Source organism: Burkholderia diffusa (genome assembly GCF_001718315.1).
GTDB classification, from domain to species: domain Bacteria; phylum Pseudomonadota; class Gammaproteobacteria; order Burkholderiales; family Burkholderiaceae; genus Burkholderia; species Burkholderia diffusa_B.
Map to the genome: position 1 here is coordinate 115,343 of NZ_CP013364.1, position 56,872 is coordinate 172,214.

53 protein-coding genes and 1 pseudogene (2 of these 54 cut by a window edge) are annotated in these 56,872 nt (G+C 67.7%); 38 read left to right on the forward strand and 16 right to left on the reverse strand.

The genetic code is table 11. The annotated features are described in order from the left end of the window. The 9 genes from WI26_RS27265 to WI26_RS27305 all read left to right on the forward strand — a co-directional run. Positions 1-829, forward strand: the end of a protein-coding gene (locus tag WI26_RS27265; protein WP_208604156.1) for an ABC transporter transmembrane domain-containing protein. Its footprint begins 2,015 nt before the window's first position; the window shows 829 of its 2,844 coding nt (coding positions 2,016-2,844); the start codon falls outside the window, past its left edge; it ends in the stop codon at positions 827-829. After that, positions 771-1,298 (forward strand): hypothetical protein, encoded by a 528-nt coding sequence (locus WI26_RS27270; RefSeq protein ID WP_059511534.1) that lies wholly within the window; start codon positions 771-773, stop codon positions 1,296-1,298. The genes WI26_RS27265 and WI26_RS27270 overlap by 59 nt, the downstream gene beginning before the upstream one ends. Before the next feature lie 178 nt (positions 1,299-1,476). Next, positions 1,477-2,226, forward strand: coding sequence for an SDR family oxidoreductase (locus WI26_RS27275; protein WP_059540979.1), 750 nt, complete (start codon positions 1,477-1,479; stop codon positions 2,224-2,226). Further along, positions 2,217-2,828, forward strand: a complete 612-nt coding sequence (locus WI26_RS27280) for a D-glycero-alpha-D-manno-heptose-1,7-bisphosphate 7-phosphatase (protein ID WP_069227939.1) — start codon at positions 2,217-2,219, stop codon at positions 2,826-2,828. The genes WI26_RS27275 and WI26_RS27280 overlap by 10 nt, the downstream gene beginning before the upstream one ends. Then, positions 2,825-4,027 carry a glycosyltransferase family 9 protein gene (locus tag WI26_RS27285; protein ID WP_059540982.1) on the forward strand — a complete coding sequence of 401 codons (1,203 nt, stop codon included), beginning with the start codon at positions 2,825-2,827 and terminating at the stop codon, positions 4,025-4,027. The genes WI26_RS27280 and WI26_RS27285 overlap by 4 nt, the downstream gene beginning before the upstream one ends. 3 nt (positions 4,028-4,030) lie before the next feature. Next, positions 4,031-5,776, forward strand: coding sequence for a carbamoyltransferase (locus tag WI26_RS27290; protein ID WP_059593998.1), 1,746 nt, complete (start codon positions 4,031-4,033; stop codon positions 5,774-5,776). Beyond that, positions 5,773-6,774 (forward strand): glycosyltransferase family 2 protein, encoded by a 1,002-nt coding sequence (locus WI26_RS27295; RefSeq protein WP_069227940.1) that lies wholly within the window; start codon positions 5,773-5,775, stop codon positions 6,772-6,774. The genes WI26_RS27290 and WI26_RS27295 overlap by 4 nt, the downstream gene beginning before the upstream one ends. Beyond that, positions 6,771-7,847: a glycosyltransferase family 9 protein gene (locus tag WI26_RS27300; RefSeq protein WP_069227941.1), complete on the forward strand. Its 1,077-nt coding sequence runs from the start codon at positions 6,771-6,773 to the stop codon at positions 7,845-7,847. Before WI26_RS27295 ends, WI26_RS27300 begins: the two co-directional genes overlap by 4 nt. Beyond that, a complete protein-coding gene (locus tag WI26_RS27305; RefSeq protein WP_069227942.1) occupies positions 7,837-8,787 on the forward strand; it encodes a glycosyltransferase in 951 nt (316 codons plus the stop codon). The genes WI26_RS27300 and WI26_RS27305 overlap by 11 nt, the downstream gene beginning before the upstream one ends. 26 nt (positions 8,788-8,813) lie before the next feature. On the opposite strand, the gene WI26_RS27310 is transcribed toward WI26_RS27305, so the two are convergent. Continuing rightward, on the reverse strand, positions 8,814-9,890 hold the full coding sequence (locus WI26_RS27310; RefSeq protein ID WP_069227943.1) for a sigma-54 interaction domain-containing protein: 1,077 nt from the start codon (positions 9,888-9,890) through the stop codon (positions 8,814-8,816). A 348-nt stretch (positions 9,891-10,238) separates the two neighbouring features. Between WI26_RS27310 and WI26_RS27315 the strand changes: the two genes are divergently transcribed. Beyond that, positions 10,239-11,606: a sigma-54-dependent transcriptional regulator gene (locus WI26_RS27315; protein WP_069227944.1), complete on the forward strand. Its 1,368-nt coding sequence runs from the start codon at positions 10,239-10,241 to the stop codon at positions 11,604-11,606. Positions 11,607-11,623: 17 nt separating this feature from the next. Here the strand turns inward: WI26_RS27315 and WI26_RS27320 are convergent, their stop codons facing one another. Together WI26_RS27320 and WI26_RS27325 are read right to left on the reverse strand one after the other, a co-directional pair. After that, positions 11,624-12,547 carry a glycosyltransferase family 2 protein gene (locus WI26_RS27320; protein WP_069227945.1) on the reverse strand — a complete coding sequence of 308 codons (924 nt, stop codon included), beginning with the start codon at positions 12,545-12,547 and terminating at the stop codon, positions 11,624-11,626. Further along, positions 12,526-13,233: a PIG-L family deacetylase gene (locus WI26_RS27325; RefSeq protein WP_069227946.1), complete on the reverse strand. Its 708-nt coding sequence runs from the start codon at positions 13,231-13,233 to the stop codon at positions 12,526-12,528. Before WI26_RS27325 ends, WI26_RS27320 begins: the two co-directional genes overlap by 22 nt. Before the next feature lie 100 nt (positions 13,234-13,333). On the opposite strand from WI26_RS27325, the gene WI26_RS27330 reads away from it, so the two are divergent. Continuing rightward, the gene (locus WI26_RS27330) at positions 13,334-15,640 is read left to right on the forward strand and encodes an ATP-binding protein (protein WP_069227947.1); all 2,307 of its coding nucleotides are present in this window, start codon (positions 13,334-13,336) and stop codon (positions 15,638-15,640) included. 72 nt (positions 15,641-15,712) lie between these two features. Here WI26_RS27330 and WI26_RS27335 read toward each other — a convergent pair whose 3' ends face one another. Both WI26_RS27335 and WI26_RS27340 read right to left on the reverse strand, forming a co-directional pair. Beyond that, positions 15,713-16,756 carry a UDP-glucuronic acid decarboxylase family protein gene (locus WI26_RS27335; protein ID WP_059540976.1) on the reverse strand — a complete coding sequence of 348 codons (1,044 nt, stop codon included), beginning with the start codon at positions 16,754-16,756 and terminating at the stop codon, positions 15,713-15,715. Next, the gene (locus WI26_RS27340) at positions 16,756-18,072 is read right to left on the reverse strand and encodes a glycosyltransferase family 4 protein (RefSeq protein WP_069227948.1); all 1,317 of its coding nucleotides are present in this window, start codon (positions 18,070-18,072) and stop codon (positions 16,756-16,758) included. Before WI26_RS27340 ends, WI26_RS27335 begins: the two co-directional genes overlap by 1 nt. A gap of 243 nt (positions 18,073-18,315) precedes the next feature. Here WI26_RS27340 and WI26_RS27345 point away from each other — a divergent pair, with 243 nt between their 5' ends. The 7 genes from WI26_RS27345 (at position 18,316) to WI26_RS27375 (ending at position 23,039) form a co-directional block, all read left to right on the forward strand. Continuing rightward, positions 18,316-18,723, forward strand: coding sequence for a BON domain-containing protein (locus WI26_RS27345; RefSeq protein ID WP_059511598.1), 408 nt, complete (start codon positions 18,316-18,318; stop codon positions 18,721-18,723). A 27-nt stretch (positions 18,724-18,750) separates the two neighbouring features. Further along, positions 18,751-19,779 carry an SDR family oxidoreductase gene (locus WI26_RS27350; protein ID WP_069228332.1) on the forward strand — a complete coding sequence of 343 codons (1,029 nt, stop codon included), beginning with the start codon at positions 18,751-18,753 and terminating at the stop codon, positions 19,777-19,779. A gap of 45 nt (positions 19,780-19,824) precedes the next feature. Continuing rightward, positions 19,825-20,124, forward strand: a complete 300-nt coding sequence (locus tag WI26_RS27355) for a DUF2795 domain-containing protein (protein ID WP_059540847.1) — start codon at positions 19,825-19,827, stop codon at positions 20,122-20,124. Positions 20,125-20,191: 67 nt separating this feature from the next. Beyond that, positions 20,192-20,758, forward strand: coding sequence for a hypothetical protein (locus WI26_RS27360; RefSeq protein WP_059511596.1), 567 nt, complete (start codon positions 20,192-20,194; stop codon positions 20,756-20,758). A 112-nt stretch (positions 20,759-20,870) separates the two neighbouring features. Beyond that, the gene (locus WI26_RS27365) at positions 20,871-21,728 is read left to right on the forward strand and encodes an SDR family oxidoreductase (RefSeq protein ID WP_059593987.1); all 858 of its coding nucleotides are present in this window, start codon (positions 20,871-20,873) and stop codon (positions 21,726-21,728) included. A gap of 28 nt (positions 21,729-21,756) precedes the next feature. Then, positions 21,757-22,368, forward strand: coding sequence for a DUF4142 domain-containing protein (locus tag WI26_RS27370; RefSeq protein ID WP_069227949.1), 612 nt, complete (start codon positions 21,757-21,759; stop codon positions 22,366-22,368). Between the two features lie 59 nt (positions 22,369-22,427). Beyond that, entirely contained in the window at positions 22,428-23,039 is a 612-nt protein-coding gene (locus tag WI26_RS27375) for a hypothetical protein (protein ID WP_059511520.1), read from the forward strand. Between the two features lie 139 nt (positions 23,040-23,178). Here WI26_RS27375 and WI26_RS27380 read toward each other — a convergent pair whose 3' ends face one another. Continuing rightward, complete coding sequence (locus tag WI26_RS27380) at positions 23,179-24,471, reverse strand: NRAMP family divalent metal transporter (RefSeq protein ID WP_069227950.1); 1,293 nt, start codon at positions 24,469-24,471, stop codon at positions 23,179-23,181. Next, the gene (locus WI26_RS27385; protein ID WP_069227951.1) at positions 24,468-25,115 is read right to left on the reverse strand and encodes a UdgX family uracil-DNA binding protein; all 648 of its coding nucleotides are present in this window, start codon (positions 25,113-25,115) and stop codon (positions 24,468-24,470) included. The genes WI26_RS27380 and WI26_RS27385 overlap by 4 nt, the downstream gene beginning before the upstream one ends. A 541-nt stretch (positions 25,116-25,656) precedes the next feature. Here WI26_RS27385 and WI26_RS27390 point away from each other — a divergent pair. Next, the gene (locus WI26_RS27390) at positions 25,657-26,580 is read left to right on the forward strand and encodes a LysR family transcriptional regulator (protein ID WP_059511517.1); all 924 of its coding nucleotides are present in this window, start codon (positions 25,657-25,659) and stop codon (positions 26,578-26,580) included. Between the two features lie 43 nt (positions 26,581-26,623). After that, complete coding sequence (gene dctA / locus WI26_RS27395; protein WP_069228333.1) at positions 26,624-27,946, forward strand: C4-dicarboxylate transporter DctA; 1,323 nt, start codon at positions 26,624-26,626, stop codon at positions 27,944-27,946. Between the two features lie 24 nt (positions 27,947-27,970). Here dctA and WI26_RS27400 read toward each other — a convergent pair whose 3' ends face one another. The 5 genes from WI26_RS27400 to WI26_RS27420 form a co-directional block, all read right to left on the reverse strand. After that, positions 27,971-28,753, reverse strand: coding sequence for a substrate-binding domain-containing protein (locus tag WI26_RS27400; RefSeq protein ID WP_069228334.1), 783 nt, complete (start codon positions 28,751-28,753; stop codon positions 27,971-27,973). Positions 28,754-28,804: 51 nt separating this feature from the next. Next, on the reverse strand, positions 28,805-30,100 hold the full coding sequence (locus tag WI26_RS27405; RefSeq protein WP_059511516.1) for an MFS transporter: 1,296 nt from the start codon (positions 30,098-30,100) through the stop codon (positions 28,805-28,807). A 250-nt stretch (positions 30,101-30,350) separates the two neighbouring features. Then, entirely contained in the window at positions 30,351-30,833 is a 483-nt protein-coding gene (locus tag WI26_RS27410; RefSeq protein ID WP_059511515.1) for a PRC-barrel domain-containing protein, read from the reverse strand. Between the two features lie 90 nt (positions 30,834-30,923). Continuing rightward, a complete protein-coding gene (locus WI26_RS27415; protein ID WP_059511514.1) occupies positions 30,924-31,355 on the reverse strand; it encodes a CBS domain-containing protein in 432 nt (143 codons plus the stop codon). Between the two features lie 88 nt (positions 31,356-31,443). After that, the gene (locus tag WI26_RS27420; RefSeq protein ID WP_059540964.1) at positions 31,444-31,695 is read right to left on the reverse strand and encodes a hypothetical protein; all 252 of its coding nucleotides are present in this window, start codon (positions 31,693-31,695) and stop codon (positions 31,444-31,446) included. A 150-nt stretch (positions 31,696-31,845) separates the two neighbouring features. Between WI26_RS27420 and WI26_RS27425 the strand changes: the two genes are divergently transcribed. The 10 genes from WI26_RS27425 to ligD all read left to right on the forward strand — a co-directional run bounded on the left by WI26_RS27425 (position 31,846) and on the right by ligD (position 39,887). Continuing rightward, positions 31,846-32,148, forward strand: a complete 303-nt coding sequence (locus tag WI26_RS27425; RefSeq protein ID WP_059511592.1) for a hypothetical protein — start codon at positions 31,846-31,848, stop codon at positions 32,146-32,148. 207 nt (positions 32,149-32,355) lie between these two features. Then, positions 32,356-32,625 carry a hypothetical protein gene (locus tag WI26_RS27430; RefSeq protein ID WP_155768835.1) on the forward strand — a complete coding sequence of 90 codons (270 nt, stop codon included), beginning with the start codon at positions 32,356-32,358 and terminating at the stop codon, positions 32,623-32,625. Continuing rightward, entirely contained in the window at positions 32,622-32,933 is a 312-nt protein-coding gene (locus WI26_RS27435; protein WP_059540835.1) for a hypothetical protein, read from the forward strand. Before WI26_RS27430 ends, WI26_RS27435 begins: the two co-directional genes overlap by 4 nt. Positions 32,934-32,984: 51 nt before the next feature. Further along, entirely contained in the window at positions 32,985-33,296 is a 312-nt protein-coding gene (locus WI26_RS27440; RefSeq protein ID WP_059511511.1) for a hypothetical protein, read from the forward strand. A gap of 200 nt (positions 33,297-33,496) precedes the next feature. Further along, on the forward strand, positions 33,497-34,936 hold the full coding sequence (locus WI26_RS27445; RefSeq protein WP_069227953.1) for an RNA polymerase factor sigma-54: 1,440 nt from the start codon (positions 33,497-33,499) through the stop codon (positions 34,934-34,936). 70 nt (positions 34,937-35,006) lie between these two features. Further along, a complete protein-coding gene (locus WI26_RS27450; protein ID WP_059511591.1) occupies positions 35,007-35,195 on the forward strand; it encodes a DUF3008 family protein in 189 nt (62 codons plus the stop codon). 55 nt (positions 35,196-35,250) lie between these two features. Then, a complete protein-coding gene (locus WI26_RS27455) occupies positions 35,251-35,412 on the forward strand; it encodes a DUF1328 family protein (RefSeq protein ID WP_006767422.1) in 162 nt (53 codons plus the stop codon). Next, a complete protein-coding gene (locus WI26_RS27460) occupies positions 35,409-35,795 on the forward strand; it encodes a DUF3022 domain-containing protein (protein ID WP_059511509.1) in 387 nt (128 codons plus the stop codon). Before WI26_RS27455 ends, WI26_RS27460 begins: the two co-directional genes overlap by 4 nt. Before the next feature lie 273 nt (positions 35,796-36,068). Beyond that, positions 36,069-37,097, forward strand: coding sequence for a Ku protein (locus WI26_RS27465; RefSeq protein ID WP_069227954.1), 1,029 nt, complete (start codon positions 36,069-36,071; stop codon positions 37,095-37,097). A gap of 24 nt (positions 37,098-37,121) precedes the next feature. Next, positions 37,122-39,887, forward strand: coding sequence for a DNA ligase D (ligD, locus tag WI26_RS27470; protein WP_069227955.1), 2,766 nt, complete (start codon positions 37,122-37,124; stop codon positions 39,885-39,887). 14 nt (positions 39,888-39,901) lie between these two features. Here ligD and WI26_RS27475 read toward each other — a convergent pair whose 3' ends face one another. Further along, complete coding sequence (locus tag WI26_RS27475) at positions 39,902-41,224, reverse strand: cation:proton antiporter (protein ID WP_069227956.1); 1,323 nt, start codon at positions 41,222-41,224, stop codon at positions 39,902-39,904. A 40-nt stretch (positions 41,225-41,264) separates the two neighbouring features. Then, the gene (locus WI26_RS27480) at positions 41,265-41,627 is read right to left on the reverse strand and encodes a DUF3175 domain-containing protein (RefSeq protein WP_059511505.1); all 363 of its coding nucleotides are present in this window, start codon (positions 41,625-41,627) and stop codon (positions 41,265-41,267) included. A gap of 132 nt (positions 41,628-41,759) precedes the next feature. On the opposite strand from WI26_RS27480, the gene WI26_RS27485 reads away from it, so the two are divergent. The 5 genes from WI26_RS27485 to WI26_RS27505 all read left to right on the forward strand — a co-directional run bounded on the left by WI26_RS27485 (position 41,760) and on the right by WI26_RS27505 (position 44,382). Then, complete coding sequence (locus WI26_RS27485) at positions 41,760-42,248, forward strand: hypothetical protein (protein WP_059511504.1); 489 nt, start codon at positions 41,760-41,762, stop codon at positions 42,246-42,248. Positions 42,249-42,339: 91 nt separating this feature from the next. Further along, the gene (locus WI26_RS27490) at positions 42,340-42,705 is read left to right on the forward strand and encodes a DUF3022 domain-containing protein (protein ID WP_059511503.1); all 366 of its coding nucleotides are present in this window, start codon (positions 42,340-42,342) and stop codon (positions 42,703-42,705) included. Between the two features lie 297 nt (positions 42,706-43,002). Further along, the gene (locus tag WI26_RS27495) at positions 43,003-43,551 is read left to right on the forward strand and encodes a type 1 glutamine amidotransferase domain-containing protein (protein ID WP_060324634.1); all 549 of its coding nucleotides are present in this window, start codon (positions 43,003-43,005) and stop codon (positions 43,549-43,551) included. Between the two features lie 3 nt (positions 43,552-43,554). After that, positions 43,555-43,896, forward strand: coding sequence for a DUF1488 domain-containing protein (locus tag WI26_RS27500; protein WP_069227957.1), 342 nt, complete (start codon positions 43,555-43,557; stop codon positions 43,894-43,896). Positions 43,897-44,157: 261 nt separating this feature from the next. Beyond that, positions 44,158-44,382: a hypothetical protein gene (locus tag WI26_RS27505; RefSeq protein WP_069228335.1), complete on the forward strand. Its 225-nt coding sequence runs from the start codon at positions 44,158-44,160 to the stop codon at positions 44,380-44,382. Between the two features lie 39 nt (positions 44,383-44,421). Here the strand turns inward: WI26_RS27505 and WI26_RS27510 are convergent, their stop codons facing one another. After that, entirely contained in the window at positions 44,422-45,672 is a 1,251-nt protein-coding gene (locus WI26_RS27510) for a phosphatidylserine decarboxylase family protein (protein WP_069228336.1), read from the reverse strand. Between the two features lie 118 nt (positions 45,673-45,790). Between WI26_RS27510 and WI26_RS27515 the strand changes: the two genes are divergently transcribed. Both WI26_RS27515 and WI26_RS27520 read left to right on the forward strand, forming a co-directional pair. Continuing rightward, positions 45,791-46,042, forward strand: coding sequence for a hypothetical protein (locus WI26_RS27515; protein WP_059593966.1), 252 nt, complete (start codon positions 45,791-45,793; stop codon positions 46,040-46,042). A 283-nt stretch (positions 46,043-46,325) separates the two neighbouring features. Further along, positions 46,326-55,421: a hemagglutinin repeat-containing protein gene (locus WI26_RS27520; protein ID WP_155768836.1), complete on the forward strand. Its 9,096-nt coding sequence runs from the start codon at positions 46,326-46,328 to the stop codon at positions 55,419-55,421. A gap of 438 nt (positions 55,422-55,859) precedes the next feature. Here WI26_RS27520 and WI26_RS32465 read toward each other — a convergent pair whose 3' ends face one another. Then, on the reverse strand, positions 55,860-56,096 hold the full coding sequence (locus tag WI26_RS32465) for a hypothetical protein (RefSeq protein ID WP_155768837.1): 237 nt from the start codon (positions 56,094-56,096) through the stop codon (positions 55,860-55,862). Positions 56,097-56,213: 117 nt separating this feature from the next. Here WI26_RS32465 and WI26_RS27525 point away from each other — a divergent pair. Further along, a pseudogene (locus WI26_RS27525) lies at positions 56,214-56,872 on the forward strand (ShlB/FhaC/HecB family hemolysin secretion/activation protein); its annotated part runs 256 nt beyond the window's last position; the annotation flags it as partial.

Genomic DNA, 56,872 nt, shown 5'->3' on the forward strand with positions numbered 1-56,872 from the left:
GGCCGCGCTGCGGCGCTTCGTGTGGGAGCTGTGCCGCGCGGGGATCGATGCGAGCGGCGGCGGGCAGATCGAGGTGCGCACCGCGCGGCACGACCCCGACGCGCGAATCACGATCACATGCACGGGCGTCGAGGTGCCGGAGCTGTCGCTCGTCGATCTCGAACAGATGCAGAGCGCGATAGAGGATGCGGGCGGCTACGTCGTGCGCGAGCGCGATGACATCGGCGTGACGTTGCACCTGTCGCTACCGATGTGCGCGGTTGCGCCGGAGTCGATGCAACCGGCCGCCGCTGCACCGGCGCCCGGCACGAGCTCCGATGCGGCGGCGGACGCGGAGGCGGACGCGAAACCGCTCGGCGGCCTGCGCATCGCGTGCGTCGACGACCATGACGAGGCGCGCGAGGCGCTTGCCGCGCTGCTGAAGGTGGCCGGCGCGGACGTGCGCGTGTTCGCATCCGGCCAGGCGCTGCTCGACGAGCTGTGGCGCGCGCGCCGCGCGGACTGGCCGGCGCTCCTGGTATGCGACATCGACCTCGGCGACGACGAGGAAGACGGCTACACGGTGATGCGGCGCGTGCGCCAGCTCGATGCCGAGCGCCCGCGCGACGGCCGCGCAGCGCTCGAAGCGCTTGCATTATCGGGCCATGCGCGTGAGCGTGACCGCACGCGCGCGGTCGAAGCAGGTTTCCACGCCTATCTGACCAAACCCGCGGCAGCAGCCGACCTGATCGCGACGCTGCGCGCGCTCGCGTTTTCCTCCGGAGATATCCATGCCGAACCTTCCGAACCCGACGACACCCGAAGCGCTGACCGAGCGTCGCGCCGGTAGCGCGTTCGCCGACCGCCAGGCCGCCGTCGCGGCGGTCGAGCTGCTGTTGCCGACCTTGTCGGCCGCGTTGCAGAGCGATTTCGTCGGCGACAGCGGCTGCCTGCACATCGTAATCATGGACCCGGCGCTGGGGCCGCGCGACGCGACGTTCGAGGACGCGATCCTGTACGAGTTTTCGCTGCCCGACCCGAAGGACTGGGACGCCGACTATCGCGCGTATGCGCGCGCGAAGGCGCGGCTGTCGTGGGAGACCGGTCGCGACGGCCACGTCGTGCAGGCGCTGGAACCGTATCGGCTGCGCGCGGGCGACACGAACCTGTGGGGCGGCGTCGCGCAGCACGGGATCGTGGTCGGCGTGTCCGGCGCGCAGCCGTGGTTCGACGAGGCGTTCGCGGGCTGCATCGCGCACTGCCTGCGCGCGCTCGCGAAGCACCGTGCGCAGGCGACGCCGGACGGGCTCGCGATCTGAGCGCCGCGGGCCGAGCCGGTTTTTACAGCAGCTTATAAAAAAGCCCGTAGGAGGGCGCGACGACCCAATACGGCACGGGCGCGCGCAGACGGGCACGGTTCTCGCTGTACTCCTGTATCGACGCTTGTCGCGACAAGCGTCACGGCCACGATTCTTCGGACGCTTACAGGAGGTGCATGTGAACGCGACTCACGATCCCGCCCGACCGCCGCTCGCCGGCCGCACCGCGCTCGTGACGGGCGGCGGCCGCGGCCTCGGCGCGGCCATCTGCGAGGAACTTGCGCAACACGGCGCACACGTGATCGTCGCCGATCTCGACGGCGATCGTGCGGCGGCCGTCGCGCAGCGCCTCGAGCGGCATGGCGGCCGCGCCGTCGGACGGCCGCTCGACGTGCGTGACGAGGCATCGGTGCTGCAGGTCGTGCACGACGCACGCGAGGCGCTCGGCGATCTCGACGTGATCGTCAACAACGCGGCGATCGACGTGACCGCGCCGATCGACGACGTCAGTGTCGCTGCGTGGCAGCAAGTGTTGATGACCAACCTGTTCGGGCCGTACCTGATGTGCCACGCAGCCGTGCCGATGATGAAGGCGCGCGGCAGCGGGCACATCGTCAACATCGCGTCCACCGCATCGAAACGCGCATGGCCGAATGCGTCCGCGTACCACGCGACGAAGTGGGGGTTGCTCGGGCTGTCGCATGCGCTGCATGCGGAGCTTCGGCCGTCCGGCGTGAGCGTGTGCGCGATCGTCGCGGGCGGCATGCGCACGCCGTTCCTGCTCGACCGTTTCCCCGACATCGACGAGGACACGCTGCAGCCGCCGGAGCACGTCGCGGCCGCCGTGCGTTTCGTGCTGACCCAGCCACCGGGCACCGTCGTGCCGGAACTGATGGTGTTGCCGATGAAGGAGACGTCATGGCCCTGAGGCGAGAGCGACGGCTGCCCGGCGCGGTGCTGCTCGACAAGGACGGCACGCTGCTGCGGAACGTGCCGTACAACATCGACCCCGCGCGCATGCAGCTCGCTCCGGGGGCCGCGCGCGCGCTGCGCACGCTCGGGGCGACCGGCATGCCGATCGCGGTCGTGTCGAACCAGCCGGGCGTTGCGCTCGGTTACTTTGCCGAATCCGAGCTTGGCGCGGTCCGCCAGCGTCTCGCCGAACTGTTCGAAGCGAACGGCGCGGCCCTGGCGGACTTTTTTTATTGTCCGCATCATCCGGCGGGCAGCGTGCCGCGCTACGCGTGCGACTGCGTGTGCCGCAAGCCGCGCCCCGGGATGGTGCGCCGCGCGTTGGCCACACTCGGCGCGGTCGCCGAATGGAGCTGGATGATCGGCGACATCCTCGACGACGTCGAGGCCGGTCGCGCCGCGCGCTGCAGCACGATACTCGTCGACTGCGGCAACGAGACCGAATGGCGGATCGATGCCGCGCGCACGCCGCACCATGTGGTCGACCGCGTCGATCTCGCCGCCGACATCGTCGTGCGCGAGGCCGTGCGCCGCCACGGCCTGTGGGTGCGGCGATGAGCGCCGCCTGGGACCGAGCACGCCGGATTCTGTGCGTGCGGCTCGATAACCTCGGCGACGTGCTGATGACGACGCCGGCGCTGCGTGCGCTGAAGGAAAGCGGGCATGGACGCCGGCTTACGCTGCTGACGTCGCGCACCGGCGCCGCGCTGGCGAAACACCTGCCGATGGTCGACGACGTGTGGACGTATGACGCGCCGTGGGTCAAGCATCCCGACGCGCGCGGCGATCCGGTCGCCGATCTCGACATGATCGACCGGCTGCTGGCTGGCCGATTCGACGCGGCCGTGATCTTCACCGTGTACAGCCAGAGTCCGTTGCCGGCCGCGATGATGTGCTGGCTCGCGGGCATCCCGCTGCGGCTCGCGCATTGCCGCGAGAATCCTTACGAACTGCTGACCGATCGCGTGCCGGAAACCGAGCCGGATTCGCACGTGCGCCACGAGGTCGCGCGTCAGCTTGCGCTGGTGCGCTCGATCGGCGCGAAGACCGCCGACTGGCGGATGACGTTCGAGCCGGGCGATGCGGCGCGGCGCGCGTTGCACTTGCGGCTGCGCGCCGCATTGCAGCGGATCGGCGGCCCTCGCCAGCCTGACCCGCCGCGCGCGCGCTGGCTGGTCGTGCATCCGGGCGCCAGCGCGGCGTCGCGCCGCTGGCCGGCCGAGCGCTTCGGCGACGCGGCCGCGCGGCTCGCGCCGCTGTTCGACGGCATCGCGGTAACGGGCAGCGCCGACGAGCGTGCGCTCGTCGATGCCGTATGCGAACGCGCGGGACCGCGCGCCGTGCCGCTCGCCGGCGCGCTGCCGCTCGGCGAACTCGGCGCGCTGATCGAGACGGCCGACCTGCTGCTGTCGAACAATAGCGGCCCGGTGCATCTCGCGGCCGCGCTCGGCACACCGGTCGTCGATCTGTATGCGCTGACCAATCCGCAGCACACGCCGTGGCGTGTGCCGCACCGCGCGTTGAACGTCGACGTGCCGTGCCGCAATTGCTACCGCAGCGTATGCAATCAGCCCGGCCATCCGTGCCTGCTCGGCGTGAGCGTCGACGATGTCGTCGACGCGACGCTCGCGCTGTTGCGCGGCGGCGCGCGCCATGCGCAACGCGCGGCCGCGCGGGCCGCCGTGCAGAGGGCCGAGCCGGTTGCGGCGAACGCGTCGAACGTGATTCCTTTCGCGCACGTCATCACGAGGAGCTGACGCATGCCCGCCCCGATCCATACGCTCGGCATCAATGCCGCCTTTCACGACAGCGCCGCGTGCCTCATGCGCGATGGCGAGGTAATTGCGGCGGCCGAGGAAGAACGCTTCACGCACGTGAAGCACGCGAAGCGGCCGGTACCGTTCTCGACATGGGAGCTGCCGTATCACGCGATCGATTACTGTCTCGCCGAAGCGGGCATCGCGCTCGCGGACGTCGACCACGTCGCGTATTCGTACGATCCGTGGCTCGAGCTCGATCGTCATGGCAACGAGACCGCGCTGACGCTGCCGCTTGCGCCGTCCGCACATGCGCCGCGCGCCGACGGCGTGTCGCCGTGGCATCCGTTGTTCCTGTCGTCGGTCGTGAATGCGCCGCGCCAGCTCGCCGGCGGTGTGCCGCACCACCTGCAGCGGCGGTTTCGTGGCGTTTCGCACGACGGGCCGTTCCGCTGGCACTTCATCGAGCATCATCTCGCGCACGAGGCCAGCGCATTTCTCGCGGCGCCGTACGAGCACTGCGCGGTGATGACGATGGACGGGCGCGGCGAACGCGCGACGACGAGCTACGGCGTGTTCGACGGCCAGTCGTACCGGCGCCTCGGTCAGGTCAACCTCCCGCATTCGCTCGGCCTGCTGTACGAGCGCGTGACGCGCTACCTCGGCTTCCTGCATTCGTCCGACGAGTACAAGGTGATGGCGCTCGCGTCGTACGGCAAGCCGGTGTTCGCCGACGAGATGCGCAAGCTGGTGAGCTACAACGGCGCGGGCTACTACGAGATTGCGGACGGCGATCTCGCCGCCCTGTTCGGCGCACCGCGCGAGCGCGGCGGACCGATCGAGCCGCATCATTGCGACATTGCCCATGCGCTTCAACTGGTGCTCGAGGAGACGGCGCTCCAGGCGGTCGAGTGGCTCGCCGCGGAGACCGGCGAGCGGCAGCTCGCGATGGCGGGCGGTGTCGCGCTGAACTGCGTGATGAACGCGAGGATTCGCGATCGCGGCCCGTTCGACGACGTGTGGGTGCAACCGGCCGCCGGCGATGCGGGCACCGCGCTCGGCGCCGCGCTGTGGACCGACTTCCGGATGCGCGGGATGCGCGGCGAATGGCGGATGGATCACGCGTATCTCGGCCCGTCATACAGCGACGACGCGATCGAAGCCTTCCTGAAGGAAGCGCAACTGCCCTACCGGCGGCTCGCCGATGTCGCCGCGCAAACGGCCGCGCTGCTCGCGGCGAACCGCGTGATCGGCTGGTTCCAGGGCCGCATGGAGTTCGGGCCGCGCGCGCTCGGTGCCCGCTCGATCCTTGCGTCGCCGATCGATCCGGACATGCAGCGCAAGCTGAACAAGATCAAGGATCGCGAGGACTTCCGGCCGGTCGCGCCGGTCGTGCTCGAAAGCAAGGCGCATCACTGGTTCAACGGCGGCCGGCGCACGCCGCTGCGCGCACCGTTCATGCTGTTCGTGTACGACGTTGCGCCGGGAGCAGAAGCGAGCATTCCGGCGGTGCGCCACATCGACGGCACCGCGCGCGTGCAGACCGTCGATGAAGACCAGCATCCGCTGCTGCATGCGTTGTTGACCGAGTTCGACGCGCTGACCGGCGTGCCGGTGCTCGTCAACACGTCGTTCAATACGCGAGGCGAGCCGATCGTCTGTTCGCCGCGCGACGCAATCGAGTGCTTCTGGACTTCGCCGCTCGACGCGCTCGTGATCGGCTCGTTCCTGCTGGAGAAGCCGCGATGAACATGCGTGACGTGCAACTGCCGCCGGTCGTGTCGGTCGTCGTGCCGACGTATCGGCGGCCCGACCTGCTCGAGCGCTGCCTGGAGGCGCTGAGCGTGCAGGTATTCGATCCGACTACCTACGAGATTGTCGTCGTCGACGATGACCCGGAAGGCAGTGCATGGGAAACCGTCGACGCGTGCCGCGCGCGCGTGAACGATGTGCCGGTGATCCGTTACATGACCGCGCCCGATACGCAGGGGCCGGCGGGCGCGCGCAACATCGGCTGGCGCAGCGCGCGCGGCGCGCTGATCGCGTTTACCGACGACGACACCATTCCCGATCCGACCTGGCTGCGCCACGGCGCGGCCGCGCTGCTCGCGGAACCGTCGGCGGTGGCCGCGGCCGGCCGCATCGACGTGCCGCTGCGCCCGCGGCCGACCGACTACGAGCGCGACGCGGCCGGCCTCGCGCATGCGGAATTCGCGACCGCGAACTGCTTCGTGCGGCGTACGGCGCTCGAGTGCGTCGGCGGGTTCGACGAGCGCTTCACGCGCGCATGGCGCGAAGACGCCGACCTGATGTTTGCGCTGCGCGAGCACGCGGGACCGATCGTCGGCGTCGATGCCGCTCGGATCGTGCATCCGGTGCGCCCCGCGCGCTGGGGTGCGAGCATCGGCCAGCAATCAAAGGTGTTCTTCGACGCGCTGCTGTACAAGAAGCATCGCTCGACCTACCGGCGTCATATCCGCGCGATGCCGCCATGGAACTATTACGCGGCCGTGCTGTTCGCGCTCGGCGCGATCGGCTGCTTCGTGGCCGGATGGCGCGCGCCGGGCATTGCGTGCGCCGCGGCCTGGGCCGTGATTACGGCGGCGTTCTGCGCGAAGCGGCTGCGCGGCACGCGGCTCACGCCGTCGCATGTCGCCGAGATGATCGTCACGTCGATCGCGATTCCGCCTGTGTCGCTCTATTGGCGCGTGCGCGGTGCGATTCACTTCCGGGTGTTCTTTCTATGATGCTCGAATCCGTTTCGTCGTCCGGTCCGGCCCGCATCGCGGTATTCCGCGCACTGCAGCTCGGCGACATGCTGTGCGCGGTGCCCGCGCTGCGCGCGCTGCGGCGCGGCGAACCCGCCGCGCGCATCACGCTGATCGGGCTGCCGTGGGCGCGCGAGTTCGCATCCCGTTTCTCCGATTACGTCGACAACTTCATCGCGTTCCCCGGCGCGCCGGGGCTCGGCGAGCAGCCGGACGCCGGGCCGGCGGCGCGCGAGGCGTTCGTCGCGGAATGCCGCGCGCGCGACTTCGATCTGGCGATTCAGTTGCACGGCAGCGGCGCGCAGACCAATGCAATTGTCGCGTCGCTCGGCGCGACGCGCACCGCCGGCTTCGTGCCGCCTGACGGCGGCACGACCGCACTCGACTGCTCGGTCGTTTGGCGCGACGGCGAGCCCGAGATCACGCGCAACCTGTCGCTGACGCGCAAGCTCGGTTATCCGGACTGGGGCGATTATCTGGAATTTCCGCTCGGCGGCCTCGACTATGCGCTATGGCATGTGCTGTGCGACGAGCATGCGCTCGATCCCGGCCGCTATGTGATCGTTCATCCGGGCGCGCGGATGGCGTCGCGGCGCTGGCCGGTCGAGCGCTTCGCGAGCGCGGCAAGGCAGCTCGCGGACGACGGCTGGCAGATCGTGCTGACCGGCACGCGCGCGGAACTTGCGCTGGCCGGCGCGTTCGTCGAACATCTCGCGCGGCCGTGCGTGAACCTGTGCGGACGCACGCCGCTCGGCGCGCTGGCCGCGCTGATCGGCCGTGCGCGGCTTGTGTTGTGCAACGACACGGGCGTGTCGCATGTCGCGGCGGCGCTCGGCACGCCGAGCATCGTCGTCGCATGCGGAAGCGACACGGCTCGCTGGGCGCCGCTCGACGCCGAACGTCATCGCGTGCTCGCGAACTATCCGGCCTGCCGGCCTTGCATGTTCGACACGTGCCCGTACGGGCACGAGTGCGCGACGGCGATCGGCGTCGACGACGTGATGGAGCGGGCAGGCGAACTGCTCGCGGAGGAGAGACGTCATGTCACGTAAGCGGTTGCGCGTGCTCACCTGGCACGTGCATGGCAACTATCTGTATTACCTGTCGCAGGCGCCGCACGATTTCTACATCGTGACGAAGCCTCAGCACCCGCCCGGTTACGCGGGAAAGGTCGGGCATCTGCCGTGGGGCGACAACGTGCACGAGGTGCCCGTCGAGTGCGTGCGCGACACCGAGTTCGATTGCGTGCTGTACCAGCATCACAGTCACTACGCGAACGACCGGCTGCGGCTCCTGAGCGATGCGCAGCGCGCGTTGCCGGCGCTGTTCGTCGAACACGATCCGCCGCGCGAGCATCCGACCGACACGCTGCATCCGGTGCAGGACCCGAACGTATTGCTGGTGCACGTGACGCCGTTCAACGCACTGATGTGGGATAGCGGCGTCACGCCGACGCGCGTGATCGAACATGGCGTGCTGATCCCCGACGGGGTCGAGTATCGGGGCACGCTGCCGAAGGGCGTGACGGTCGTGAACAACATCGCGCGACGCGGGCGGCGTCTCGGCGCGGACCTGTTCGAGGTCGTGCGTCACAGCGTGCCGCTCGATCTGGTGGGCATGGGGTCGACCGAGCTCGGCGGCATCGGCGAGGTGCCGAACCCGGCGCTGCCGCAGTTCCTGTCGCACTACCGGTTCTTCTTCAATCCGATCCGCTATACGAGCCTCGGGCTCGCGGTGATCGAGGCAATGACCATCGGTCTGCCGATCGTTGCGCTCGCAACGACGGAGATGGCGCAGCTCGTGAGGAGCGGGCACAACGGCGTCGCCGATACGCGGCCTGCGGTGTTGATCGATGCAATGCGCATGCTGATCCGCGATCCGGAGGTTGCGCGCGAGTGGGGTGCGGCGGCGAAGCGCGACGCATGCGAGCGGTTCGGGATCGAGCGGTTCGTGCGTGAATGGGACAGTGCGTTGTGCGACGTCGCGTCGTGAGCGGCGCGGGCGCCGAGGTGGCGCGCTTACGGGTTCGGCGCGCTCGGCGGCGTGCCAGCGCCCGTGCTGCCGGGGGGGACGCCGCCGGCGCCACTTGCGCCACTTGCGCCATTCGTACCCGGCGTCGGCGCGCTCGCGCCGTTCGCCGCGCTGCGCTCGTGTTCGGGCAATAGCGCGAGGCGGTTGTACAGCGTCTTCAGGCTGATGCCGAGCGCCTTCGCGGTGCGCGGCTTGTCGCCGTTGAAATGGCGCAGCGACGCGACGATGAAGCGCTGCTGCGTATGCGCGAGCGTCGTGCCGATATGCAGCGTCATCGCGTTGTGTCGGATCTCCTCGCGCGGCTGTTGCCGGCGCGGCAACTGCAGTTCGATCTGTTCGTCCGCGAGGATGAATGCGCGCTCCAGCGCGTTGCGCAGCTCGCGCACGTTGCCGGGCCACGTGTACGCGCGCAGCGCCTTCATTGCCTGCATCGACAGGCGCTTGCGCGTGCGGTGCCGTGCGTTCAGCCGGTCGACGATCTGCAGCGCGATGTCGCCGACGTCGTCCCCGCGCTGCCGCAGCGCGGGGACGTGCAGCGCGATCGTCGCGATCCGGTAGAAGAGATCCTCGCGCAGCCGGCCGCTGCGCACGGCCTCCACGGGGTCGTGATGGGTGGCGGCGACGATCCGCACATCGAGCGGAATCGCTTCGTGACCGCCGACGCGCATGATCGTGTTCGACTCGAGCGTGCGCAGCAATTTCACCTGCAATTCCGCCGGCATTTCCGCGATTTCGTCGAGAAAAAGCGTGCCGCCGCGCGCGGCTTCGAACATGCCCACATGTTGTGCAACGGCGCCGGTAAAGCTGCCTTTTTCGTGACCGAACAAATGCGATTCCGCGATGTCCTTCGGAATCGCGCCGCAATTGACCGGCACGAACGGCCCGCGCCGGCGCGGGCTCATGTCGTGGATCAGCCGCGCGACGATGTCCTTGCCTGCGCCGCTTTCGCCGACCACCAGCACGCTCACGCGTGTCGTGGCGACGCGCGACACTTTCAGCAGCAGGTTCTGGATCGTTTGCGAGCGGCCGAACAGTCGCGTGCCGTCATCGTCGGATTTCGACATGAGTGATATTGCGTTGGGAAGTATTGACCGAAATCGTCGAAGGCAGATGAAAAAATGACCGTTACGCGTCGTTTTTTCATGTGCCCATCATACCTTTTATACCGTTACGTCCGGATTGAATCTCGCAATGCGACCGCCGCGCGGGGATAGATTTATTCGATGAGAGCCGTATGCGCGACGCGCTTCTTCTATACTGCTAAGCACTCGTTTGTCATGGCAGGACAGCTAGTCTGCTCATTCGTGTGCAGTGCGGATGTGCCGCCAGTGCCGGCGCCGCACCCCGCATCGCATGCCCGCCGCGGTTTCGGGCCGACGCCTGGCGTCCGGGCCGCACCACCAGGAGCTTCGATGCCTTATGTCCTGATCGTCGAAGACGATGCCGATACGCGCACGATGCTCGCGACGCTCGCACGCGCGCAGCAACTCTCGTGCGATACGGCCGCGACGCTCGAAGAAGCGCGCACGCTCGTCTCGACGCATACCCCCGATCTCGTGTTGTGCGATCTCGTGCTGCCGGACGGCAACGGGATGGATCTGTTCGATGCATTGCCCAAGCGCGGGCATTGCGAAATGGTGCTGACCACCGGTCACGCGAGCCTCGAAACCGCGATCGACGCATTGCGGCGCGGCGCGACCGATTACCTGGTGAAGCCGCTCAACATGCAGCGGCTGAACAGCATCTTCGCGCGCGTGCCGCGCACTACCGCATTGCACGAGGAAATCGCCGAACTGCGTTCGGAGCTGAAACGTCTCGGCCGTTTCGGCCGGATGCTCGGCAGCTCGCCCGCGATGCAGGCCGTCTACGATGCGATCGGCCGTGTCGCGCGTACCGAGGCGTCGGTGCTGCTCACCGGCGAGTCGGGTACCGGCAAGGAGCTCGCCGCGCAGACGGTTCACGATCTGAGCCTGCGTCGCCGCGGCCCGTTCCTCGCGGTGAACTGCGGTGCGATCGCGGCGAACCTCGTCGAGAGCGAGATGTTCGGCCACGACCGCGGCAGCTTCACCGGCGCCGAGCGGCAGCACAAGGGTTTCTTCGAACGCGCGGACGGCGGCACGCTGTTCCTCGACGAAATCACCGAGATGCCGGTCGAGTCGCAGGTCAAGCTGCTGCGCGTGCTGGAAACCGGGCGGCTCACGCGGCTCGGCTCGACGCGCGAGATCGACGTCGACGTGCGCATCGTCGCGGCGACCAACCGCGATCCGGAAGCGGCGATGGCCGACGGCAAGCTGCGGCCCGACCTCTATCACCGGATCAACGTGTTTCCGATTCCGCTGCCGTCGCTGCGCGAGCGCGGCGACGACATCCCGATGCTCGCCGATGCGTTCCTGCAGCGCTACAACGAGGAAAGCGGCCGCAACCTGCGCTTCGCGCCGGCCGCGCGCGAGGCGCTGAAGACCTACGCGTGGCCCGGCAACGTGCGCGAGTTGCGCAATTTCGTGCAGCGCGCGAGCATCTTCAGCGACGCGGATGTGATCGACACGCTGCCGCCGCCGATCATGGAAGAACTGTCGGGCATGGTCGACTCGCACGAAGACCGCGTGACGGTGCCGTTCGGCACGCCGCTCGAGGAAGTCGATCGCAAGCTGATCCTGGGCACGATCGCGCAATGCGGCGGCGTGAAGGCGCAGGCGGCGGAGGTGCTCGACGTCAGCCTGAAGACGATCTACAACCGGCTCGCGCAACTGGAAGACGAAGCGGAGAAACCGGATTCCTGATGGCGCGACGGTCACGCTCATGCGCGCGCGCCCGCACGGCGGCGCGCATCGTCGTCGAGGCGGCGGCGCATGCGCTCGACGTGCGGCGGCAACGCGCGCCGCTCACGCAGGATCCACGGCAGGCCCGCGAATGCGGGCGTGATGCCGCGTTCGCGCCACAGGCGCGGCAACATGCGGATCGTATGCGCGAGCGCGGCGCCGGCCGGCCACCTGAGCCACGCGGTCCACACCGCGTTGCGTGCGCACACGCGCGCGCGCGTGTGCGCGTCGCGGTGCATCGAAGGGTAATGATGAACCGTCAGATGCGGTGCATAGACGAGCCACGCGCCCGCGCGATACAGATCGAGCGCGAGCAGCGCTTCCTCGCCGCCGAGGAAGTAGCGCGGATGATATCCGCCCGCGGCGAGGAACGCGTCTCGCCGGAACGCGGTCGCGCCGGCCAGCAGTCCGAGGATCGGCGGGCCCGGCAGCGCGACGGGTGCATCGAGCGGGCTGTCGGCCATCAGCGTGCAGGTCGGGTCCTCGCGCTGGTCGGGCCCGACCAGCACGCGCGCGGTGACGGCTGCGACATGCGGATGCGCATCGAGCAGGTTCGCTGCTTCGGCGAGCGAGCCGGGCGCCCACCAGGTGTCGTCGTCGCAGAACGCGACGTGGCGCGTGCGTGCAACGGCCGCGCCGAGATTGCGGCCGGAAGCGCCGAGATTGACCGGAGCATGCACCAGCGTCGCATGCGCAAAGCGATCGCGCACGAGCGCCGCGGTCGCATCGTCCGATCCGTTGTCGACGACGACGATCGCCGGCCGGTCGGGGAGGCTGGAGAGTCGCGCGAGCGTGCGCGCGAGTTCCGTCGGGCGCCGCCAGGTGAGCACGACCGCGGTCATGCGCGCCTCGCGTGGCGGCAGCGCGACACGCGCGGGCGTTACGCGGACGAGCCGTCGCATTCGAGCCGCCAGTATGTTTCGGGTTCGCGGAGATCGGCACGCATATGAGGCTCGAACAGCGCAATCTGGCTCGCATACGCGTCCACGGCGGCGGCCTTCGCCGCCGCGGCATCCATGCGGTTGCCGGTCGGCGTGCCGACCGGATGGGCCGCCCAGCCGTGTTCGCGCCAGGCGATCACGCGCCTGGCCATCAACCCGTCGATCCGACGGTACGGCACATCCTCGTAGAAGCGCCACATACGCGATGCATCGCCCGACCGAACGTCGTCGCGCAGCAGCGTCAGCATGGCCTGTTGCACCTGCAGATGATCGCGATGGAACAGGCCGGCCGGCGCGAGCACACCGAAGCCCGGGTGCGCGGCGATGGCGGCGGCCACGCGCGTGGCGATCGCCGTCGACGCGGCCGGCGTGCCGTACTGGTCGTCGAGGAAGTCGAGCCACACCGCCTGTGCGTCGAGCGTCTCGAGCGCACGGCGGTCCTCGTTGCGACGCGTGCGCATGGCTTCGTCTGCCGTGTGGAAACCCGCGCGCCGATCCCACGGCGGCGCGGCGGTCCCGTGGGACGGAATTCCCGCGAAGACCGTGACGACGATCGAGCCGGGCGCCTGCGCGAGCAACTGCCCGCAACTGAAGACGGCGTCGTCGAGATGCGGCGAGACGACGAGCCAGCGTGTCGGAGTGGTCATGGCGTGAAGGTCTCCAAAGTCAGCGTAAGCGCGCGAGCATGTGACGTGCCCGTTCGTTCATGCGCGGCCCGCCGCCGGCCTGCCGGCAGGAGCGTGTCCGATGATTGACATTGCACGGCCGCAGGCCGGGAATTACGCCACCGCCGTGATGCTCGTCGCGATCGCGACCGTGCTGCAGGCGCTGACGATCCGCTTCGGCGGCGTGAACCTGCCGCTCGTCCTGTACTACCCGCTGCTGGCCGGCGCCGCATGGGTGACGTCGTTCCTGTTCGGGATCGCGTCGACGGCGGTGAGCGGGCTGCTGGTCTGGACGCTGTTCCTGTCCGATCCGGGCGCCTATACCGAACCGTTGACGGTCCGTCTCGTGCGGCTCGGCACCTTCATGCTGATCGGGGCGCTGGTGTGTGCGATCGCGGCGATGCTGCGTCACGCGCGGCTCACGAACGAGCTCGCGCGCCGGCGAGAAGCCGCCACGCGGCGGCAGCTCGAAGCCGTGCTGCAGGCGCTGCCGCACGGTGTGATCTCGACCGATGCGCAAGGCCGCGTGACTTACCTGAATGCGGCGGCGGCCGAACTGGCCGGCTGCGGCCCGGACGAAGCGGCGGGTCGGCCGGTGCGCGACGTGCTGCGCGTGTGCGATCACGACGGCCGGCGCGTGCAGACGACGCCGCTCGATCGCGCGCTCGGCGGCGCGCATGCGTCGTCCGACCGGCACTGGCTGCATGGCGTCGACGGCAGCACGCCGGTGCCGATCGTCGAGGCGGCGTCGCCGATCACCGATGCGCATGGCAACATCGACGGCGCGGTGCTGCTGCTGCGCGATGACGGCATGGCGCGCGGGCTCGCCGACAAGTCGCGATTGCAGCACGCGATCGTGGAGGCATCGCCGGACGCGATCGTCGGGATCGACGGCCACGGCCGTATCGTGAGCTGGAACCCGGCCGCGCAGCGGCTCTTCGGGTACGACGAGGACGACGCGTGCGGGCGGTCGCTCGAAGCGCTGATCGCGATGCGCTGGCTGGCGCGCAATCCGCTGGCCGAATCGTTCGACGCGATGCACGAGCCGGTCGGCCCGCTCGAGCTGCTGTGCGTGCGTCGCGACGGCCGGCGTTTTCGCGCAACGGTATCCGCATGCCCGGTGAAAGGCGACGCGCGCAGCAGCGTCGCGCTGTCGCTGACGCTGCGCGAGACCAGCGCGCAGCGCCGCCGCGACCTGCGCACGCATCGCTCGCTGCAGGGCGCGCGCGACGCGCGCGACCAGGCCGATACGTCGAACCGCCTGAAGGACGAATTGCTCGCGACCGTCTCGCACGAACTGCGCACGCCGCTGAACGTGATCTACGGCTGGATCGAGGTGCTGCGCAATTCGGGCGACGACGCGCTGCAGCAGCAGGCGATCGATGCGATCGACCGCAGCGCGCGTTCGCTCACGCGCATGGTCGGCGACATCCTCGACGCATCGTCGCTCGCGACCGGCAAGCTGCGGATCGACTCGATGCCGGTGGACGTCGTGCGGCTGTTCGCGGATGCGACGAGCGCGTTCCAGACGGCCGCGTCGTCGGCCGGCATCGTGCTCGAATTCGACTGCACCATGCCCGCATGCGTGGTGCCCGGCGACGCGGAACGCTTGCGTCAGATGCTGTCGAACCTCGTGTCGAACGCACTGAAGTTCACGCCGGCCGGCGGGGCGGTGACGGTCACGCTGTCGCGCGACGCCGGGCATGCGACGCTGACCGTCTCCGACACCGGGCAGGGCATCGCGCCGGAGTTCATCCCGTATGTGTTCGACATGTTCCGCCGCGCTGACGATTCGCCCGCTTCGTCGCGGCGCGGGCTCGGGCTCGGCCTGTCGATCGTGAGGCATATCGCCGAGTTGCATGGTGGCAAGGTCTGCGTCGAAAGCACAGGCCGCAATCGCGGCACCACGTTCACCGTGACGTTGCCGGCCGGGTGGCAGCCGGTCGGGGCGATGGTGTGGGGCGCTACGCGAGACGACGGCCAGCGCGGCCCGTTGATGCTCGATTCGCAACGCATCCTGATCGTCGATGACGACGCGACCACGCGCACGAGCCTCACCGCCGCGCTGAGCACGCTCGGCGCGACCGTCGCCATTGCAGCGTCGGGCCGCGATGCGCTCGCGGTCGTCGCGGACGTGAAGCCGACCGTCGTGCTGTCCGATCTCGCGATGTCCGACGGCGACGGCTTCTGGCTGCTGAACGCGTTGCGCCGCGGCGCCGCGAACGGCGGCAGCCCGCCCGACCTGCGCGTGCTCGCCGTGACCGCGCACGCGGGCCTCGCGGACGAGCGCCGCGCGCTCGACGCCGGCTTCGACGGCTATCTGTGCAAGCCGGTCGACGTTCGCGAACTGGCACACAAGATCGCGCACGTGACGAAGCGCGACGGCTGATGCGCGGCGCGCATCGGCCGCCCGCTGCCGCATCGGCTGGCGGTGACGCGCCGCCGCGCCGCGCCACCGCGTTCAGGTCGTCGCCGGCCGGTTCTGCGTGCTGATCTGCGCGAGCATGTGCGACGCGATCTGCGTGCTGCGCACGAGGTCGCCCGGCGTGTGACGCACGACTTGCCGATGGATGAAATACCGCGCGGTATGCGCGAGCCCGCTCGCGAGCGGGGTCGTCGCGCGCCAGCCGAGGCGCCGGTGCGCGACATCGAGATCGGGCCGCCGCTGGCGCGGGTCGTCGGACGGCAGCGGACAGAATTCGATCGCGACCGTCGCGCCGACGATCCTCACGACCTCGCGCGCGACGTCGATCATCGCGATCTCGTCGTCGCTGCCGAGGTTCACCGGCTCGCATGCGTCGCCCGGTTCGTCCATCAGCCGGACCAGCGCATCCACCATGTCGTCGACATAGCAGAACGAGCGCGTCTGTTTGCCGTCGCCGTAGACGGTCAGCGGCTCGCCGGCCAGCGCCTGCGTGATGAAGTTGGACACGACGCGCCCGTCGGCCGGATGCATGCGCGGCCCGTACGTGTTGAAGATTCGCGCGATCCGAACGTCGACGCCGTACTGGCGGTGATAGTCCATGAACAGCGTTTCCGCGCAGCGCTTGCCTTCGTCGTAGCACGCGCGCACGCCGATCGGGTTCACGCGGCCGCAGTAGCGCTCGTCCTGCGGATGCACGTCGGGGTCGCCGTACACCTCGCTCGTCGACGCTTGCAGGATGCGCGCCTTCACGCGCTTCGCGAGGCCGAGCAGGTTGATCGCGCCGTGCACGCTGGTCTTGGTCGTCTGCACCGGGTCGCGTTGATAATGCACGGGCGATGCCGGGCATGCGAGGTTGTAGATCTCGTCAACCTCGACGTATAGCGGAAACGTCACGTCGTGCCGCATCAGCTCGAAGTTCGGCGCATCGAGCAGGTGCGCGATGTTGTCCTTCGTCCCGGTGTAGAAATTGTCGACGCACAGTACGTCGTGTCCGGCCGTGACGAGGCGCTCGCACAGATGCGAACCGAGAAACCCGGCCCCGCCCGTGACGAGCACCCGTTTGCGATCGTAGCCCTTCATCATGCGTTCTCCTTGCGGTGCGCGAGTACGCCCGGCGTGGTCGCGACGGGCGTTCGGCGGCTGCTGGCCGCCGTGCCGGCACGTTGCGGATGCGCGACGTCGCGGTAGATGTCGACGAGGCGGTCGGTCACGCCGCGCCACGTATAGAAGCGGTGCGCGCGCAGATAGCCGGCCCGGCCGAGCGCATCGCACAGGTCCGGTCGTGCGCGCAGTTGCACGAGCCGTTCGGCGAGCGCGGCCGGGTCGCGCGGCGGCACCAGGTAGCCGGTGACGCCGTCGTCCACCGTCGTGCGGATACCGCCGACATTGCTGCCGATCACCGGCGCGGCACACGCCATCGCCTCGACCGGCGTGATGCCGAACGGCTCGTACCACGGCGTCGTCACGAATACGTCCGCCGCGCTGTAGTACAGGTGCAGCGTGTCGCGCTCGCGCCGGCCCACGAACGTCACGCGCTCCGCGATGCCGGTGTCGTGCGCGAGTGCCGCAAGGCGGGCAAGTTCCGGATCGCGCGCCGGGTCGGGCGTCGCCTGGCTGCCGCCGACGATGTAGAGCCGCGTCGGCCGGTTCGCGTCGCGCGGCATTCGCGCGAGCGCGTCGATCACGGTGTCGATTCCCTTGCGCGGCACGAGCCGCCCGAGCTGCAGCACGACGAAGGCATCGTGCGGCCAGCCGAGCCGCGCTCGCGCATCGACACGCGGCACCGGCCGGAATTCGCGCGCATCGAATCCGCAGGGCACGATCTCGATGCGCGCGGCGTCGGCGCGGTAGTGCGTGGTCAGATCGAGCGCATCCTGCGGGCATTCGGCGATCAGCCTGTCCGCGCGACGCGCGAGCGTGTCCTCGATCGTGAAGCGTTCGTCGGGAAATCCGTCGGCCGAGCCCTGATGCAGCCGGCGCACGCGGCCGAGGGCATGGAACGTCATGACGAGCGGAATCCCGAGGCGCTTCTTCACGCGCAGCGCGGCCTCGCCCGACATGAAGAAGTTCGCGTGCATCACGTCGACCGGGTCGGGATCGCGCCGCATGCGCGCCACCATGTAGTCCGCGAACGCGCCCATGTACGGCAGCAGGCGTTCCTTCGGGATATCGGCGGGCGGCCCGGCCGGCACGTGGATCACGCGCATGCGCGGACCGATCTGCACGACTTCCGGCAGGTGCGGATTGTCGCAGCGCGTATAGACGTCGACGTCGAGGCCGCGCTCGGCCAACTGCTTCGCGACGTTCGCGACGTAGATGTTCTGCCCGCCCGCATCAACGCCGCCGATCACCCCCAGCGGCGACGCATGTTCACTGATCAACGCAATTCTTTGCATGGTGTTGCTCCCGAGGTCGGGGCCACGCCGGCGAGCCCCGTTGCGTCCCTCTCCGGCAATCGCCGTGCCCGGCACTTTGCGGGAGGCGCACCCCGCCCATGTGCCGAAAAAATTACAACGCGTTGGATGAAAGGGCGTCCGATCACCGTGCCGCGCGTGCATGCGGCGTGTTGCGCGCGGCACGCGATTTGCGCCACCCGGATGTCCGCCGGCCATGCCGGCATCACACGACAGGAGGTCACGATGAAGGTATTCCCGCTGCAAGCTCGCGCTCCGCGATTCCGCCGTCGTGCGGCGAAGCGTCTCGGCATGGCGGTCGCGATCGCCGCGGCCACTGCCTGTACCGTCGTCGCGCCGAACGTGTTTGCCGCCGGAGACGACGGCACGACATCGTCGTCCATGTCGTCATCGACCCATTCGAGCACCGGCACCAAGATCCGCGACGCGACCATCACGACCAAGGCGAAAGCCGAGCTGGTCGGCACGAGCGGCCTGTCGGCCGGCGACATTCATGTGAAGACGCGCCACGGCGTCGTGATGCTGACCGGCAGCGTGCCGGACGACCAGCAGCGCACGCAGGCGGTGAGCGTCGTCAGGCAGATCGACGGCGTGCAGGACGTGCGCAACCAGTTGACCATTCGCCCGAAATAACCCCGGCCCCGTAGAAGGAGTCCAGTGATGAACTGCATGCTCAAACCGGTCGGCGAGCAGACGATCGTGATCACGGGCGCCACGAGCGGCATCGGCCTCGTCACCGCGCGCAAGGCGGCACGGCGCGGTGCGAAGCTGGTGCTGTTCGCGCGCAACGAGGACGCGCTGAACACGCTGTGCGAGGAAATCCGCCAGCATGGCGGCCTGGCGGTGCCGGTCGCCGGCGACGTCGCCGTGCTCGAGGACTTGCAACGCGCGGCCGCGAAGGCGGCCGATACCTATGGCGGCTTCGACACGTGGGTCAACAACGCGGGCGTGTCGATCTTCGGTACGGCGGCGGCGGTGCCGCTCGAGGATCAGCGGCGACTGTTCGACACCAACTACTGGGGCGTCGTGCACGGCTCGCTCGTCGCGTCGGATCATTTCCGGCGCAAGAGCGATTTCCACGGCGGCGCGATCATCAACATGGGCAGCGAGGCGTCCGATGCGCCGGTGCCGCTGCAAAGCGCGTATACGGCATCGAAGCACGCGGTGAAGGGCTTCACCGATTCGCTGCGGCTCGAGCTCGAGTCGGATCACCTGCCCGTGTCCGTGACGTTGATCAAGCCGGCCGCGATCGACACGATGTTCGTGATGCACGCGAAGAACTACATGAACGTCGAGGCGAAGTTGCCGCCGCCGATCTACGACCCGGATCTCGTCGCCGACGCGATCCTGTTCGCCGCCGCGCACCCGCGCCGCGCGCTGTTCGTCGGCGGCGCCGCGAAGCTCACGTCGGCCGGCGCGTATTACGCGCCGCGCCTGTTCGATCGCGTCGCGGCGACACTGTTCTCGCGCGGCCAGCGCACCGTGCGCCCCGCGCGCCCGCGCGACGACAACGCGCTGTACGAGTCCCGCCATGCGCTGCACGAGCGCGAAGGGATGGAGGGCCCCGTGCTGCGCGGCTGCGCGTACAACGCGGTGGTGCAGCAGCCGAAGGTCGCGGGCGCGGTTGCGCTCGGCGCCGCGGCGCTGGTGTTCGCCGCACTGGCACGTGCGCGGCGTGCGTCGACGTGATCGCGTTCCTTTCCGTTTCCGGTTTCTCATCCGAAGGAGGTTTCCATGTCATCCCGACAACATACGGGCCACGAATACAGCCACTCTCGCGCGCACGAAGGCGAGCGCACGCAGCAGGACCACGACAAGGGCGGCCACCAGGCGGGGCACGGCAAGGCGCCGAGCCCGGTCGACGTGCAGAAGGCGCTGAAGGGAATGGACTATCCGGCGAGCAAGTCGGATGTCGTCCAGTGCGCGGAACGCTCGCACGCCGATCCGCGCGTGCTCGACATGCTCAGGCAGATCCCCGATCGCGAATACGGCACGCCGGCATCGGTATCGAAGGAGCTCGGGCGGTTGATGTGAGCGCCGCCATGTCGCGTCGCGCACGCCGTCGCGTGCGCGGCGCCTTACGTTCACGAGGAGCATGAACATGGCGATGATCGTCGCAGGGCGCTTCACGACGTTCGATGAAGCGGAAGGTGGCGCGCGCCACCTTTACGAGCGCGCGTTCGGTCCGGACGACGTGTCGATCTTCTTCCTGAACCCGGGTGGCCAGCACGCACGCTTTCCGATCGGCGGCGACGTATATGCCGATACGGCGGCGAAGCCGGGCGGCCGCGGCGCGATGGTCGGCGCGCTGCGCGGGCTGCTGATCGGCGCGATCGTCGGGCTGATCGTCTACGCGCTTGGCGTGCACTACTGGTTCGTGCCGGCCGCGGGCGCGCTCGCCGGTGCGTACCTCGGCGCATTCGGCGGCGCGCTCGGCCGGATGCGCGGCGAGCAGGCCGAAGGCAAGGGCACGCTGGCCCATACCGAGACCGGCGTGATCCTGGCCGCGCGCGTGACGGCGACGACCGCCGCCGCCGCGGAAGACGTGCTGCGCGCGACCGGCGCGCAATCGATCGAGCGCGTCGAGGGCGACTGGCAGGACGGCGAATGGCGCGATTTCGATCCGGTGCGCCGGCCGGACGGCACCACGCAGGGCAGCCCGCGTTGAACGCGTTGTTTCCGGCTGCGCCCGCAACCCGGCGTGCAGCCGCGCGGGTCGATGCGAGGGGCGCGGCACGCCGCTTGCGATGCATTCGCGACACCCGTTCAAGGAGGAACCCATGACCAACACCAAAACCCCGCCGCCCCAGACGCAGACGCAACAGCCTGGCCGCGAGCGGGAAATGCATCCGAAGCCGCACGACGAAGCGGCCGATTACGCGGGCAGCGGCAAGCTGGCCGGCAAGGTCGCGCTCGTGACGGGCGGCGACAGCGGGATCGGCCGCGCGGTCGCGATCGGTTTCGCGAAGGAGGGCGCGGATGTCGCGATCGTCTATCTGAACGAATCGGACGACGCCGCGCACACGAAGCGCCTGATCGAGCAGACGGGCCGGCGCTGCGAGGCGATCGCATGCGACGTCGGCGATCGACGGCAGGCGCGCGACGCCGTCGCCCGCACGGTCGAGCGGCTGGGACGGCTCGATGTGCTCGTCAACAACGCGGGCGAACAGCATCCGCAGCCGGGCATCGAGGACGTGACCGAGGAACAGCTCGAGCGCACGTTCCGCACGAACGTGTACGGAATGGTGTTCTGCACGCAGGCTGCGCTGTCGCACATGAAGGCGGGCGGCCGCATCGTCAATACCGCATCGGTGACCGCGTATCACGGCAGCCCGAAGCTGCCCGACTATTCGTCGACCAAGGGCGCAATCGTCGCGTTCACGCGCTCGCTGTCGATCGAGCTGGCGGAGCGCGACATTCGCGTGAATGCGGTCGCCCCCGGCCCGATCTGGACGCCGCTGATTCCGTCGACCTTCACCGCCGAACAGGTATCGAAATTCGGCACGAACGTGCCGCTCAAGCGACCGGGGCAGCCGGACGAGCTGATCGGCTGCTACGTGCTGCTCGCGTCCGAAGGCGCGAGTTACATGACGGGACAGACCTTGCATCCGAACGGCGGCTCGATCGTCGGCGGCTGACGACTCTGTCCATACAAGGAGAAAGCGCATGAAACAACCCAACTGGACGATCGCGGCGCTCGCCGCGGGCGTGCTCGCCGTGTCGGGATTCGCGCAGGCGCAGATGCCGAGCGAGCCGCCCGCATCGAATTCGCATGTGCCGGGCGGCGTGATCAACCCGTCGTCGGGGGCCGGCGCGGGCGATGCCGGCATCGCGAAGGCGCCGCAGGGCGGCGACGCGGAGTTCGTCGACAAGGCCGCGCTCGCCGGCAAGGCCGAGGTGCAGGCCAGCCAGCTCGCGCTGAAGCAGGCGCAATCGGCGGACGTGCGGGCATTCGCGAAGCGCATGGTCGCCGATCACGGCAAGGCGAACGCGAAGCTCAACGCGATCGCCGCGCGCACGGGCATGAAGCCGCAAGTCGATCAGATCCGGGACCCGGACGTCGAAGCGCTGCGCGGCAAGCACGGGCACGACTTCGACACCGCGTACGTCGCGGCGGTTGGCCCGGACGCGCATAAAAAGGCGGTCGCGCTGTTCGAGGACGAGGCGCGCGACGGCAAGGACGCGCAACTGCGTGCGTTCGCGAAATCCACGCTGCCGACGCTCAAGCATCACCTGAGCATGGCGGAGGCACTCCAACGCAAGGTGGGCACGCAGTAACGCGCGCCCGTTTCAACCCCAGGGCCGCGCGGGCGGCCCGTTTTTTCGGAGAGGCAGTCATGGCCCAACGGCAATCGAAGCACGAAGGCATCCTCGAACTGCTCTGCCAGGCATACGAGACCGAGCTTGGCGGCGCGAAGATCTACGAGGCCGCGCTCCAGTGTGCGACCGACGAGGACCTGCACAAGGAGTGGGAGAAGTACCACCGCGAAACGATGCATCATCAGGACGTGCTGCGCAAGGTGTTCGAAACGCTCGGCCTTGATCCGGATACGCAGTCGCCCGGCCGCGCCGCCGTGGCGGCAACCGGCAAGTCGCTCGTCCAGGTGATCGAGCAGGCGAGGAAGCAGGCCGATCCGGCGGTCGCGCAGGTCGTCGCGGCCGAATGCGTAGTGCTGGCCGAAACCAAGGATCACCTGAACTGGGAGCTGATCGGCTATGCCGCCGACCAGTTGCGCGACGGCGATGCGGCGAAGGCGCTGAAGGCAGCGCACGATGAAGTCGAGGCCGACGAGGACCATCACCTGTATCACACTCGCGGCTGGGCGCGCGAGATGTGGATCGACTCGATGGGCTTCAAGGCGGTGCTGCCGCCGCCGGAGGAAGTGAGGAAGGTCGAGTCGGCGGCCGATGCCGCGCGCGCCGAAAAGTCTCGCGGCAAGATGATGTAACGATGCCGGTCGGGCAACCGGGCCATGCTGTGCGCGGCCGCCCGGTTGTCCGATATCGTTGCGCCGTCGTCCTGGCGTCCCGGCGCTTCCCGGCCGAACGGTTGCTGACACAACGACACCGGCAACTGCACCGTCGCGGTCAAGTCAACATGTCCATGACCATCACGATCACCGATCCCGCCATCAGCGCGACCGCCAGCCACCCGAACATCTTCGACGCGAGGCCGCTGCCCGGCCGGCCTGCCGCATCGCGTCGCTGCGACAACAGCATCACGAGCACCAGCATCGGCACCGCCGCGACGCCGTTGAGCACCGCGCTCCAGTAAAGCGCCTTGATCGGATCGATCGGGCTGAAACAGATCGCGATGCCGACGAGCACGCATGCCGCCAGCACCGCGTAGAATGCCGGCGCGCGCCGCACCGGTTCGTTCAGGCCTTCCCGGAAGCGCCATGCCTCGGCGCAGCCATACGCGGCGCTGCCTGCGAACGCGGGAATCGCGAGCAGCCCGCAGCCGACGATGCCGAACGCGAACACGACGAACGCCGCTTCACCGGCGATCGGGCGCAGCGCCTCGGCAGCCTGCGCGGTGGAGCCGATGTCGTGCCTGCCGTTCGCGAAGAACACGGCCGCGCCGATCACCATGATGCAGAACGACACGGCGTTGGTCACGATCATCCCGGTCCAGGTGTCGAACGTGATGCGCCGCTCGGTCTCGCCGGGCGTGGCCGATGCGAACGCGGTGTCGCCGTTGCGGCGCTCGGCCTGGGTTTCCTCGACTTCCAGCGCGGCCTGCCACACGAACAGGTACGGGCTCAAGGTCGTGCCGAGCACCGCGACCGCCGTCGTCGCATAGTCGTGCGTGAACGCGATGTGCGGCAGCACGATCGCGTGCAGCAGGCCGCGCCAGTCGATGTGCACGAAACCGAGTTCGAGCACGTAGGCGAGCAGGCCGAGCGTCATCCATTTGAGCCAGCGCGCGTAGCGTTCGTACGACAGCAGGATCTGCAGCGCGAGCGACGCGATGCCGTAGACGGGCGCATACCAGTAGCTGCGGCCGCCGACGACGAGCGCGGTCGCGTCGCCCATCGCGGCGAGATCGGCGCCCACGTTGACGACGTTGACGATCACGACCATCACGATCAGGGCTTTGGCGAGGCGGCTGGAGAACTGCTCGCGGATGCCTGCCACGAGGCCTTCGCGATTGGCGCGCCCGACGAATGCCGACGCGATCTGCACGGCCACCATCATCGGCAGCGTGATCACGATCATCCACAGCATGTGGAAGCCGAACTGGCTGCCGGCCTGCGCATAGACGGCGACGTTGCTCGGATCGGCGTCGGACGCGCCCGCGAGCAGGCCGGGGCCGAGCCGTCGGTACCATGGCTGCGCGGTGGATGCGGCGGTCGCGGCGTCGCCGCGCAGGTCGCTCATTCGGCGTCTCCCCGTGCACCGCGCGCGAGGCGCGACGCCGTGCGCAGCGCGTCGACGAGCGTGCGGTACGCGTGCTCGCGCGAATCGGCGCCGCGCGTGCGCAGTACGTATGACGGGTGATAGGTTGCGACGACGAGACAGCCGTCGGGCGAGCGCACCGGCTTGCGCGCGCGCTCGAGCGTTGCTTCGTTGTCTTGCAGCACCGCGCGCAGCGCCGTCGCGCCGAGCGCGACGATCACGCTCGGGCGCGTCGCATCGAGTTCGCGTTCGAGCCAGTAGCGGCACGCGGCGACCTCTCGCTGCGCGGGCGTCTTGTGCAGCCGTCGTTTGCCGCGCGGCTCCCATTTGAAGTGCTTGACCGCATTGGTCAGATAGACGGACGTGCGTTCGATCCCGGCCTCGTCGAGCGCGCGATCGAGCATGCGGCCCGCCGCGCCGACGAACGGGATGCCCGTGCGGTCCTCCTGGTCGCCCGGCTGCTCGCCGACCAGCATGATGCGCGCATCGGCAGGCCCCGCACCGGGTACCGGCTGCGTCGCGTGTTCCCACAATCCGCAGCGGCGGCAGGCGTCGAGCGTGGCAGGTGCATCGTCGTCGGGGACGACCGGCACCGCCGCGCGCTTCGCGGGCGCGTGGCGCGTCATGCGGTGGTTCCTGTACCAGCAGTCGGCGCCGCGCCCGCATTGACGTGCGCACGACGGCGTGCTCGTCGGCGATCGGCAAGCGGGTGGAACACCTGGGCGGGTCGGAACATCGGCAGTGCGCGCATTGACGGCTCCCTTATCGATGCTGTGCAGTTCGTGCAGCAACCGGCATGCCGCATGCAGTCGACCCGCGCGCGGTGTACGTCGGGGCGCGTTGCCGTTACGCGAGAACGCCGCGATGCAATCCGACCCGATGGCGATTCGGACCCCGCCGACGTGCCGCCATGATGCGCGGCCGTGCCGCTGATGCCGCGCTTGTGAGGAACCGGCGCGTGGCCACGGACGACCAGGCGCGGGCGCTCATGGCGCTTACACGGGACTTGTAAAACGGTATCGGCACGTCGTCGTGCCGCGTTCATTCGGTCGCGGCGCGGTGGCGCGGCCCGGCCGTCGCGGCGATCTCGGCCGGGCATGTCCCGGCTGGGTGTGTTTGTCCGATTCGTGCAAAATACCCGGCATTCGAGATCCGGAGACCAGGCCCGTGGGAATCAACTTCGATTTGACCGACTTGCAGGCGTTTCGCGCGGTGGTGGAGCTGGGAAGCTTCCGGAAGGCCGCCGAGGCGATCAGCATTTCGCAGCCCGCGTTGAGTCGCCGGATCGACAAGCTGGAGGAAGCGCTCGGCGTGCGTCTGTTCGAGCGCACGACGCGCAGTGTCACGCTCACGACGGTCGGCCGCGTGTTCGCGCCGAGCGCCGAGCAACTGCTGGACGATCTCGACGTCGCGCTGCTCGGCATCCGCGACGTCTCGTCGAGCCGCCTCGGACACGTGACGATCGCGTGCGTGCCGTCGGTGGCCTACTACTTTCTGCCGAACGTGATCGCCAGCTATCATCGGCGCTTTCCGCGCATCAGGGTCAAGCTGCTGGATGCGAGCGCGAACGAGGTGCTGAGCGCCGTCATCAGCGGCGAGGCCGACTTCGGCGTGAGCTTCATGGGCAGCCAGGAGTCCGAGGTCGAGTTCAAGCTGCTGCTGCAGGAGCGATTCGTCGCCGCGTGCCGGCGCGATCATCCGCTTGCGCGCAAGAAGCGCGTGACCTGGAACGAGCTTTACGAATACGAGTACGTGTCCGTGGACAAGACGTCCGGCAACCGGCTGTTGCTCGACCAGGCACTGACGAGCGTCGCGCCGCGTGCGCCGAGCGTGTGCGAGACCCGCCACGTGACGACCATGCTCGGGTTGGTCGAGGCGGGGCTCGGCGTCGCCGCGGTGCCGTCGATGGCAATGCCCGGACACGACCATCCGCTGCTTACGAGCGTGCCCCTCGTCGAACCGTCGGTCAAGCGCAGGGTCGGCATCGTGAAACGGCGCGGACGTGCGCTGACGCCCGCCGCGGAGGAGTTTCACCGGGCGGTTGTCGACGCAAGGCGGGGCGGCGCGCCGCGCAGCGATGCATCGACGTGATGCCTGCGACGAACACGACCGGAACATCGAGGAAGACCGCATCGTGAGGCTGGCAAGACCACTTCGTTCGCTCTACGTACAAGTTCTGCTGGCGATGGCGCTCGGCGTGAGCGTCGGCCACTTCTGGCCGTCGGCTGGCGCGGCGCTCAAGCCGCTCAGCGACGCATTCGTCGGTCTCGTGCGGATGATGATCGCGCCGATCGTGTTCTGCACGATCGTCTCGGGCATCACGTCGCTCACGAACGGGAAAGCCATCGGCCGCACGATCGTCCGCGCGCTGGTGCTGTTCTATCTGCTGACCGCCGCCGCGCTCGCATTCGGGCTCGTCACCGCGTTCGTGATGCGGCCGGGCGCCGGCATGCACGTCGACGTGCGCCATCTCGATGCGAGCGTCCTGGCGCAATACGCGCAGCATGCGCAACCGCGCGGCCTCGTCGCGTTCGCGCTGAGCGTGATCCCGGATACGATGCTCGGCGCGTTCCAGCGGGGCGAGGTGCTGCCCGTGCTGCTGCTGTCGCTGCTGTTCGGTTTTTCGCTGAACGCGTATCCGCGGGCCGGGCAGCCCGTGCTGGCGCTGATCGACGGTGTCGCGCAGATCGTGTTTCGCGTGCTCGCGATGATCATGCGGCTCGCCCCGCTCGGCGCATTCGGCGCGATGGCCTTCACGGTCGGGCGCTTCGGCATCGGCTCGGTCGGCTCGCTCGCACGGTTGATGGCGTCGTTCTACGTGGCCTGCGCGCTGTTCGTCGCGCTGGTGCTCGCGCCGCTCGCGCGGTTGCACGGTTTCGCGTTGTGGCGGCTGTTGCGCTACCTCCGCGAGGAGTTGCTGATCGTCCTCGCGACTTCGTCCACGGAGCCGGTATTGCCGCGGCTGATCGTCAAGCTGGAGTCGCTCGGTTGCGACAAGGGCGTCGTCGGGCTCGTGCTGCCGGCCGGCTACTCGTTCAACCTGGACGGCACCGCGATCTATCTGACGCTCGCGGCGTTGTTCATCGCGCAGGCGTGCGATGTGACGCTTTCCGCGCCGCAGATCGCCGCGATGCTGGCCGTCATGCTGCTGACGTCGAAGGGCGCGGCGGGTGTGTCCGGCAGCGGGCTTGTCGCGCTCGTCGCGACGCTCGCCGTGATGCCCGACCTGCCGGTCGCCGGCGTCGCGCTTCTGGTCGGCGTCGATCGCTTCATGTCCGAGGCGCGCGCGCTGACGAGCGTGGTCAGCAACGCGTGCGCGGTGATCTTCGTTTCGATGCGGGAAGGGGCGTGCGATCGTGCGCGTCTCGCGCGGATACTGAACGCGACCGAACCGGCTGGCCCCAATGGCGCCGATGAAGCCGACGCTGGCACCGGGCCCGACGGGAAGACGGTCTGACGCGCACCTTCCCGTGGTTCCGGTTCAACGTGCGGAAACGGAATCCAGTCCGGTCGACTTCACATCCACCTGCACGTCGGGCGACGCGAGATAGTCGAGCAGCGCCTTCGCTTCCTCCGGATGCTGCGCGCCGACGGGGATGCCGGCCGCGAAGCGCGTGACCGACTGCAGCGATTCGGGAATCTTCCCGACGAAGGTCGCGCCCTTCACGGGCAGCAGCTCGCTCACCTGCTGAAATCCGATCTCGTAGTCGCCGTTCGCGACCACGGAGGCGACCGGAATCCGCGGGATCATGGTCGCCTTCGATTTCACCTGATCCTCGATGCCGAGCCTCCTGAACAACTCCCGCTCGATGTAGACGCCGCTTGCGCTGTCCGAGTAGGCGATCGACTTCGCATGCAGCAGCACCTGCCTGAGGCCCTCGGCCGTGCCGATATCCGGTTTCGCCGCGCCGTCGCGCACGACCATGCCGATGCGCGAATCGGCCAGCTCGACGCGCGATCCGGCGATCACCTTGCCTTGGCGGATCAGATCGTCGAGCGCATAGCCGACCATGATTACGGCGTCGGCCGGCTCGCCGCGCGCGAGCCGGTTCGGGATCGCTTCAGGCGATTTGCCCATCGACGGGCCGAGCGCGGTATCGAGCGTGTTGCCCGTACGGGACGCGAATCGCGGGCCGAGCAGCTTGTAGGCGGCGGTGAAGCCGCCCGAGCTCATCACGTGCAGGTCGGCGGCCTGCACGTTCGCGGCGACCGCCGAGGTGGCGACGAGCGCGCTCGCGCAGAGTTTCAGGAGCAGGTTTTTGATGGTCATGGTCTTGGCCGTGTGGAGTCGAGGCAGGTCGTCCGGCATGAGGCGTCAGTGCGCCGGCGTCAGCGTGGCCGTCTGCCGGCGATAGAGGGCGAACGTCGCGAGCAACGCGCACACCGCGGCGATGCTCATCCAGTAGCCGGGTGCGGCCTTGTCGCCGGTCATGTGAATCAGCGCCGTCGAGATGGCCGGCGTAAAGCCGCCGAACACGGCCGTCGCGAGGCTGTACGCGAGCGAGAACCCTGCCACGCGCACCTCGACGGGCATCACTTCGGTCAGTGCGACGACCATCGCACCGTTGTAGATCCCGTACATGAACGACAGCCACAGAAGCACGAGCAGCATGTTGACGAACGACGGCGCATGCGCGAGCAGCGACAGCGCGGGATACGCGGTGGCAATCGCGAGCAGCGTCATGCCGACGAGCAGCGGCCGGCGGCCGATGCGATCGGACAGGGCGCCGCCGATCGGCAGCCACACGAAGTTCGACACGCCGACGCACAGCGTCACGAGCAGGCTGTCGGCCGTGCTCAGGTGCAGGACCGTCTTGCCGAAGGTCGGCGCGTAGACCGTGATGAGGTAGAAGCTCGTGGTGGTCATCGCGACCAGCATCATGCCGGCGACCACGACGCCCCAGTTGCGCGCCAGCGTACCGAACACTTCCTTCATGCCCGGACGATGCCGGCGCGCGTTGAACGCCTGCGTTTCCTCGAGTTTGCGGCGCAGCATGAAGATGAACGGCACGATCATGCAGCCGACGAAGAACGGGACGCGCCATCCCCACGCGGCGATGGCCGATGCGCTCAGCCAGTGATTGAGCGCGAAGCCGAGGCCTGCCGCGACGACGATCGCGACCTGCTGGCTGGCGGACTGCCAGCTCGTATAGAAGCCCTTGCGGCCGGGCGTGGCCATCTCGGCGAGATAGACCGACACGCCGCCCAGCTCGGCGCCCGCCGAAAAGCCCTGCAGCAGGCGCCCGACCAGCACGAGCACGGGCGCGAGCAGGCCGATCGTCGCATAGCCCGGCACGAACGCGATCAGGATGGTGCCGCTCGCCATGATCGCCAGCGTGACGATCAGACCCTTGCGGCGGCCGACGTCGTCGATGTACGCGCCCAGCACGATCGCACCCAGCGGCCGCATCAGGAAGCCGGCGCCGAACACGGCGAAGGTCATCATCAGCGACGCGAATTCGCTCGCGGCGGGAAAGAACACGGCGGAGATCTGGGTGGCGTAGAAGCCGAACAGGAAGAAGTCGAACTGCTCGAGGAAGTTGCCGGCCGTCACGCGGAATACCGTGGCGGCCTTCGAACGTCCGGTCGGAAGGCTGGGCGAGGGGTGCATCTGGGTGTCTCCAGGGGAAATCGGGAAGAATGTGCCGGGGAGCGGTCTATTGTGGTTTCGGCAATGTTCGCCTGAAGACGGTCAAACGATAAGTGCGATTTTTGGAAGGATTGATGTTGTATGGTTATCAATCGGGCGGCAGGCTACGCCGGGCGCGCGCACGGCCGGCTCGCAAATCCATCAAAACGCCCGAAAAAAAGCCCCGCATGCGCGGGGCCGTTCGCCTGAACCACCGGCAAATCACGAACGGTCAATGCCGCCCGCGCGTGCGCGGATCGTTCAGTTCCTCGGTCGGATCGGTGAGCCCGAGCTCGTCGCCCGCGCTCCAGTACGGCGTGCTGCCGTAGAACTCGTGCAGCGGCTCGGCCCATTGCGGGTCGGCCATCGCCGGCCAGTGATCCTTGTCGAAGCCCGGCGCGTTGCGGATCCGCTCGGACGACACCGACAGCAGGAAACACTTGCGTTCGGTATCGAGCGTGAGCGCGCTCCATGGAATCGCGAGCAGCTTGTCGCCGATGCCGAGCAGGCCGCCGCTCGACAGCACGGCATATGCGACGCGGCCCGAGCGCACGTCGAGCATGATGTCCTTGATCTTGCCGACGTCGTCGCCATCGGTCGTGTAGACCTTGTCGCCTTCGAGCGTGTCGGCCGCCATCACGTCGGGGCCCGGGCCGGCCGCCGTCGCGGCGCCCTTGCCGATGATGCGCGTCTGTCCTCGATCGGAAGTCTGCATGGTTGTCCTCCTGGTTGCGTGGAGCGCGACCGTGCCCGGGATGGGCCCAGCGGGTCGCGCGGGTTGTCGGGCGGAGCGAGGATCGCCCCGTCACGTACGCTTCGGTTGCGACACGCCTTCGAGCGTGTTCGCGACGTCGTCGCGCGCGGGGCCGGCGGTGCGCGTCGCGATGTCCGCGAGCGACAGCATGCCGACCAGGCGCTTTTCGTGATCGACGACGGGCAGGCGGCGCAGTTGCGCGTCGGCCATGTAGTGCTGGATCTCGTCCAGCGAATCGTCCTCGAAACACCATTCGATCGGGCCCGACGCAACTTCGTGGATCCGCGTCTCCGGCGGCTTGCCGGCCGAGATCGCGCGCACCGCGAGGTCGCGGTCCGTGACCATGCCGATCAGCCGGTTGTTGTCGCACACGGGCAGCGCCCCGATGTCGTAGCGCTCCATCAGTTGCGCCGCATGACGGATAGAGTCGGTCGGCGCGATGCGCACGACGTCCTGCGACATGATTTCGTTGACGCGATGCATGAAGTCCTCCTTCCGGGTTGAAGCGGGGCCGAGCGATTCAGCAAGCGGCGTGCCGTTCGGCACGGGCATTTCGTCGAATCGCCGGCGGTCATTCGTCGCGGCGCTTGCCCGGGTCCTGCCACGGGCCGTCGTCGTGCGTGCCCGGCGGCGTGTCGGGTTCGATGCGCGTGACGCCGCCGGTCGCCGGCGGATCGCTCGCGGGGAACGTGTCCTCGAGCTGCTTGTCGATATGCCGTTCCGAGTGGTGCGTTTTCGTGCGGTCCTGGTCCTTCAGCGGCGGCGAGGCAGGATGCGGGTCGTGCGCCGGCGCGTCGCGGCCGGAACGGGTCGAATCCTTCATGGCAGGCTCCGTGTCGGTGACGATGAGGCGCTCGTCGCGCAACGGCCGTGCCCGATGCATCCGGACGGCACGCGACTTGCCGCGTCGTCGTCCACGACGACACGCGGCGGCGCGCGCCGCGTGCACACGCACATCAAGCGGGAGGACACGATGACGATTCCGAAACGGCGGCCAGGGGTGCGCTATGAAGTCAACGTTTGCGGCGGAGGATTCGAGTCGGTGAAGAGCCATTTCGTCACATGGAAACAGGAGCCGCTGATCTACCGGCCCGATCGCCGCATGTTCGAAGGCAAGGCCGACGTGCGGCCGCTCGACGAGACGTTCGGCTCGACCGAGCCCGCGCGCTTCGCGCTGCAGCGCGCGTGCGATCCGACGGACCCGTATGCGCTCGCCGCGCGGGTGCGCGACGACGATCATGAGCTGTGGCTCGTGATGGCGGCGTACGACGCGTAGCGCGATGGCCTTGAAAGAATTGCAGCGCATGGTGTAGCGAAGACACGTCCCGCCGAGCGGGCGCGCGCGCGTTCGCTCGGCGCCGTGCGGCAAGCGATGCCGGATGGCCGGCACGCGGCTTGCGGATGTGAGTCCGTCAGCATCACGCACGCAGCGGCGAATGCGCCGCCCTGCGATCCATTTTCGTCAGGAGAACGCAGCGATCGAATGCCCATGAACCGAGACGCCACTTCAAACCCCGCCCGGTCGATGCACCGGCCCGACCCGCCGATGCCCGACGTCGAGCCGGACCCCGAACCGCCCCCGCCGGACGATCTGCCGCCCGGCACGCCCGAGCCGTATCACGATCCGGAAGGCGATCCGCCCGCGCAGCCGCCACCGGAACGCGAGCCGCCGACGCGGGAGCCGCCGATCCATGTGCCGCCGACGGGCATACCGCCGGTGGCGTTTAGTCGATCGACGGAGGCGCCGCGATGAGCATCCGCGTGAAACCCGGCATGCTGCGCGACGTAGCGGAGACCCTCGGCCGCCATTTCGAGGCCCGGGCGATGCCGTTCCACGTCGAGGAACACCCGGCGGGCGCCCTGCATTTCGGCTTTCGCGTCGATGGTCATCCGGCGTCGCTGACCGTCACCTTCGACGCGGACGCGTTCGCGGCGCTCGAGCAGGCCGGTGTCGAGCAGCAGCGCGGCGCGCTGGCACGCGTCGCCGCCGAGTTCGACACGATGATGGCGCGGCGCGCGCCGACCGCGTATGCCGGCGATTTCCATTTCAACCGGCTCTGAGCCGTGTCGCCACGGCCGGCCCGGTGCCGCCGACTTCAACGGAGGACTCCGATGAAACCCATCCAGTCGATGCGTGTGGGCGCCTGTGCGTTCGCCGCCGCCTGCGCGCTTGGCGCATGCACGCAGCCACAGGCCACCTACGGCACGCGCGGTGCACCGCCGGCGCCGCCGGACGGCCACGGCGCATCGCCGACCACGACGATGCCGGACGCGAATACGCGCTACGACACGCGTCCGTCGCCGCAGAACACGATGCCGGCGGGCGCGACCGGCGGTGAGCCGGCCGACGTGCCGCCGCCGGGGCCGAACGGTGAACAGGGCGACCGGACGACGCCGGGCACGCCGCCGCCGATGCAATACTGAATGCGCGGCACGCGGCGCGGCCGCCCGGCGCGAATTCCGTGCCCCTAACTTGCCGGCACTTGTAAAAAGGCGGCACCCGGAGACGTCGCAGGCGGGGTACGAACCCGCGAGAGCCGCGACGGACGGCGTTTTGCGGGGTTGGCATGGAAGCTGCGTGAATTCGTCTGAACGCAATTCCGCACACCGCCAGGAGGGCATCGATGTCCGTCACGCTTGCGCTCCAGATGCGACAGCATCTGGCACTCACGCCGAGGCTTCAGCAGTCGCTTCGCTTGCTGCAGTTGTCTTCTCTCGAATTCCAGCAGGAATTGCGGCAGGCGCTCGACTCGAATCCATTTCTCGAAGATGGCCAGGGCGACGACGAAGCCGCCGCCGACGCCGACGCGCCCGAACCCACTGCCGAAGCCGCGCAGCCCGAGCCGCCGCCCGAACGCGACGACGTGCGCCCGCCCGACGGCGAGGTGTCGTATACGGCCGCTCCGGCGCCGCGCGGCACCAGCCGCCAGGCCGACGATGCGAGCGACCTGTCGCCCGGCGAGTGGATGGCGGCCGAGCCGTCGCTGCACCAGCAATTGCACGATGCGCTGCGTCTTTATCCGCTGAACAAGCGCGACCGCGAGGCCGCGCGCATCGTGATCGATGCGCTCGACGAGGACGGCTACCTGCGTCAGGAACTGGCCGAGCTGCTGGTCGCGGCCGATCCGGCGCTGCTGTTGTCGGAGCAGGATCTCGCGGTCGCGCTGCGGCTCGTGCAGATGCTGGACCGTCCGGGTATCGCCGCACGCTCGGTGTCCGAATGCCTGGTGCTGCAACTCGATGCGATTCCCGCCGGCACGCCGGCGCTCGCGGAGGCGAAGGCAATCGCGCGCGACCATCTCGAACGGCTCGCGCGGCGCGAGACGGCGGAAATTCAGCGACGACTCGGCTGCAGCCAGCAGACGATGCAGGCCGCGTGCGCGCTGGTGCGCACGCTCGATCCGCGTCCCGGCAATCACTACGGCAGCACGCGCGGCGACTATGTGATACCCGACGTGATCGTGCGCCAGGTGCGCGACGAATGGATCGTGACGATCAACCCGGCCGTGCTGCCGCGCGCGCGGCTGCACGAGCGCTACGCGGCGTTGTTCGCGCAGTCGAGCGGCGAGCGCGATTCGCCGCTCGGCCAGCAGTTGCAGGAAGCGCGCTGGCTGATCCGCAACGTGCAGAAGCGCTTCGACACGATCCAGCGCGTCGGCGAATGCATCGTCGCGCGGCAGCGCGATTTCTTCCGCTACGGCGAGATCGCGATGAAGCCGCTCGTGCTGCGCGACATCGCCGAGGAACTCGACCTGCACGAATCGACCGTGTCGCGCGCGACCGGCAACAAGTACATGGCCACGCCGCACGGCACATTCGAGTTCAAGCATTTCTTCCCGCGCAAGCTGGAAGCAGCCGGCAAGGGCGTGTGCTCGGCGTCGGCCGCGAAGGTGCTGATCCGCGACATGATCGCGGCGGAGCGCCACAACGATCCACTGTCGGACGTCGCGCTCGCGCAGAACCTCGCGGGGCGCGGCATCCTTCTTGCGCGTCGGACGGTGACCAAGTATCGCCAGGCGATGAAGATTCCGCCGGCTGAGCTGCGCCGGCGTGACGCCGCATGACGATACCGTGCGAACCGCGCGCGGCCCGCGAACCGAGGTGCTCGCGCGCACCACCGAGAGGAGGAATGCCATGCCAGCCAAGTCCCAGGCCCAGCAGCGCGCCGCAGGGGCCGCCCTGTCGGCCAAGCGCGGCGACACCAGGATGAAGGACCTGAAGCCGCCTGCGAAGTCGATGGCCAAGTCGATGAGCGAGAAGGAACTCGAAAGAATGGCTTCGACGCCGGCCCGCGGCAAACCGAGGCACAAGCACGATTCTTGATCGTGCGGCGGCACGCGTCCAAGATCGACGTTCGTCAGGACTCCAGGAGGAATTCATGCTTCGATACGCCATCATCTTCTTCATCATCGCAATCATCGCCGCCGTGTTCGGCTTCGGCGGCATCGCGGCCGGCGCGGCCGAGATCGCGAAGATCCTGTTCTACATCTTCGTCGTGATCTTTCTGGTCACGCTGCTGCTGGGAGTCGTGCGCCGATGACGGCCATGCCCGACCGTTCGCAGCGCATCGCCGAACTCGAAACAGCGCTCGCGAACGGATTTCCATCGCAGTCGACCCTCGTCGTGCATGCGGACGACGCGTCCGGGCGGCTGACGATCCAGGTATCGTGGGTGCGGGTGCCGGCCGATGCGAGCGCGCGTCAGTGGCGCTGCGTGGTGGACCTGCGCTTCGAGCCTGACGTCCTCGCGCGCTATGTGTCCCTCGGCGCGGCCGACCGGTTGCGCGTACGGACCCATATATGCGACATGGCGCGGCGCGCGGTGGATGAACAGAAACCGCGCGTCGAGGACGCCGAGATCGAATGCAGCGTCGCGCTCGACGTGACGCGCGAGGAACTGGATCGCGCACTGAGCGCGCCCTGACACCGCGGCGGCAGCGTGCCGCCGCATCGCGGCGCGCCGTCGCGGTGCATGCCGCGCGGCTCGCCCGTTTCCGGTGACGGCTCCGTGTTCGCCGCGACGCGGTCACGCCCGCCGCCGTCCTGCATCGAACCGATACGAGGAGGCGCGCATGACGAATCTCTCCGATCCGGCAATCGGCCGCAATCCGCCGGCGCGGCATCGCGCTGGCCCGGGGAGCGCCGCGCGGAGGAGCCGGGCCGCCAGGCAGGCGTGCAAGCGGCAAGGAGGACAGGCATGGCACCGCGGATGATCTGGAAAGGCGCGATCAGTTTCGGGCTCGTTCATGTGCCCGTGCAGCTTTTTCCCGCGACGCGCACCGTCAAGCCGTCGTTTCGGCTGCTCGACAAGCGCTCGATGGATCCGGTCGGCTACCGGCAGATCAACAAGCGCACCGGCAAGGAAGTCACGCGCGAGGACATCGTGCGCGGCTACGAGTACGAGAAGGAGCGCTACGTCGTGCTGACCGACGACGAAATCCGCGCGGCGAACCCCGAATCGACGCAGTCCGTCGACATCCTGACCTTCGTCGACGAGGACGCCGTGTCGTTCCTCTATCTCGACACGCCGTACTACCTCGTGCCGGACCGCAAGGGCGAGAAGGTCTATGCGCTGCTGCGCGACGCACTCAAGGACAGCGGCAAGATCGGCATCGCGCTCGTGGTGATGCGCGACCGCCAGCATCTCGGCGCGCTGATTCCGGTCGGACCGATGCTCGCGCTCGATACGCTGCGCTGGCAGGAAGAGTTGCGGCCCCTCGACGAACTGTCGGTGCCGGCCGTTGACGCCAAGGGCGCGGGCGTGACCGCGCGCGAGCTCGGCATGGCGAAGAAGCTGATCGACGACATGGCCGGGAAATGGACGCCCGACGAATATCACGACACGTTTCGCGACGACATTCTCGAGCTGGTCGAGCGCAAGGTGCGCGCGGGCAAGATCGAGGAAATCGAGGAACGGCCTGCGCAGACGACCCGCGCGGCGACCAACGTGGTCGATCTCACCGAATTGCTGAAGCGCAGCCTGAAGGGCGGCGGCGCGCGTGCGGCGGAGCTGCACAATGGGGGCGACGACGAGGACGCGGACACGGACACCGAGCGGGCGTCTTCGTCGTCGCGCGGCGGCGGGCGACGCAAGCCGGCTTCCAGGACCGTAGCGAAGGGCGCGGCCACGAAAACCGCGGCGGCGAAACGGTCGCCCGCGAAACGTGCGGCGACCGGCGAACATGCGGCGAAGAAAGCCACCGCGCGCCGCAAGCACGCGGCATGACGCCGCGCGCAGCGAGGTAATGCAATGCCCGGCAAGCTCGATCCATATCGCCGCAAACGCCACTTCGGCGCGACGCCGGAACCGGAAGGCGCGCACGGGCGTCGGCGGGCGAAGGCGGATGCGAAACCGTCCGCGCGCACGCGCGCCGGCCATCCGCTGCGCTTCGTGATCCAGGAGCATCACGCGCGGCGATTGCACTACGACTTCAGGCTCGAACTCGACGGCACGCTGAAGTCGTGGGCCGTGCCGAAGGGGCCGAGCTTCGATCCATCGGTGAAGCGTCTGGCCGTGCACGTCGAGGACCATCCGCTCGAATATGCATCGTTCGAAGGCGAGATTCCGGCCGGGCATTACGGCGCGGGGTCGGTCGTCGTATGGGACGAAGGCACGTGGACGCCCGACGGCGGACTCGCACAGGCGCGCGACGGCTATCGCGCGGGCAAGCTGACGTTCCGGCTCGACGGCGAGAAGCTGCACGGCGGTTGGGCGCTCGTGCGCAGCGGTCGCCAGCAGGGGCGGCAGGAGCAGTGGCTGCTGATCAAGGAGCGCGACGACGACGCGCGCGCCGCGGACGAATTCGACGTCGTCGGCGAGCGGCCGGGGAGTGTGCATGATGGCGCGGCGCCGCGCGGCCGCGGCGACAAGGCAAAAAAACGCGATGCGCGTGGCGCGCGGCATGACGACGGCGACCGCGGCCGCGACCGCGACGATCGTGACGGCCCGCCTGCAGATCCGTCCGCGATCGAAGGTGCGGTGCGCGCGCCGTTGCCCGAGCGCGTCGCGCCGCAACTCGCGACGCTGGTCGACGCTCCACCGGCTCACGGCGACTGGCGCTACGAACTGAAGTTCGACGGCTACCGGATCCTCGCGCGCATTTCCGGCAAGGGCACGCGCCGGCACGTGAAGCTGACGACGCGTGAAGGTCGCGACTGGACGGCGAAGCTGCGCGCGCAACGCGATGCGCTCGCGGCGCTCGCCGTCGACGGCGCATGGCTCGACGGCGAGGCCGTCGTGCTCGGCGCGAACGGTCTTCCCGATTTCCAGGCGCTGCAGAACGCCCTCGGTGCGGGACGCTCGGACACGGTCACGCTCTTCGTATTCGATCTGCCCTATCTTGACGGCCACGATTTGCGTGACGCACCGCTCACCGCACGCCGCGCGCTGCTCGAACCGCTGCTGGCCGACAGCGACCCGGCGCGACTGCGCTTCTCGCCCGATCTTGGCGACGATGTCGCGTCGCTGATCGCGAGCGCATGCGACACCGGCCTGGAAGGGCTGATCGGCAAGCGCGCGGACTCGCGCTATCGGGCGGGACGATCGCCCGCCTGGATCAAGCTCAAATGCCGGCGCCGGCAGGAGTTCGTGATCGGCGGCTACACGGAGCCATCGGGCAGCCGTCATGGCTTCGGCGCGCTGCTGCTGGGCGTGCACGAACCGGCGGCGGCCGGCAAGCGAAGGCGCGGGCCGACACCGCTGCGCTACGTCGGCAGGGTCGGCACGGGCTTCGACACACGCATGCTCGACCGGCTTGCGCCGATCCTGCGCAAGCACGAGCGCGACACGACGCCGTTCGATCCGCCGCCGCGCGAACGCTCGCGCACGCGTGTGCACTGGATCGAGCCGACGCTCGTCGCCGAATGCGAATTCGCGGAGTGGACCGGCGACGGCATCGTGCGGCAGGCCGCGTTCATCGCGTTGCGCGAAGACAAGCCGGCCGAGCAGATCGTTCGCGAAGTGCCGAAACATACGGAAACGGAGGTGGCGATGGATCGACGTCAGGCCGCGCACGACAAACCTCGCGCCGAGCACGCGTCGCACGCCGCTCACGACGCGAATGGTCGCGAGCACCACGCGCGTTCGCGGGTATCCACGCGCACGGCGGGCAACGACGATACCGGCCCGGATCGGCTCGGCCGCGTGCGTATCACTCATCCGGAGCGCGTGCTCGATCCGGGCAGCGGCACGCGCAAGATTGATCTCGCGCGTTACTGGCAATGGGTTGCGCCGTGGCTGCTGCCGGACCTGAAGGGCCGGCCCGTGTCGCTCGTGCGCGCGCCCGGCGACATTGCGGGCGAGCTGTTCTTCCAGAAGCATGCCGAACGCCGCGAGATCCCGTTCGTCACGCAGCACGCCGGGCTCGATCCGGGGCACGGTCCGCTGCTGTCGCTCGACAGTGTCGACGCGCTGCTCGGCGCCGCGCAGATGGGCACGATCGAGCTGCATACGTGGAACGCGCATGCGTCGAACATCGAGCGGCCGGACCGGATCGTGTTCGACCTCGACCCCGATCCGGCGCTGCCGTGGAGCGCGATGATCGAGGCCGCGCAACTCGTGCGCGGGCTGCTCGACGAACTGGGGCTTGCATCGTTCTGCAAGACGAGCGGCGGCAAGGGGCTGCATGTGGTCGTGCCGATCACGCGGCACCTCGGATGGGACGACGTGAAGGAGTTCTCCCGCGCCGTCGCGCAGCACGTCGCGGCAGCGTTGCCCGATCGTTTCACCGCGACGATGGGGCCGCGTCATCGTCGCGGCAAGATCTTCATCGACTATTTGCGCAACGGTCGCGGCGCGAGCACGATCGCCGCGTATTCGGCGCGTGCGCGGCCCGGGATGGGCGTGTCGGTGCCGCTGCGCTGGGACGAGGTGAGCGGCACGACGGGCGGCGCGCAATGGACGATCGATACGCTGCACGAACGGCTCGACCGGCTCGAACGCGATCCGTGGGAAGGCTACGACGACACGCGGCAGCGCATCACCGCGCAGATGCGCGCGCGACTCGACGCGTCGTGACGTCGCCCGCGCGGTCAACGCCGGTGCTGCTGCAGTCGGTAATACCAGTCCATCAGCGGCGTCGCGGATACGCCGTGCGCGATCACGGACGCCGACACGACGGCCAGCACCGGCGCCGCGAGCGGGCGCACCGCGCTGGACGGCCCGTGTTCGAGCGCGAACAGCAGGTAATAGAACGAGCCGATCCCGCGTATCCCGAACCACGCCATCAGCCGCCGCTGTGCGTGGGTGGCGCGCGAGCCGGTCAGCGTCAGGAGCACCGCGAGCGGCCGTACGGCCACGAACAGCACGACGGCGAGCCCGATTGCGCCCCACGTCATGAGCGGCGCCGACAGCGTCGCGAGCACGCTGCCGATCATCGTCATGATGAGCGCCTCGGCGATCCGTTCGAGCTCGATCGTGAAGTCCAGCACCGATTCGGTCATGAACGCGTGCACCTTCTCCGGATGCTGCTCGGTCGCGGCCACGTCTTCCGAATCGATTCGGCCGATCACTTCGCGCGGCCGCCGGTCGCCGCTCGCGCGATGCTCGACGCGGCGCATCGCGACGCCTGCGGCGAACGTCGCGATGAAACCGAACGTATTCGCGAGCTGCGCGGCGCCGAACGACAGCACGATCAGGGCGAGCGCGAAGAAGCCTTCGAACCCGAGCGCCTGCGCATGGCGGGCGCGCAGCCAGCCGATCGCCTTGATGGCGGCCGCGCCGAGCGCGCCGCCGATCGCGGCCGCGCCCGCGATGCCCCACAACGCGGTCAATGCGAATGCGCCCGTCAGCGCCGGCCGCGCGTGCGGCGTGTCGGACGCGCCGCACAGCGCGAGGCCCGCGAGCGCGAACGGCAGCGCGATGCCGTCATTCAGCCCGCCCTCGCCGGATAGTGCGAAGCGCACCAGGTCGCGGTCGCCGGGATCGTGCACCTGCACGTCGTGCGCGAGCACCGGGTCGGTCGGCGCGAGGATCGCCGCGAGCAGCAGCGCGGGGCCCCATCCCAGCCCGAGCGTCAACACCGCGCAGCCGGCGAGCAGCGGTACGGTGACGATCATCGCGAGCAGGCCGAGCCGGCAGGGCACGAGCCACAACTTGTCGGACAGCGGCACGCGCAGCCGCAACCCGATCGCGAACAGCGACACCAGCAGCGCGACCTCGACGATCTCGCGCAACAGCGGCGCGTCGCGTTCGATGTCGAGATGCAGGAGCCCGGCGCCGGACGGGCCGAGCGCGACGCCGAGCGCGAGATAGATCATCGCGCTGCTGCATGGCAGGTGACGCAGCGCCGACGTCGCGACGCCCATGCCCATCAGCACCGCGCCGATGATCAGATACCACAGCGTTTCATGCATGCAGGCGGAGCGGATCGATACGGAGCGGGCCGGGGGGGCGTCACGGCTTGCGGCCGAACGCCTCGCGCAGTTTCCGCTTCGCGCGTTCGAGTGTCGCGCGGCGCGTTTTCGGCAGGTTGCGGCCGGCGCGATTCAGATAGAAGTTGAGCATCGACATCGCCGACTGGAACGGCGGCGCCTTGCGGCGGCGGCTGCGTTCGGCCGAGCGCTTGAGCGACGCCGCGATCTCGCCCGGATCGTCGGACTTGAAGGTCTCGGGTTCGATGTCCAGCGCGTCGCTCTTTCGCATGACATCGGCGGACCAGCGCTTTCGATGATGCGGATCGTTGCTGCGCGCGCGGCCGGGGCGGCGCGTCACGCGTTTGCCGTGCGCACGGGAGGCGGAAGCGGAAGCTGAAGGCATGACAGGGCTCCGTACGGGGTCGATGGTCCTGCGCAGCAAGCCGCGTGCCGCGCATCGCCGACGGCACATGCCTTGCTGAACCATGGACGCAGGAAATTCCACGACAGCCGTTCCATTGAGGGAGAACGTTCCATGAAGCCAGTATTCGAATCGAAATCTGCCGCGCACCGGATCCTTGCGTGTGCCGCCGTCGCACTCGTCGCGGCCGCACCGGCCGCGTGGGCACAGAATTCGCAACGCTCCGACGAGGGCACCGGCGCGCCGATCCTGTCGCCGCCGGATACGTCCGCACAGGGCACCGGCGGCAGCATGTCGAATGGCAATACGGCGGCGCCGCCGCCCGCGACCCGGATGCAGGAACCGCGCGCCACCCGTTCACACGGGCGGCCGCATGTACGCACCAAGCCGGGCGGCCCGAGCGGCGCCGGCACCGGCGGCAGCGGCAGCACGGGCGGCGCCAACGGTGGCGGCAGCGCGGGGGGCAGCGCCGGCATGGGCGGCGTGGGCGCAGGCGAGGGCGGCACCGGCGCGGGCGCCGGTAGCGGCCGTTCGTCGGGTGCGACAGGCTCGGGCGGCGGCGGCGCGGGCGGTACGGGCAGCGCGGGTTCCAGCGGCTATTGACGATCACGGTGTCGCGCCGGCGCGACCGGCGCGGCGCGATGGCGGGCGCCGGCCGCGGGGCCGGCACACGGCCACCACGCAGGAGGACATCATGGACTCGAATCACCGGACCTCGTTCGACCCGACCGAACTCGACACCGACGAGGTCGACACCGACGATCTCGATACGACGGTACATCTCGACATCGAGACCGGAAGGATCACGTTTCACGCGGCATGGGCCCTGGCGCCCGATGCGCGGCCCGATACCGCGCGGCACTCGGTCGTGCTCGCGCTCGACTGCGACACGATGGAGCGCTACGCGGATCTCGACGACGGCGCGCGGATGCGCGTGCACGCGATGCTGCACGATGCCGTGCAGGCCACGCTCGACACGCTGCCCGACGTCACCGAGGACCTGACGCTGACGGTCGAGCTGACCGACGCGATGCTCGACGCGGCGCGTCATCTGCAGTGAGCCGGTCGAGTCTGCCGCGGCCCGCGCATGGGTGCGGTGTCGGATGCCGGCGCGCGGCGGCTGCCGCGGGCAGTCGCGTTACATCACATTGAAATCTTTGCAGACGCGGCACCGCACGGCGTGACGTCGGCCGTCGCGTGTCACGCGGCGGTTCACGCGCGTGACGCCGTTCGGCGATTGCGGGTCGCGCCCCATGGATGCGAGGGGCGCATGCGGTGCCATTCGCATGCGCGGCACGCCGATTGCTGCGCGACGGGCACGGCACGATCGGTGCCGCGACATCACAGGGAGCGCTCCATGACCGGAAAGCTGGACCATTGCAAGGTGGCGATACTCGCGGTCGACGGCTTCGAGGAAGCCGAGCTCGTCGAACCGCAGCGCGCGCTCAGGGCCGAAGGCGCGCAGGTCGACGTGATTTCGCAGAAGCGCGGCGAGATCCAGGGATTCAGGCACGTCGACAAGGGCGATCGCGTGAAGGTCGATCACACATTCGACGATGCGCGCGAAGGCGACTACGACGCGGTCGTGCTGCCCGGTGGCGTCGTCAACGGCGATGCGATCCGGATGGTGACGGCCGCGCGCGAATTCGTGACAGCGGCCGTCGGCGCGGGCAAGCCGATCGCCGCGATCTGTCACGGCGGCTGGCTGCTCGTGTCGTCGGGGCTGGTGGACGGCCGCACGATGACGAGCTGGCCGAGCCTGCAGGACGACATCCGCAACGCGGGCGGCAAGTGGGTCGACCAGGAGGTCGTGCGCGACGGAAACCTGATCACGAGCCGCAAGCCTGCCGACCTGCCCGCGTTCAACGGCGCGCTGGTGCAATGCCTCGCGTCGCGGGGGGCCTGAGCGATGCCGGCCGATTCGGTCCGCCATGTGACGCTGACCGACGCGCCGCCCGAGTTCGACGGCGCGGCGCTGCAGATGCGCTTCCTCGTCGAGGTGGACGGGAAGCCGCTTACGTGCGCGATCACGGTGGAAGCGCTCGAGGATCATTTCGGCGCGCGCTCGGCGCTCGAAGCCGAGCTCCGCGACGCATTCGAGCGCGGCCGTGCGCGCATCGAGGCCGCATGCGAGGAAGTGCTCGCGGACGGCAAGGGCGGCGTGGAACTGCACAGCGGCTATTTCCGCGTGCGCGACAAGGCGGCCGGTAAAACGGCGCGGGCCGGGCTGTTCCGTTCGAGGAAGTCGTGATCCGCCGGGCTGCGAGTTGCCGACGCGGGCGGGCTGGCGAACCGATCGCGTGCGCGCTTACACGCCGTTGAAAACTTTGCAGCGGCCATCACGCGCTTCGCGGTGACACATCGCGTCGCGCGCCCGTGGCACGCGGGGCGCCCGCGTCCCACCATCTGGCACGCTCCCTGCATGCTTCTCTCGTCGCCGGCGCACGTTTCGCGCCGCGCGTCGCCGCGATGCCGCCGCCGCATCGTGCATCGCCGTCAACGGGGAAAGAGCATGCTGACCGCCCATGAATTCGCCGCGCTGTTCCTGGTGCATCGCGCACCGGAACAGATCCAGACCGACCGCGACGACATCGTCGCCCTGATCGAACGACAGTTGATCGTGATGCGACAGGACGCGTCGGGCACGAGCCGCCCCGCGCTGACCGCCGACGGGTTGACGGTCGTCCGGTGCGTGCAGCGGCACGACGGCCGCGACTTCGGCGGCCACGACGCGTGATTCCCGACGCGTGACGCGCGCGCATGGACGCTGCGCGGCTCAGCGCGCGATCGCGACCGCCGCGTTGACCTGCACGACCGGTGTGTCGCCGTCGAACGGCGGCGCGAACAGGAAGCGGTCGATCACGCCGGCTTCGAACAGCAGGCAGCAGGTCGAGCCGCCGTACTGGAAATAGCCGATCTCGTCGCCCTTGTCGACGCGTTGCCCCGGCACGACTTCGACGATGCAGGACGAAACGTCGCCCATCCCGACGAACACGGCCGCGACGGTGCCGATCCCCGGATCGTCGCAGTCGATCGCGACGATCGCGCGCGCGGCGACGGCGGTGATGTAGCCCTGCGAGTCGTTGAGGCCGGCCGGGTCCGGGCCTTCCGCTTCGGCGACCGAGTAGTAGGCGCCGTCGACGCGGTACGCTTGCGTGACGGTGCCGCGCACCGGTGCATGCCAGCGGTGATAGTTGTACGCGCTCAGATATGCCTGGTACAGATCGCCGCCGACGAACCGTTCCGCGAGCGGCAGCCGTGCGGGCGTGAAGATGTCGCGCAGCGAATAAGGCTGGCCCTTGACCCAGAACGTGTCGCGGATCTTCACGTTCGCTGCGGTGTGATACGGCGCGGCCTCGCACGCGCTGACGATCACGCGCGCATCGTCCGGCGCCGCGACCGGCCGTGCGCCCGCGCGAAAGCGTCGCGTGAAGAAGTCGTTCCAAGAGTCGAAGCCCCAGTGGGGCTGGTCCTCGCGATACTGGAACTGCGACAGGCCGAGGCGCTTGCGCGCTTCGTCGCAGAACCACCCGTCGGGCGGCGACGTGTCGAGATGCGCGCGCGAATGCGGGCCGCCGAGAAAGTCGCACCACACGTTCAGCACCTGCTTCAGGTGCGCGTTGACCGCAGCGTCGCGAAATACAGCGTGACCCGACGGCATGCACATCGGCCAGTCGAGGAACGCGTTCAACGGGCACACGATCAGGCTCGTTTCGCTGAACGGCGGCGTATAGGTCATCAGGTGATCGATCACCGTCATCAGTTCGCCGATCGATGCGTAGCCTAGCGTGTGGCCTGCGTCGCGTGCCTCGTCGATCGCGCGGGTAAGGCTCATGCGCAGCACCGCGTCGTCGTCGAACAGTCGCGCGAGTGCCTGCACGGCCGGCGTGCGCAGTCGTTCGCCGGCATGCGCGCGCGCGTCGTTCGCGATTGCTTCGCGGTACGTGGCCATGTGCGATTCCTCGCGGGCCATCCATTCACCGAGACGATGGCGCGTAGCGGGCGACGTGCTGGGATCGGTCGGCATGCTCACCTCCGGCAGGAATTGCGATACGAACGCACGTAGCAATGTGCTTGCCCGGTGCACGGCATCCAAATTGCTGCACTCGGGCGACGGATGCTTTCCCTGACTCAGGAGAGGACACATGAACGCAGCTTCGAATGTGCGACAGACGAACGATGCGGCATCGACCGACGAGCGCCGCAGCGGCGAACAGCGGACCGTGGCGCCGACCCGCACGCGGGTACGCGTGCGGGCGAGGACGTCACGTGACGGTGCACGGCGGTCCGAACGCGGCGGCGGAAACGGGCCGGTGGCGCCGAGCGGCCGTCACGAGACCGGCGAGCCGCATTGGGAGGATGACGGCGGCGAGATGCCGCCGGAAGAGTGGTCGTGACGGTGTGCGCTCATGGCTGGCCCGCCGGCCGCTCCGGCCGATAGCGATCGACAAGCGCGGGATCGGTCGAATCGTCGTCGCGGAGGGCCGCACGCGTTGTCCTTCGGCGCGCCCTCTAGAGAGAGGCCAGAAAGGTCCGTGCGTCGCGTCAATCAGACGTGTCCGAAAATTCGAATTTGTGGTTTTCCGTCAACAGCTTGGCAATTGTTGACGGTTACCTTTCATGGTTTCCGTAAGCTCTCGTCCAATAACCAACGAATGGACGCGGGCCGCGTCGGCGAGAATGAACAAGAATACGCATCGCCTGGTGTATTCCAGGCTTCGGGGTATGGTGGTCGCTGTCGCGGAGACAGTGACGGCTGACGGGAAATCGGCAACCGGCGAAGCACGTGCGCGTCGTCGATCATCGACGTCTGGCGCTCGAGTTGTTGTGGCGAGCGTCGCCGCGCTCGGCCTGCTGCCCACCCTGTCCGGTGCGCAGATCGTCCCGACGCCGGGCACCAGCACGCAGGTCATCCAGACGCCGAACGGCTTACCGCAAGTCAACGTGGCACGTCCCTCTAGCGCGGGTGTATCGGTCAATACCTACAACCAGTTCGACGTACAACGCGCTGGCGCGATCCTGAACAACTCGGCCACGATGGTTCGGACGCAGCAGGCGGGGTGGATCAACGGCAACCCGAACTACGGCGCCGGACAGGCCGCGCGGATCATCGTCAACCAGGTCAACAGTCCGAACCCCTCTCAAATTCGCGGCGCGGTGGAGATCGCTGGCGCCCGCGCGGAACTTGTCCTGGCTAACCCGTCCGGGATTTTCGTTGACGGTGGAACGTTCCTGAATACCAGTCGCGCGACCTTGACGACCGGCGTGCCGTACTACGGCGCCGATGGTTCGCTCGTCGGGTACAACGTCAACCGCGGACTCGTGACCGTCTCGGGCGCCGGCTTGAACGCAACCGGTACCGATCAGGTGGACCTTATCGCCCGAGCGGTACAAGCCAATTCCGCCATCTATGCGAAAAACCTGAACGTGATCGCAGGCGCGGCTCAGGTCAATCACGACACGCTTGCCGCGACACCGATTGCCGGCGACGGCCCAGCCCCGGCGGTCGCGATCGACGTGAGCCAGTTGGGCGGCATGTATGCCAACAGGATCGTCCTCGCATCGAACGAATTTGGTGTGGGGGTCGCCAACGCCGGGACAATCGCGGCGCAGGCAGGCGACCTGACGCTGCAGTCGAACGGCCGGCTCGTGCTCGCCGGCAAGACCACGGCAAGCGGCAATCTGGCGCTGTCGGCCGCGGGTGACGTCCAGAATAGCGGCACGACATACGCGCAGCAATCGTTGTCGGCGAGCACCGCGGCCGATCTGACGAGCAGTGGGACCCTCGCGGCGCAGCAGAATACGACGGTAAATGCCGGGAGCATCAATTCGACCGGCACGCTCGGCGCTGGCGTGAACAGCGACGGCTCCGTCGCACACAGCGGCGACCTGAATCTGACGGCGTCCGGCCAACTGTCCGCGACCGGCCAGAATGTCGCGGGCGGCAATGCATCGCTGACGGGCGGCAGCGTGAATCTCGCCGGCAGCCAGACGGCAGCGAACGGCAATCTGTCACTGAACGCGACGGCCGGCGACGTGAACCTGTCGAACGCGACGACGAGCGCGCAAGGCGCCATTCAGGCGAGTGCTTCCGGTACGGTGATCAACGATCGCGGCAGCCTGTCGAGTGGCGGCATCACGACGCTGACCGGTGGTGCCATCTCGAACCAGAGCGGCAAGGTTTCATCACAGGGGCCGCTGTCAGTCAACGTGGCTGGCCAGATCGCCAACCAGTCCGGCGAACTGATTTCCGAGAGCACGGCAGACGTGCATGGCGGCGCCATCGCGAACAACCAGGGCACTCTTCAAAGCGCGGCCGGCATGACGGTGGTCGGTGCGTCGCTGGACAATACGGCGGGTCGGATCACGTCGCTCAACGGCGACGGTTTGTCGGTGACGACGAGCGGCCAATTGACCAACGCTGCCGGCGCGACGGCGAACGGCGCGCAAGGCGGTGTCATCGGCGGCAATGGCGACGTTTCGGTTCGCGGCGCAAACGTTGTCAACCGCGGCGCGATCACATCCAACACGAATCTTCACGTTTCGGGCCAGTCGGTCGACAACGGCGGCGGTACGCTGCAGGCCGCGCAGAACGTCGCGGTGGATGCCGGTGCGCACCTGTTGAACAACGGCGGATCGATCGTCGGCAATACGACCACGATTGGCGCGACGACACTCGACAACAGCGCCGGCACGGTACAGGCCGAACAGGTGTCATTGAATGCGACCGATCTCGTGAATCACGGCGGCACCATCACGCAGACCGGTGCTGGCCAGATAGCCGTCAATGTGTCGCGCACGCTCGACAACTCGAACGGCGGTACGCTGCAGACCAACAGCACCGACCTGACGCTCACCCCGTCCGCGCTCATCAATGACGGCGGCACGATCACGCATGCCGGCCACGGCACACTGACGCTCGGAGGCGGGGCGGGTTCCGTATCGAACGCAGGCGGTTCGATCGCGAGCAACGGGCGCGTCGTCGCGCAAACCGGCACACTGAACAACTCGGTGGGCTCGATCATCGCGCAGAACGGGCTGACGGCAACCGTCGCCGGTACGTTGAACAACGCGAGCGGCAAGCTGTTGTCGAACACGGACGTGAGCGCCTCCAGCGGCACGCTGACGAACGACGGCGGCCAGATCGGCGCGAGCACGAACGCGACCATCCGCACGGGTTCAATGACGAACCAGGGCGGATCGATCGTCGCGCCGAACCTGTCGGTCACAGCCGACTCGACGCTCGACAACAGTGGCGGCAAGCTCGAGGCCAATCAGCTGGCGCTCGCGGCTGCCAACCTCGTCAACCATGGCGGCACGATTACGCAATACGGCGCGTCGTCGATGGGTATCAATGTCAGCGGCACACTCGACAACTCGGCCGCCGGCGTGATCCAGACCAACGCCACGGACCTGACGCTCAAGCCGGCCGAGTTGAACAACGCGGGCGGCACCATCACGCACGCCGGCACCGGCACGCTGACGATCGCACCTGGAAATGGAGCCAGCGCGCTGAACAACGCGTCGGGCACCATCGTGACGAAGGGGACAGCCATCGTCAACGCGGCTTCCTGGAACAACGCGAGCGGCATCCTCGCCGCGCATCGCGGCATCAATGCGACCATCGCCGGCGACGTGAACAACGCGCAGGGCCTGCTGCGATCGGACGCGTCGCTGTCGTTGAAGAACGGCGGCGCGCTGTCAAACCGAGGCGGCCACATCCAGGCGGGGCAATCGGTTGCGGGTGACACCAGCACGCTCGCCATTCAATCGGCCTCGATCGACAACGCGGACGGCGCCATTGTCGACCTCGGTGCGGGCAAGATGACGGTGCAAGGCGGCAGCCAGATCGCCAACAGCCACGCCGGCGGCGTAGCGGGCATGGGCGCGATTACCGGCAACGGCGATGTGACGGTCAGCGCCGCGTCGATCAGCAACACGCAGGGCGGTCAGCTCAGCGGCGCATCGCTGCATGTTCAAGGCGGCACGTTGGACAACAGCGGCGGCCGCATTGGCAACATCGTCGGCAACGTCACGAAATCGAACGGCGACGTGGACGTCACGACGACCGACGCGATCACGAACACGAACGGCCAGATCAGCTCGACGCACGACCTGTCGATCGCGGCGGCCACGCTGCAAGGCGGCGGCACCTATAGCGCGACGCACGACGCCAACGTGAGCCTTCAAGGCGACTATACGGCGACGGCCGACACGCAGTTCAATGTAGGCCACGACCTCGGCTTCACGTTGCCCGGCACGTTCACGAACAACGCGAACCTGCAGTCGGTCAACAACCTGAGCGTCAACGCGGGCAACATCGTCAACGTGGGCGCGCTGACTGCAGGCGGTCTGCTGCGCACGCAATCGACCAACCTGACGAACACGGGCGCACTCGTGGGCGCGAGCGCTTCGCTCAACGCGACGAATACGATCTCGAACCTCGGTCCGACCGCGCTGATTGGCGGTTCGGACAGCAACGGCACGCTCGAAATCCTCACGCGCGACATCGAGAACCGCGACGACACGACCGCGACCGATTCGATGGCGACGACCGCCATCTTCGGCATGGGCAAGGTGGTCCTGGCGGGCGGCAAGGACGCGAGCGGCAACTACACGAATGCGGCGCTGGTCAACAACGCGTCGGCGCTGATCCAGTCCGGCGCAGACATGGAACTGCATGCGGACAAGGTGACGAGCACGCGCCGCGTGATGAAGACCTCGACCGGCTCGATCGATTCATCGTTGCTCGGCCAGTTCGGTATCCCGATCAGCGGCCGTACGGGCCAGGTTGGCGTGAAGGATCCTGACAGCATCGGCGGCGTCTATACCGAGCCGCCTCATGGCGGCCAGTGGAACAGCACGTATCAGTACACGACCTACTATGCGGACAGCGCGACGGCGACGACCGTGACGGACCTCAGCCCGGCCGCGCAAATCGTGTCGGGCGGCAAGATCGACGCGTCGTCGGTCGGCACGCTGCAAAACTACTGGAGCAACATCGCGGCGGTCGGCGACATCAAGATGCCGGCCCGCTACGATGCCGACGGCTGGGCGGCGTCCGGTCAGAACCTGCCGGGTGTGACGGTTTCCTACTCGGGGCAGTATCACTACAACAACTACGACAACAGCGAATACAACTGGCAGTTGCCGTTCGGCAATGCGCCTTTCGTGACCGGGCGCCCGGGTGGCTACACGCAGGCGGCGCCTGCCTCGATCAAGGACTACAAGCTGCCCGGCTACAGCTCGACACTGAGCTCGAACGGCACGATTTCCGGCACGGGTGTCAGCGTCAACAACACGGCGGGCAACGCATCGATTCCGTCGCTCGGCTTGCTGCCGGGGCAGTCGGTGCCCGGTCTCACACCGAGCAACTTGAGCGGCAACGCGAGCGGAGTGAAGTCGGGGGCGTCGTCGGTGCATGGCGGTCCGCAGGCGCCGGTCGATCCGGTCATCGCGAGTGCGACCGCACTGAACGTGCTCGACAACCTCACGATTCCGCAGGGCGGGCTGTACCGGCCGACTGCCGCACCCAACGCGAACTACGTGATCGAAACGAACCCGGCATTCACGAACAAGAAGAATTTCATCTCGAGCGACTACTTCTTCGGTCAGCTTGGCGTCGACCTCACGCACATCCCGAAGCGCCTCGGCGACGGCTTCTACGAGCAGCAGCTCGTGCGCAACGAAATCACGTCGCTGACCGGCAAGGCGGTGCTGGGGCCGTATGCCGACTTGCAGTCGATGTATCAATCGCTGATGACGGCAGGGGCGGATCTGTCGAAGTCGCTCGATCTGCCGATCGGCGCGAGTTTGTCGGCCGACCAGGTATCGAAGTTGACCAGCAACGTGATCATGATGGAAACGCGAGTGGTCGACGGTCAGTCGGTGCTCGTGCCGGTCGTGTATCTCGCGAAGGCCAGCCAGCAGAATATCGACGGGCCGTTGATCAGCGCGACGAACATCGACTTCCAGAACGCGCAGTCGTTCACGAACAGCGGGACGATCAAGGCGGACAACACGCTGGCCATCCAGGGCAAGCAGATCGACAACGCGTTCGGCGCACTGCAAAGCGGCGAGCTGATGTCGCTGAACACCGAGAACAACATCGATCTGACGTCGGCGAATGTGAAGGCCGGCAGTCTGCTACTGGATGCGGGCAAGGACCTCGTTCTCGATACCGCGACGAAGACGAATACGCGCGTGAGTCGCGATGGTGCGACGAGCGTGGTGACGACGCTCGGGCCGACCGCGAAGCTGGATGTCGCGGGCGATGCATCCATTACGACGGGCGGTAACTTCCAGCAGAATGCGGGCAACCTGTCGGTTGGCGGCAACCTCGGGATGAACGTCGGCGGAAACTGGGATCTCGGTGCCGTGCAGACCGGCGAGCACAAGATCGTGCAGCGGGCGAACGGCGTGTCGAATACCGACATCAACAAGGTCACGGGTAGTTCGGTGACGGTCGGTGGGCAATCGTTGATCGCCGTCGGCGGAGACCTGACGGCCAAGGGTGCGCAGATCGACCTCGGCCAGGGCGGCACGATCGCCGCAAATGGCAACGTGACGCTCGGCGCGGCAAGCACGACATCGGCGGTGAACAGCAACAGCTCGGGCAGCGACAGCCACGGCAGCTATGCGGAAACGCTGCATACGTCCGATCAGACGCTGACCGCGACGACGCTCAAGGGCGGCGACACGGTCAATATCGTGTCGGGCAAGGACATCACGCTCTCCGGCAGTGCGATCAGCCTCGACAAGGGCAATGCGAACCTGCTGGCGGCCGGTGACGTGAATGTCGGTGCGGCAACCGAGACGCACGAACTCAACTCGCACGAAACGCACAGCCATAGCAATGTGGTGAGCGGCGTGAAGGTCGCGAGCGGCATCGACCAGACCATGACGTTGAATCAGGGCAGTCTGGTATCGGCGGACAGCGTGAACATTGTCAGCGGCAAGGACGTCAATGTTCAGGGCAGCACCATCGTCGGAACGAACGACGTGACGCTCACGGCCGCACGCAACGTGACGGTTACGACGTCGCAGGACACCTTGCAGTCGTCGAGCTACTACGATAAGAAGGAATCGGGGCTAATGGCGGGTGGCGGCCTGTCGGTGTCGGTGGGCAGCAGCTCGCTGAAGACGACCAGTCAGACGAACGAGGTATCGAACAACGGCAGTACGATCGGCTCGCTGAAGGGTAACGTCAGCATCACTGCCGGGAACGACCTGCACGTAACGGGAAGCGATCTGCTTGCCGCGCAAAACCTCAGCGGCACTGGTGCGAACGTGACGATCGACTCGGCGCAGGACTCACATCACCGTGGCGAAACGCAGGAAGTCTCGAAGAGTGGCGTGACGCTGGCATTGAAGGCACCGGTGATCGACGCGGTGTCGAATGCCGTAGGACAATCGCGTGCGGCTGGCAATAGCCAGGATGGACGCGCGGCAGCGTTGCACGGAATGGCCGCAGCGAGCGCGGCGTGGGATGCGAACATGGCCGCGGGCGATGTGGTCCGGGCACTGGGGGCAGGCGAAACGCCTCAGTTCAAGGTCGAAGTCAGCGTCGGCAGCAGTCACAGCAAGAGCGCATTCTCCGAAGACAGCGTGACGAATCGCGGCTCGAACGTGAATGCAGGCGGGACGGTGGCGTTTGCGTCGACCGGGAACGGGCAGCCGGGCAGCGGCAATGTGACGATCGCCGGCTCTAACGTGAACGCAAACGATGTGATATTGGCCGCGAAGAATCAGGTCAATATCGTCAATACGACGGACACCGATTCGACGCGCAGCACGAACGAGTCGAAGAGCGCGAGCGTGGGTGTGTCGGTCGGCACGGGGGGCTTTGGCGTTTCGGCGGCGATGTCGAAGGCCAACGGCGACGGCAACAGCGATCTCGCCACGCAGAACAACAGCCATGTGAACGCAGCAAACGGCGTGACGATCATCTCGGGCGGCGATACGAACATCATCGGCTCGAACGTGAAGGGCAATCAGGTGAATGCCGATGTGGGCGGGAACCTGAACATTGTGAGTGTGCAGGACACGTTGTCGAGCGCGGCGCATCAGTCGAGTTCGGGCGGTGGCTTCAGCATCAGTCAGGGCGGCGCCAGCGCGAGCTTCAGCCAGAGCAAGGGCAACGCGTCGGGCAGCTATGCGGGCGTCAATGAACAGGCCGGGATTCACGCGGGCGATGGCGGCTTCAATATCAACGTCACCGGCAATACCGACCTGAAGGGCGGACTGATCGCGAGCGACGCGGATGCGTCGAAGAATTCGCTGACGACGGGTTCGCTGTCCTTCTCGGACGTCCAGAACCAGTCGCACTACGATGCGAGTTCGAGCGGCTTCAGCGCGGGCGCGACGACCGGCGATGGCGGGATGAACTACAGCACGCACGGCAGCACGACGGGCAAGAATGCGGGCGGTGCCGCGCCTATGCTTGGACAGAACGACAGCGGTAGCGACAGTGCAACAACGAAGAGCGGCGTAAGCGCGGGGACGGTCACGATCACGGATTCGGCGAACCAGAAGCAGGATGTGGCGAGCTTGAACCGCGACACGACGAATACGAACGGTACGGTCGCCAAACTCCCCGACATGCAGAACCTGTTGAGCAATCAAGCGGACATGATGGCGGCGGCCAGCGCGGCTGGCGAAGCGGTGTCGCGCCGGATCGGGGACTATGCCGACGAGATGAAACGGCAAGCCGAGAAGAATGGTGACCAGGCAGGTGTCGATGCGTGGAAGGAAGGCGGAGCGAATCGCGCACTGATGCAAGGTGCAGGCGCGGCGCTGGTGACGGGACTGGCCGGCGGCAACGCAGTCGGCGGTGCAGCCGGCGCGGCGATTGCATCGATCGCGTCTGGCAAGCTGAACGAACTGAGTAGTGCGATCGCAGGCAGCGATCCGACAGGCAACGCCAATATGAATCAGGCGCTGGGTAATATCGTGGCGAACGCGCTTGCGACGGGGGCCGGTGCGGCTGTGGGCGGTGAATCGGGAGCGTTCTCTGGATACAACGTCGACCGGTTTAATCGGCAGTTGCATGAGGATAGCAAGGCGAAAGAACTGACGCTGGCGAAGAAGCTGGCGACGGAGAGCGGCGGTAAGTACACGGTGGAGCAAATCGTGGACCAAATGGCACAGATGAATCTGGTGACGTCGGACGGCGGGATGCTGCCGGGCAATGTGCGGGTGGCGTCGGGCGATAAGCCGCAAGACGGGACGGAATGGACGCAGTATGGCGTGAACAGAGCCGGGCAAACGGTGTGGACGCAATCTCTGGGACCGGGTGATCCGGATTTGCAAGCGTATATTGCGAAGGGGGCGCAGGGTAGTGGGTTCTCCTATCAGGCAACGACGACGGGCTCGAATCCGGGATTGGTGAGAGCCCCGGACTTTGTAAACTTCCAGGTCGATTACTTTGTAGGAAGCGTATGGGGGACGTTTACGCGAGATGGTCACGCGTACTTCGGGACTGGTGTAAATATGGCACTCCCCAATCCGGTTCAGGCGTCGGCAAGTATTACTGCCGGCTGGCTCAATCAAACAAGCGTTGCTCCCGGCCAGACGAATAACTTTGCTGGCGGCTATGCTGGCGGCATGACTGGCGCTTACGGTTTATTTGGCGCAGGAATTATGAATTCACCAGGCAATGGAACGGCAACGATTATTGGAGTCGGTGGTGGCGTTAGTGCTGGGAAGAATGTCAATATCGGTGGCGTTGGTGGTGGCTACAGCGTAGATCAAGGCAAAACAGGGATGGGGTGGTAATTATGGTTGGTATTCCGGGATCAACTCCTAAGACACGAATGCAGAAGGTGGTGGGAATTGTTGCCTTCGTCGCAATTATGGGTTTTATCGCGTATGTGGTGCTAAAGAACATTTTTTCTCTTTAAAATCGTGACGAATACGGGCTCGGCGGCGCTGGGTCAGGTGCCGAGTCAGTCTGGTTGAGATCAGTCGGCGAGGCCTGGATGCTCTTTCACGTTGACGGGACCGTTAATTTTGCTGGCGGATATGCAGGTGGCGGATCGGCACTTGACGGTGGTATGGGGGCGGCATCATGGTGTCGCCTGGAAACGGTACAGCAACTGTTGTAGGCTTTGGTGCAGGTGTAAACGTGGGGAAGACAAACAACCCTGCTTCAGTTGGCTGGGGCCTCTCCATTGATCAAGGGAAAACTGGGATTAGGTGGTAGCCATGGGACCGTCAATTACATCTGTTCCGAAAACGCGGATACAGAAAATCATCTGGTGGTGCTTTTTCACAGCGATTATTGGCTTTATCGTTTACGTGATATTGATGAATATCTTCTTTAGCTAAGGCATTTCTTGGAAAGCAGGATGGTTGGATGGCGACAGTCGGCGGTAATAAAAATCCAGAGCAGCGGCCAAGATGACGCACAAGCATAATTCTGCTGCTTGGATCAGTATGGGTGCCGTCCATGCATTTTTTGCCGGACTTTTTTAAATGATAAGTGTGCTGACCGCGTTAATAAGCCGTCGCATCCTTGACGAATACGCGTGATCTGGTTGTAGTCCACGACCCCATATCTAGAAGAACATGAAAATTATTCGCCGAGGGAATTCTATCGCCACAGCACTGCTGTTTATCGCGACGAGCGTGTCGGCGCAGGAAACTCCGCGCCTGACCGTTCCGGGCAACTACCAGCAATCCCGACAGCAGGAAGAGGCACGTGAGCGCGAGCGGATCGTCACCGCACCCGGGGTGCGTCCGGACGTGGTGGCAAGCGCTGGGTATCCCACGCTGCCATCGGAAACGCCGTGCTTTCGCATTGATCGTTTTGCGCTCGACGTGCCCGATACGCTGCCTGCTTCTCTGAAATCGCAAGGCGCGTCGGCGTTGCCGATGGATCGATTCGCCTTCGCGCGCGAATGGCTCGAGCACTACGCCGGCCAGTGCGTCGGCAAACAAGGCCTCGATGTGCTCGTCAAGGGCCTGTCGCAGGCGATTCTGGCGCACGGGTATGTCACGACGCGCGTGCTGTTGCCCGAACAAGATCTGTCGACCGGCACGCTGAAGCTCTCGCTGATCCCCGGTGTCATCCGCCATGTGCGCTTCGCCGACGAAAAGCTCCGCGGCACCTGGAAGACCGCCTTCCCGAACGGCGACGGCGAACTGCTGAACCTGCGCGACCTTGAGCAAGGGCTGGAGCAGATGAAGCGCGTGTCGAGCCAGGACGTGTCGATGCAGATCGTCCC

Coding starts and splice junctions, on each gene's coding strand:
- WI26_RS27270 (WP_059511534.1), top strand. CDS start 771: ATGCCGAACCTTCCGAACCCGACGACACCCGAAGCGCTGACCGAGCGT.
- WI26_RS27280 (WP_069227939.1), top strand. CDS start 2,217: ATGGCCCTGAGGCGAGAGCGACGGCTGCCCGGCGCGGTGCTGCTCGAC.
- WI26_RS27285 (WP_059540982.1), top strand. CDS start 2,825: ATGAGCGCCGCCTGGGACCGAGCACGCCGGATTCTGTGCGTGCGGCTC.
- WI26_RS27290 (WP_059593998.1), top strand. CDS start 4,031: ATGCCCGCCCCGATCCATACGCTCGGCATCAATGCCGCCTTTCACGAC.
- WI26_RS27295 (WP_069227940.1), top strand. CDS start 5,773: ATGAACATGCGTGACGTGCAACTGCCGCCGGTCGTGTCGGTCGTCGTG.
- WI26_RS27300 (WP_069227941.1), top strand. CDS start 6,771: ATGATGCTCGAATCCGTTTCGTCGTCCGGTCCGGCCCGCATCGCGGTA.
- WI26_RS27305 (WP_069227942.1), top strand. CDS start 7,837: ATGTCACGTAAGCGGTTGCGCGTGCTCACCTGGCACGTGCATGGCAAC.
- WI26_RS27310 (WP_069227943.1), bottom strand. CDS start 9,890: ATGTCGAAATCCGACGATGACGGCACGCGACTGTTCGGCCGCTCGCAA.
- WI26_RS27315 (WP_069227944.1), top strand. CDS start 10,239: ATGCCTTATGTCCTGATCGTCGAAGACGATGCCGATACGCGCACGATG.
- WI26_RS27320 (WP_069227945.1), bottom strand. CDS start 12,547: ATGCGACGGCTCGTCCGCGTAACGCCCGCGCGTGTCGCGCTGCCGCCA.
- WI26_RS27325 (WP_069227946.1), bottom strand. CDS start 13,233: ATGACCACTCCGACACGCTGGCTCGTCGTCTCGCCGCATCTCGACGAC.
- WI26_RS27330 (WP_069227947.1), top strand. CDS start 13,334: ATGATTGACATTGCACGGCCGCAGGCCGGGAATTACGCCACCGCCGTG.
- WI26_RS27335 (WP_059540976.1), bottom strand. CDS start 16,756: ATGAAGGGCTACGATCGCAAACGGGTGCTCGTCACGGGCGGGGCCGGG.
- WI26_RS27340 (WP_069227948.1), bottom strand. CDS start 18,072: ATGCAAAGAATTGCGTTGATCAGTGAACATGCGTCGCCGCTGGGGGTG.
- WI26_RS27345 (WP_059511598.1), top strand. CDS start 18,316: ATGAAGGTATTCCCGCTGCAAGCTCGCGCTCCGCGATTCCGCCGTCGT.
- WI26_RS27350 (WP_069228332.1), top strand. CDS start 18,751: ATGAACTGCATGCTCAAACCGGTCGGCGAGCAGACGATCGTGATCACG.
- WI26_RS27355 (WP_059540847.1), top strand. CDS start 19,825: ATGTCATCCCGACAACATACGGGCCACGAATACAGCCACTCTCGCGCG.
- WI26_RS27360 (WP_059511596.1), top strand. CDS start 20,192: ATGGCGATGATCGTCGCAGGGCGCTTCACGACGTTCGATGAAGCGGAA.
- WI26_RS27365 (WP_059593987.1), top strand. CDS start 20,871: ATGACCAACACCAAAACCCCGCCGCCCCAGACGCAGACGCAACAGCCT.
- WI26_RS27370 (WP_069227949.1), top strand. CDS start 21,757: ATGAAACAACCCAACTGGACGATCGCGGCGCTCGCCGCGGGCGTGCTC.
- WI26_RS27375 (WP_059511520.1), top strand. CDS start 22,428: ATGGCCCAACGGCAATCGAAGCACGAAGGCATCCTCGAACTGCTCTGC.
- WI26_RS27380 (WP_069227950.1), bottom strand. CDS start 24,471: ATGAGCGACCTGCGCGGCGACGCCGCGACCGCCGCATCCACCGCGCAG.
- WI26_RS27385 (WP_069227951.1), bottom strand. CDS start 25,115: ATGACGCGCCACGCGCCCGCGAAGCGCGCGGCGGTGCCGGTCGTCCCC.
- WI26_RS27405 (WP_059511516.1), bottom strand. CDS start 30,100: ATGCACCCCTCGCCCAGCCTTCCGACCGGACGTTCGAAGGCCGCCACG.
- WI26_RS27410 (WP_059511515.1), bottom strand. CDS start 30,833: ATGCAGACTTCCGATCGAGGACAGACGCGCATCATCGGCAAGGGCGCC.
- WI26_RS27415 (WP_059511514.1), bottom strand. CDS start 31,355: ATGCATCGCGTCAACGAAATCATGTCGCAGGACGTCGTGCGCATCGCG.
- WI26_RS27420 (WP_059540964.1), bottom strand. CDS start 31,695: ATGAAGGATTCGACCCGTTCCGGCCGCGACGCGCCGGCGCACGACCCG.
- WI26_RS27425 (WP_059511592.1), top strand. CDS start 31,846: ATGACGATTCCGAAACGGCGGCCAGGGGTGCGCTATGAAGTCAACGTT.
- WI26_RS27430 (WP_155768835.1), top strand. CDS start 32,356: ATGCCCATGAACCGAGACGCCACTTCAAACCCCGCCCGGTCGATGCAC.
- WI26_RS27435 (WP_059540835.1), top strand. CDS start 32,622: ATGAGCATCCGCGTGAAACCCGGCATGCTGCGCGACGTAGCGGAGACC.
- WI26_RS27440 (WP_059511511.1), top strand. CDS start 32,985: ATGAAACCCATCCAGTCGATGCGTGTGGGCGCCTGTGCGTTCGCCGCC.
- WI26_RS27445 (WP_069227953.1), top strand. CDS start 33,497: ATGTCCGTCACGCTTGCGCTCCAGATGCGACAGCATCTGGCACTCACG.
- WI26_RS27450 (WP_059511591.1), top strand. CDS start 35,007: ATGCCAGCCAAGTCCCAGGCCCAGCAGCGCGCCGCAGGGGCCGCCCTG.
- WI26_RS27455 (WP_006767422.1), top strand. CDS start 35,251: ATGCTTCGATACGCCATCATCTTCTTCATCATCGCAATCATCGCCGCC.
- WI26_RS27460 (WP_059511509.1), top strand. CDS start 35,409: ATGACGGCCATGCCCGACCGTTCGCAGCGCATCGCCGAACTCGAAACA.
- WI26_RS27465 (WP_069227954.1), top strand. CDS start 36,069: ATGGCACCGCGGATGATCTGGAAAGGCGCGATCAGTTTCGGGCTCGTT.
- ligD (WP_069227955.1), top strand. CDS start 37,122: ATGCCCGGCAAGCTCGATCCATATCGCCGCAAACGCCACTTCGGCGCG.
- WI26_RS27475 (WP_069227956.1), bottom strand. CDS start 41,224: ATGCATGAAACGCTGTGGTATCTGATCATCGGCGCGGTGCTGATGGGC.
- WI26_RS27480 (WP_059511505.1), bottom strand. CDS start 41,627: ATGCCTTCAGCTTCCGCTTCCGCCTCCCGTGCGCACGGCAAACGCGTG.
- WI26_RS27485 (WP_059511504.1), top strand. CDS start 41,760: ATGAAGCCAGTATTCGAATCGAAATCTGCCGCGCACCGGATCCTTGCG.
- WI26_RS27490 (WP_059511503.1), top strand. CDS start 42,340: ATGGACTCGAATCACCGGACCTCGTTCGACCCGACCGAACTCGACACC.
- WI26_RS27495 (WP_060324634.1), top strand. CDS start 43,003: ATGACCGGAAAGCTGGACCATTGCAAGGTGGCGATACTCGCGGTCGAC.
- WI26_RS27500 (WP_069227957.1), top strand. CDS start 43,555: ATGCCGGCCGATTCGGTCCGCCATGTGACGCTGACCGACGCGCCGCCC.
- WI26_RS27505 (WP_069228335.1), top strand. CDS start 44,158: ATGCTGACCGCCCATGAATTCGCCGCGCTGTTCCTGGTGCATCGCGCA.
- WI26_RS27510 (WP_069228336.1), bottom strand. CDS start 45,672: ATGCCGACCGATCCCAGCACGTCGCCCGCTACGCGCCATCGTCTCGGT.
- WI26_RS27515 (WP_059593966.1), top strand. CDS start 45,791: ATGAACGCAGCTTCGAATGTGCGACAGACGAACGATGCGGCATCGACC.
- WI26_RS27520 (WP_155768836.1), top strand. CDS start 46,326: ATGAACAAGAATACGCATCGCCTGGTGTATTCCAGGCTTCGGGGTATG.
- WI26_RS32465 (WP_155768837.1), bottom strand. CDS start 56,096: ATGGACGGCACCCATACTGATCCAAGCAGCAGAATTATGCTTGTGCGT.